Source organism: Erythrobacter sp. SN021 (genome assembly GCF_021864455.1).
This window is the reverse complement of sequence record NZ_JAKKUW010000005.1, coordinates 1-57,671: the sequence shown is the minus strand read 5'-3', so window position 1 is coordinate 57,671 and position 57,671 is coordinate 1. Positions and strand designations below refer to the sequence as shown.

At 62.3% G+C, this 57,671-nt stretch carries 49 protein-coding genes and 1 tRNA gene (1 of these 50 running past the window's edge); 25 read left to right on the top strand and 25 right to left on the bottom strand.

Annotation, left to right across the window (positions count from 1 at the left end):
- Positions 1–528, top strand: partial view of an alpha/beta fold hydrolase gene (locus L5849_RS11755; protein ID WP_236925734.1) — the 3' portion only. 444 nt of this gene lie to the left of the window's left edge; the window shows 528 of its 972 coding nt (coding positions 445–972); its start codon lies beyond the left edge, outside the window; its stop codon occupies positions 526–528.
- Positions 529–550: 22 nt separating this feature from the next.
- Positions 551–1,954 (top strand): alpha/beta hydrolase family protein, encoded by a 1,404-nt coding sequence (locus tag L5849_RS11750; RefSeq protein WP_236925733.1) that lies wholly within the window; start codon positions 551–553, stop codon positions 1,952–1,954.
- Between the two features lie 7 nt (positions 1,955–1,961).
- On the opposite strand, the gene L5849_RS11745 is transcribed toward L5849_RS11750, so the two are convergent.
- Positions 1,962–2,663: a TetR/AcrR family transcriptional regulator gene (locus L5849_RS11745; RefSeq protein WP_236925732.1), complete on the bottom strand. Its 702-nt coding sequence runs from the start codon at positions 2,661–2,663 to the stop codon at positions 1,962–1,964.
- A 143-nt stretch (positions 2,664–2,806) separates the two neighbouring features.
- Here L5849_RS11745 and L5849_RS11740 point away from each other — a divergent pair, with 143 nt between their 5' ends.
- Entirely contained in the window at positions 2,807–5,104 is a 2,298-nt protein-coding gene (locus L5849_RS11740) for a TonB-dependent receptor (protein ID WP_236925731.1), read from the top strand.
- A gap of 74 nt (positions 5,105–5,178) precedes the next feature.
- Here the strand turns inward: L5849_RS11740 and L5849_RS11735 are convergent, their stop codons facing one another.
- Together L5849_RS11735 and L5849_RS11730 are read right to left on the bottom strand one after the other, a co-directional pair.
- Positions 5,179–6,504, bottom strand: a complete 1,326-nt coding sequence (locus L5849_RS11735) for an FAD-binding oxidoreductase (protein ID WP_236925730.1) — start codon at positions 6,502–6,504, stop codon at positions 5,179–5,181.
- On the bottom strand, positions 6,501–7,976 hold the full coding sequence (locus L5849_RS11730) for a N,N-dimethylformamidase beta subunit family domain-containing protein (protein ID WP_236925729.1): 1,476 nt from the start codon (positions 7,974–7,976) through the stop codon (positions 6,501–6,503). The genes L5849_RS11735 and L5849_RS11730 overlap by 4 nt, the downstream gene beginning before the upstream one ends.
- 472 nt (positions 7,977–8,448) lie before the next feature.
- On the opposite strand from L5849_RS11730, the gene L5849_RS11725 reads away from it, so the two are divergent.
- Positions 8,449–8,841, top strand: a complete 393-nt coding sequence (locus tag L5849_RS11725; protein WP_236925728.1) for a VOC family protein — start codon at positions 8,449–8,451, stop codon at positions 8,839–8,841.
- A 25-nt stretch (positions 8,842–8,866) separates the two neighbouring features.
- Here the strand turns inward: L5849_RS11725 and L5849_RS16155 are convergent, their stop codons facing one another.
- The 3 genes from L5849_RS16155 to cysD form a co-directional block, all read right to left on the bottom strand.
- Entirely contained in the window at positions 8,867–9,514 is a 648-nt protein-coding gene (locus L5849_RS16155; RefSeq protein ID WP_236925727.1) for a helix-turn-helix domain-containing protein, read from the bottom strand.
- Positions 9,515–9,605: 91 nt separating this feature from the next.
- Positions 9,606–11,558: a sulfate adenylyltransferase subunit CysN gene (cysN, locus tag L5849_RS11715; protein WP_236925726.1), complete on the bottom strand. Its 1,953-nt coding sequence runs from the start codon at positions 11,556–11,558 to the stop codon at positions 9,606–9,608.
- A 122-nt stretch (positions 11,559–11,680) separates the two neighbouring features.
- A complete protein-coding gene (gene cysD / locus L5849_RS11710; RefSeq protein WP_255704392.1) occupies positions 11,681–12,634 on the bottom strand; it encodes a sulfate adenylyltransferase subunit CysD in 954 nt (317 codons plus the stop codon).
- An 84-nt stretch (positions 12,635–12,718) separates the two neighbouring features.
- Between cysD and L5849_RS11705 the strand changes: the two genes are divergently transcribed.
- Positions 12,719–13,696, top strand: a complete 978-nt coding sequence (locus L5849_RS11705) for a helix-turn-helix transcriptional regulator (RefSeq protein WP_236925724.1) — start codon at positions 12,719–12,721, stop codon at positions 13,694–13,696.
- Positions 13,697–13,903: 207 nt separating this feature from the next.
- On the opposite strand, the gene L5849_RS11700 is transcribed toward L5849_RS11705, so the two are convergent.
- Positions 13,904–14,638, bottom strand: coding sequence for an acyl-CoA dehydrogenase family protein (locus L5849_RS11700; protein WP_236925723.1), 735 nt, complete (start codon positions 14,636–14,638; stop codon positions 13,904–13,906).
- An 11-nt stretch (positions 14,639–14,649) separates the two neighbouring features.
- Entirely contained in the window at positions 14,650–15,786 is a 1,137-nt protein-coding gene (locus L5849_RS11695) for an acyl-CoA dehydrogenase family protein (RefSeq protein WP_236925722.1), read from the bottom strand.
- Positions 15,787–15,917: 131 nt separating this feature from the next.
- Between L5849_RS11695 and L5849_RS11690 the strand changes: the two genes are divergently transcribed.
- A complete protein-coding gene (locus tag L5849_RS11690; protein WP_115417577.1) occupies positions 15,918–17,339 on the top strand; it encodes an aldehyde dehydrogenase family protein in 1,422 nt (473 codons plus the stop codon).
- Here the strand turns inward: L5849_RS11690 and L5849_RS11685 are convergent, their stop codons facing one another.
- Entirely contained in the window at positions 17,340–20,909 is a 3,570-nt protein-coding gene (locus L5849_RS11685) for a hydantoinase B/oxoprolinase family protein (RefSeq protein WP_236925721.1), read from the bottom strand. It abuts the gene before it with no gap.
- Positions 20,910–21,076: 167 nt separating this feature from the next.
- On the opposite strand from L5849_RS11685, the gene L5849_RS11680 reads away from it, so the two are divergent.
- From L5849_RS11680 to L5849_RS11655, 5 genes are all read left to right on the top strand, one after another.
- Positions 21,077–22,327 (top strand): serine hydrolase, encoded by a 1,251-nt coding sequence (locus L5849_RS11680; protein WP_236925720.1) that lies wholly within the window; start codon positions 21,077–21,079, stop codon positions 22,325–22,327.
- On the top strand, positions 22,324–23,760 hold the full coding sequence (locus L5849_RS11675; RefSeq protein WP_236925719.1) for a metallophosphoesterase: 1,437 nt from the start codon (positions 22,324–22,326) through the stop codon (positions 23,758–23,760). Before L5849_RS11680 ends, L5849_RS11675 begins: the two co-directional genes overlap by 4 nt.
- Positions 23,757–27,599 carry a GMC oxidoreductase gene (locus L5849_RS11670; RefSeq protein WP_236925718.1) on the top strand — a complete coding sequence of 1,281 codons (3,843 nt, stop codon included), beginning with the start codon at positions 23,757–23,759 and terminating at the stop codon, positions 27,597–27,599. Before L5849_RS11675 ends, L5849_RS11670 begins: the two co-directional genes overlap by 4 nt.
- Before the next feature lie 9 nt (positions 27,600–27,608).
- On the top strand, positions 27,609–30,026 hold the full coding sequence (locus tag L5849_RS11665) for a PAS domain-containing hybrid sensor histidine kinase/response regulator (RefSeq protein WP_236925717.1): 2,418 nt from the start codon (positions 27,609–27,611) through the stop codon (positions 30,024–30,026).
- 221 nt (positions 30,027–30,247) lie between these two features.
- The gene (locus L5849_RS11655; protein WP_368735738.1) at positions 30,248–32,929 is read left to right on the top strand and encodes a PAS domain-containing protein; all 2,682 of its coding nucleotides are present in this window, start codon (positions 30,248–30,250) and stop codon (positions 32,927–32,929) included.
- Between the two features lie 12 nt (positions 32,930–32,941).
- Here L5849_RS11655 and L5849_RS11650 read toward each other — a convergent pair whose 3' ends face one another.
- The 3 genes from L5849_RS11650 to L5849_RS11640 form a co-directional block, all read right to left on the bottom strand.
- Positions 32,942–34,780, bottom strand: coding sequence for an EAL domain-containing protein (locus L5849_RS11650; protein WP_368735737.1), 1,839 nt, complete (start codon positions 34,778–34,780; stop codon positions 32,942–32,944).
- A gap of 175 nt (positions 34,781–34,955) precedes the next feature.
- Positions 34,956–35,525: a PilZ domain-containing protein gene (locus tag L5849_RS11645; protein ID WP_236925713.1), complete on the bottom strand. Its 570-nt coding sequence runs from the start codon at positions 35,523–35,525 to the stop codon at positions 34,956–34,958.
- Positions 35,526–35,774: 249 nt separating this feature from the next.
- Positions 35,775–35,866 (bottom strand) — tRNA-Ser (locus tag L5849_RS11640).
- A gap of 219 nt (positions 35,867–36,085) precedes the next feature.
- Between L5849_RS11640 and L5849_RS11635 the strand changes: the two genes are divergently transcribed.
- From L5849_RS11635 to L5849_RS11620, 4 genes are all read left to right on the top strand, one after another.
- Entirely contained in the window at positions 36,086–36,874 is a 789-nt protein-coding gene (locus L5849_RS11635) for a DUF1134 domain-containing protein (RefSeq protein ID WP_236925712.1), read from the top strand.
- Between the two features lie 105 nt (positions 36,875–36,979).
- Positions 36,980–38,161 carry an aromatic amino acid transaminase gene (locus L5849_RS11630; RefSeq protein ID WP_236925711.1) on the top strand — a complete coding sequence of 394 codons (1,182 nt, stop codon included), beginning with the start codon at positions 36,980–36,982 and terminating at the stop codon, positions 38,159–38,161.
- Between the two features lie 6 nt (positions 38,162–38,167).
- Positions 38,168–38,707, top strand: a complete 540-nt coding sequence (locus tag L5849_RS11625) for a GNAT family N-acetyltransferase (RefSeq protein ID WP_236925710.1) — start codon at positions 38,168–38,170, stop codon at positions 38,705–38,707.
- A 117-nt stretch (positions 38,708–38,824) separates the two neighbouring features.
- The gene (locus L5849_RS11620; RefSeq protein WP_236925709.1) at positions 38,825–39,343 is read left to right on the top strand and encodes a helix-hairpin-helix domain-containing protein; all 519 of its coding nucleotides are present in this window, start codon (positions 38,825–38,827) and stop codon (positions 39,341–39,343) included.
- Here the strand turns inward: L5849_RS11620 and L5849_RS11615 are convergent.
- Genes L5849_RS11615 through L5849_RS11585 form a run of 7 tightly spaced genes read right to left on the bottom strand, consistent with a single transcriptional unit; the run spans position 39,328 to position 43,786 of the window.
- Positions 39,328–39,930: a ferric reductase-like transmembrane domain-containing protein gene (locus tag L5849_RS11615; RefSeq protein WP_236925708.1), complete on the bottom strand. Its 603-nt coding sequence runs from the start codon at positions 39,928–39,930 to the stop codon at positions 39,328–39,330. The two genes, L5849_RS11620 and L5849_RS11615, sit on opposite strands and share 16 nt — an antisense overlap.
- Before the next feature lie 2 nt (positions 39,931–39,932).
- Positions 39,933–40,550, bottom strand: coding sequence for a riboflavin synthase (locus tag L5849_RS11610; RefSeq protein WP_115417560.1), 618 nt, complete (start codon positions 40,548–40,550; stop codon positions 39,933–39,935).
- A 20-nt stretch (positions 40,551–40,570) separates the two neighbouring features.
- Positions 40,571–41,548, bottom strand: coding sequence for a bifunctional diaminohydroxyphosphoribosylaminopyrimidine deaminase/5-amino-6-(5-phosphoribosylamino)uracil reductase RibD (gene ribD / locus L5849_RS11605; RefSeq protein ID WP_236925707.1), 978 nt, complete (start codon positions 41,546–41,548; stop codon positions 40,571–40,573).
- A complete protein-coding gene (locus tag L5849_RS11600) occupies positions 41,529–41,984 on the bottom strand; it encodes a hypothetical protein (RefSeq protein WP_236925706.1) in 456 nt (151 codons plus the stop codon). Before L5849_RS11600 ends, ribD begins: the two co-directional genes overlap by 20 nt.
- A gap of 43 nt (positions 41,985–42,027) precedes the next feature.
- Positions 42,028–42,750 (bottom strand): M48 family metallopeptidase, encoded by a 723-nt coding sequence (locus L5849_RS11595; protein ID WP_236925705.1) that lies wholly within the window; start codon positions 42,748–42,750, stop codon positions 42,028–42,030.
- A complete protein-coding gene (locus tag L5849_RS11590; protein ID WP_236925704.1) occupies positions 42,747–43,214 on the bottom strand; it encodes a YcgN family cysteine cluster protein in 468 nt (155 codons plus the stop codon). The genes L5849_RS11595 and L5849_RS11590 overlap by 4 nt, the downstream gene beginning before the upstream one ends.
- A complete protein-coding gene (locus tag L5849_RS11585; protein WP_115417553.1) occupies positions 43,202–43,786 on the bottom strand; it encodes an SCO family protein in 585 nt (194 codons plus the stop codon). Before L5849_RS11585 ends, L5849_RS11590 begins: the two co-directional genes overlap by 13 nt.
- A gap of 96 nt (positions 43,787–43,882) precedes the next feature.
- On the opposite strand from L5849_RS11585, the gene L5849_RS11580 reads away from it, so the two are divergent.
- The 6 genes from L5849_RS11580 to L5849_RS11555 all read left to right on the top strand — a co-directional run bounded on the left by L5849_RS11580 (position 43,883) and on the right by L5849_RS11555 (position 48,098).
- Complete coding sequence (locus L5849_RS11580) at positions 43,883–44,476, top strand: ankyrin repeat domain-containing protein (RefSeq protein ID WP_234041466.1); 594 nt, start codon at positions 43,883–43,885, stop codon at positions 44,474–44,476.
- A 3-nt stretch (positions 44,477–44,479) separates the two neighbouring features.
- The gene (locus tag L5849_RS11575) at positions 44,480–45,139 is read left to right on the top strand and encodes a COQ9 family protein (RefSeq protein ID WP_236925703.1); all 660 of its coding nucleotides are present in this window, start codon (positions 44,480–44,482) and stop codon (positions 45,137–45,139) included.
- A 54-nt stretch (positions 45,140–45,193) separates the two neighbouring features.
- Positions 45,194–45,433 (top strand): FeoA family protein, encoded by a 240-nt coding sequence (locus L5849_RS11570; protein WP_236925702.1) that lies wholly within the window; start codon positions 45,194–45,196, stop codon positions 45,431–45,433.
- A complete protein-coding gene (locus L5849_RS11565; RefSeq protein ID WP_236925701.1) occupies positions 45,430–47,292 on the top strand; it encodes a ferrous iron transporter B in 1,863 nt (620 codons plus the stop codon). Before L5849_RS11570 ends, L5849_RS11565 begins: the two co-directional genes overlap by 4 nt.
- Before the next feature lie 99 nt (positions 47,293–47,391).
- The gene (gene ssb / locus L5849_RS11560; RefSeq protein WP_236925700.1) at positions 47,392–47,931 is read left to right on the top strand and encodes a single-stranded DNA-binding protein; all 540 of its coding nucleotides are present in this window, start codon (positions 47,392–47,394) and stop codon (positions 47,929–47,931) included.
- Between the two features lie 14 nt (positions 47,932–47,945).
- Positions 47,946–48,098, top strand: coding sequence for a hypothetical protein (locus tag L5849_RS11555; protein ID WP_236925699.1), 153 nt, complete (start codon positions 47,946–47,948; stop codon positions 48,096–48,098).
- 4 nt (positions 48,099–48,102) lie between these two features.
- Here the strand turns inward: L5849_RS11555 and L5849_RS11550 are convergent, their stop codons facing one another.
- On the bottom strand, positions 48,103–48,633 hold the full coding sequence (locus L5849_RS11550) for a DUF177 domain-containing protein (protein WP_236925698.1): 531 nt from the start codon (positions 48,631–48,633) through the stop codon (positions 48,103–48,105).
- Entirely contained in the window at positions 48,630–49,145 is a 516-nt protein-coding gene (locus tag L5849_RS11545) for a ubiquinol-cytochrome C chaperone family protein (RefSeq protein ID WP_236925697.1), read from the bottom strand. The genes L5849_RS11550 and L5849_RS11545 overlap by 4 nt, the downstream gene beginning before the upstream one ends.
- Positions 49,146–49,307: 162 nt before the next feature.
- Here L5849_RS11545 and L5849_RS11540 point away from each other — a divergent pair, with 162 nt between their 5' ends.
- From L5849_RS11540 to L5849_RS11525, 4 genes are read left to right on the top strand one after another with little or no spacing between them, the layout of a single operon-like run.
- On the top strand, positions 49,308–49,769 hold the full coding sequence (locus tag L5849_RS11540) for an outer membrane protein assembly factor BamE (RefSeq protein WP_236925696.1): 462 nt from the start codon (positions 49,308–49,310) through the stop codon (positions 49,767–49,769).
- Between the two features lie 52 nt (positions 49,770–49,821).
- Positions 49,822–50,382 (top strand): ATP-dependent protease subunit HslV, encoded by a 561-nt coding sequence (gene hslV, locus L5849_RS11535; protein WP_115417984.1) that lies wholly within the window; start codon positions 49,822–49,824, stop codon positions 50,380–50,382.
- A 7-nt stretch (positions 50,383–50,389) separates the two neighbouring features.
- A complete protein-coding gene (gene hslU, locus L5849_RS11530) occupies positions 50,390–51,688 on the top strand; it encodes an ATP-dependent protease ATPase subunit HslU (protein WP_236925695.1) in 1,299 nt (432 codons plus the stop codon).
- Entirely contained in the window at positions 51,688–52,092 is a 405-nt protein-coding gene (locus L5849_RS11525; protein ID WP_236925694.1) for an ACT domain-containing protein, read from the top strand. The genes hslU and L5849_RS11525 overlap by 1 nt, the downstream gene beginning before the upstream one ends.
- On the opposite strand, the gene L5849_RS11520 is transcribed toward L5849_RS11525, so the two are convergent.
- From L5849_RS11520 to L5849_RS11505, 4 genes are all read right to left on the bottom strand, one after another.
- Positions 52,083–53,588 carry a SulP family inorganic anion transporter gene (locus L5849_RS11520; RefSeq protein WP_236925693.1) on the bottom strand — a complete coding sequence of 502 codons (1,506 nt, stop codon included), beginning with the start codon at positions 53,586–53,588 and terminating at the stop codon, positions 52,083–52,085. The genes L5849_RS11525 and L5849_RS11520 overlap by 10 nt on opposite strands.
- 127 nt (positions 53,589–53,715) lie before the next feature.
- Positions 53,716–55,536 (bottom strand): ABC transporter ATP-binding protein/permease, encoded by a 1,821-nt coding sequence (locus tag L5849_RS11515; protein ID WP_236925692.1) that lies wholly within the window; start codon positions 55,534–55,536, stop codon positions 53,716–53,718.
- 287 nt (positions 55,537–55,823) lie between these two features.
- Positions 55,824–57,326 carry a lipopolysaccharide biosynthesis protein gene (locus L5849_RS11510; protein WP_236925691.1) on the bottom strand — a complete coding sequence of 501 codons (1,503 nt, stop codon included), beginning with the start codon at positions 57,324–57,326 and terminating at the stop codon, positions 55,824–55,826.
- Between the two features lie 143 nt (positions 57,327–57,469).
- The coding region (locus tag L5849_RS11505) for a hypothetical protein (RefSeq protein ID WP_236925690.1) at positions 57,470–57,671 on the bottom strand (202 nt) is incomplete at its 5' end.

Genomic DNA, 57,671 nt, shown 5'->3' with positions numbered 1-57,671 from the left:
GGGCAGTATCTTCTCAGCGGCGATGTCCCGCGCCTCGTTCGCGGCTTCTCCCAAGGGGCACACGATGCAGCCGCACTGGTCCTGTCCTTGCGGCAGCAGGGCTATCGCCGGGTGTTCGTCAGCGGGATCAGCCTGGGCGGTAATATTGCAGCGCAGGTTGCCTTGCTTGCCGCGCTCGACAGGGTGTTCTTGCTGATCCCCGCCGTCGATCCATTCCAAACCATTTTCCGGTCGCCTATCGGCGCGGGAATGGCGCGCGCCGCCAGCAATGCGGGTTTCGACGATAGAGAGATCGAACGAGCCATGCGGCTGGTTACTCCGCGTATTGCCGGTCTACCGAAAAGCGATCCCGATGCGTTTCGAGTCGTTCACGGCGCCTACGATCTGTTTTGTTCCGCGGAAGCGATCGAAGAATTCGTCCAGGCGTGGGGCGTGACTCGGGTGCGGAGTCTGAAGGTGGGACACCGCACCTTCGCTATCAAATTTCGCCAGACCGCTAGATTGCTTGCTCATGATGCAGGCGCTTAGCGTCAAGCAGGATACACTATTCATGACCAGAACTACCCTGAAGCCGTCCACGATGCATCGCATCCTCGCCAGCCCGTTGGGCCGACCGCTCGCCAGCGGCGTCTTCAACGATCTCAAGCTGGCGATGCTGCCGCGTGAATTCCGTATGGCGCGGGCACGGGCTGCGGCCTTCCAGCATGATGAGCCAGAGGCTTTTCTTGCTGCATTGGGTGCCGACCAGGAAGCAAAACGCAAATTGCTCGAGCCTGCGGCAAGGGCGCTCACCGAACTTGCTCTTCGGCGCAAGGCGCTGCGTCCCGTCGAAGAGACATGGGAGCGAGCGATCTGGGAAGATCTGCCCATCGACGCATCGGATCTCGTCGCGCTCGAGGAAGAGCGGCGCTCGCTGTCGGAAAGGGCGATCAAGCCCGGCATGCTGTTTCGCTTCCTTTGGAACGAACCCAGCATTGCGCCGACCGGCTTCTCCGTGCCCGCGCCGGTGCTCGCTTTGCAGCGTTCCGCGGATTGGCTCGCCAATCCGGCGGAACTCTATGCCGCTCCTGCGGATCCGGGCGAAATCACGCGGTCCAACGCCATCCCGGGACCGGTCGGCGAAGAATACCTCCTCCGGTTTCGTTCGCCGTCGGCCTTCACCAATGGCGATGTCGTGACCGCGCGTGTCTATGACCCGGCGCCCGGCAACGCAGACATTCCCAGTTTCATATTCGGCAGCGGTTTGGGAATGTCCTACGATCTCATTCGCTATTGGCCGGAAGAAGATTACATGGCCCGGCGGCTGGCCGCGCGGGGCATCCGGACGATCCTGCCGGAATCGCCCTGGCACGGGCGGCGCGAATTGCCCGGATGCTATAGCGGCGAGCCCTATCTGGCCCGCGCGCCGGTTTCGATCTTCGAGTTGTTCTCCGCGCAGTGTCAGGAAGCGGCAGTCCTCGTGGCGTGGGCGCGCGAGAACGGTTCGCGCAAAGTGGGTGTGGGCGGCGTCAGCCTGGGAGGCCTGGTAACGCAGCAGATCGTCGGCCATTGCGGGGGTTGGCCGGAAGCCATGCGCCCGGACATGGCTTTTGTCGGTGCCGGTTCCGGCCATGTCGATCAGGTCGTTGCCTTGGGGCATCTTTCGAAACTTCTCGGGCTGACCGACGCAGTCCGACAGGCTGGCTGGACCGACCAATTGCTCGCGGAGCTGCGCCCGCTGCTCGACCCGCCCGATACCCCGTCCATCGATCCGGAGGCTATTGTGGCCTGCCTGGGCACGCGCGATAGCTCCACGCCCTTTCGCCTTGCCAGCGATTTGCTCGATCGATGGCGGGTGCCGGATGAAAACCGTATCATTCGGGACGAGGATCACATGGCGCTCTACACCTTCCTCATCCGCAAACCCGACGTCGCGGATCGGATCGCCGCGTGCCTTCTGTCGGGTGCTGTGTGACCGGGTTTTACGTGTCGCTGGCCGCTTCCGATTGGGCCTGATCTCTTAATGGCGCGTATTCCGGCAGGAAAGTGCGGGTGTAGGCTTCACGGGCGCGGCGTGCCTGCTCGTCCAGCTCGGTCGTTATGTAGCCATGTCGATGGACCGAGAGCGTCCAGATCGCATCGTTGACTACCAACATCTCGGTAAGCCGGTCGACGAGGTTGGGAATTTCGGGGATGGCGAAGAGTTTGGTGAGTTCGAGTGCCGACAATTCGGCGAGCTGCCTGTCGACCTCGAGATCGCGCGCGCGGATGGTTGCGGACAGGCCCGAGCCCAGCAGCAGGCGCCTGGCCGCCTTTCTTTCGTTGAACCTGTCCCTCGCTTCGGAGAAGCGGAAAGCGTGCAATTCCTGCCAGCTCGCAATTCCGGCCGGAGGATCGCTGTCCATGTCGCGCACGAACTCGCGATAATAGCGTTCGGCCAGGGCGACGAAGACGAGGCTCGCATCGGGAAAGAAGTGGTAGATCGACGCTGGCGGCACTCCCGAGGACTCGGCGAGAGTATATACGCTGATATCGTCCGGCTCCTTGTCTTCGAGAAGCGCGGCCGCTGCATCGAGAATGGCGTCGAAACGCTTGCGGCTGCGCTCCTGTCGCGGTTCGCGATAGCCTGATGACGATGCTGCTCCCAAGGCCTTCACTCCGATCGATAATTCGATGGCGATCATAACGCGCGCACCCGCGCGCTCAACCGAAAAACCCGATAAAAATACCGATAAATATCTATTTCAAGCTTGACATACGGGCTCTCCTTGGGAAATTGCCCGCTCAAACACGATATGAATCGTTTTGATCGTTTGGGAGGGGATTTATGAAAGTTTCGATCGGCTCGGCCGCCAAATCAGTCCTGCTGGCTGGATGTGCCCTGGGGGGTGCCCCGCAGGTCCATGCCCAGACAAATCCCGATGCCTCGCTCGGGCAGTCTGCCGAGGAAGAGTACGAGAATGAGGCTATCGGAGAGCCGATCATCGTCACGGCCCAGCGCAGAAGCCAGAATGTGCAGGACGTACCCATCGCCATCTCGGCATTCGGTGGAGACACGTTGACCGAAGCGAGCATTCGCGACCCGCGCGACCTCACATTGCTCGTACCCAGCCTTTCGATGCAGGCGGGGACTGCGGCCTCGACCACTTCGCTCTTCATTCGCGGCGTCGGTATCGGAGATTTCAATTCCAACACGACCGGCGCGGTCGGCGTCTATGTCGACGACGTGTTCCTGGGCGCCAACTCCGGAAAGCTCTTCAATGTCTTCGACAGCGAAGGGATCGAAATTCTCAAAGGGCCGCAGGGGACGCTCTACGGTCGCAACACGACCGCCGGTGCGATCCGCTTCTCGTCGCGAAAGCCGACGGACTATTTCACCGCCGATGCCAACATCCTTTACGGCCGGTTCGACGAACTCGTGGCCGAGGCCGGCGTCGGCGGCCCGATCGTAGGTGAGGCGCTGACCTTTCGTGCGGCAGGGACCTATCATCGTCGGGACGGAACAACGCTCAATCGTGTCACGGGAAACCAGGTCAACGATATCGATCGCTGGGCGCTACGAGGGATTATCGATCTCAGGCCGACCGACGATCTGTTGCTCAGGCTTAGTGTACATGGCGGCAAGAGTACTGGCGGTGCGCGGCAGTTTCAGCATCGCGGGCAGGGTGTCGATTTCTTCGGCAATCCGGCAACGCTTCCCGATGGCACGCCCACCGATGGCCTCGGCTATGCCGATACCGACGACGACATCTTTGCAGGCGACTACAATGTCGAGGGTGCGGAGCGCATCTCGACCTTCGGCGCGTCGCTGACCGGCGAACTCCAGCTTGGCTCGGTCCTGCTCACCTCGATCACCGCCTATGAGCAGGTCAACCGGGAAACGCTGGAGGATACCGACGCGAGTCCGGCGGATCTCGTCGTCGCCTATTACGAGGACCGCCCGAGGCAGTTCAGCCAGGAAGTCAGGCTCCAGTCGGACGACGGGGGCGACTTCAACTGGATCATCGGAGGCTATTACTTCCACGACGAGCTGAAGACCGACAACGCCTTCGATCTCCTGCGCAGCCTGCGCGATCCGAACGATCTCCTCGGGACATTCGACCCGGTCAATTCGCTTGGATTGCTGCGCTACCCCTACACGCAGGATACCGACAGTTATGCGCTGTTCGGTCAGGCAGACATTCCCTTGACCGAACGGCTGACCGCGACGGCCGGCCTGCGCTATTCTCATGACACGATTGCGATGGAATATCGGAGCCTCTTCGATGCAATCGGAGGCATTGCCCCGACCAAGGCCTATTCAGACGTCACCGTTCCGATCCTCGACTTTTCAGGCGAAGAGAGTTTCGAGGATCTCAGTTGGCGCCTCGCCCTCAACTATGATCTCGACGAAACTCTCGTCTATGCCTCCTTCTCGAAGGGCTACAATAGCGGGGGTTTCGCGGGCGGTGCTTCGACGGACCTCGTCCAGTTGCAGCCTTTCGGGTCAGAGAAACTCTATGCTTATGAGGTCGGCCTCAAGACGGAAATTCTGAACCGGTTAGTCCAGTTCAACGCCGCCGCATTCTACTACGATTATCGCGACCTTCAGGTGTTCGTGTTCGACCTGACCGGCCCCATCCCGGTGCAGCGCAAGGTCAATGCCGGCAATGCACGGGTGTATGGGTTCGAGGCGGATACGACCATCCGCCCGTCACGCAATTTCGATCTTTTTGCCTCGATCACCTTGCTCGATGGCAAATATGAGGAATTCGACGCATTCGGGGGTGCCGCGTTCTCGGGTAACCGGATGGTCAACGCGCCCGAGTTTTCCGCGGCCGGGGGCGTCAATTTTCGATACCCGCTTGGGGCTGGCGGCGATCTGAAGGCCCGGATCGACGGTTCCTACACATCGTCGATATTCCTGTTCCCCGACAACGATCCGGTGTCGCGCGTCGACGATCACGGCCAGGTCAATGCGCGCCTCGCCTGGCAGAACGCCAGCGAGAGTCTCGAACTGGCCATGTGGGGCAAGAACATCTTCGGGGAGAAATACATCACCTCCTATGCTCCCGTGATTACGTCCGACCAGCTCAACTACAATGATCCGAGCACCTATGGCGTCCAACTGATCCTGAAATACTAGGCTGCTTGAGATCGGCGCGGCGTTCGGATCGCGCCGATCGGCTGACCCTGCTGCCGGGTCGCAAATCCGCAGGTCTAGGGACGAGAGAGATCGCGATCGACCTTCGCATCGATCCTGCCAAGATAGCCCAGCAGCGCTTTCACTCCGAGCCACCGGAACGGCTCGGGAGGCAGGGGAAGCGAGTGGCGGCGGAGAAGTTCGACCCAGCGGTTTCGACGGCCCATGACAAGGTCGGCCGCCATCGATCCGGCGAAGGTCGCCTGCGCGATACCGTGCCCGTTATAGCCCATTGCGTGGACGATCCGGTCCGATTTGTCGGCACCGAAGAAGGGCAGGAAATCCAGCGTCATCGCGATCCATCCTCCCCAGAAATCTTCGATCGCGACATCCCGGAGTTCGGGAAACCGCTTGCGGAACAGGTCCGCCAGGGTTTGAAAAGCCGATGGCTGCGACCCGGGGGCGAGCTTGCTGCCGAAGGCATATTGAACGACCTTCGAGCCCCCGAGGATTCTTCCATCGGGCAGGGGGCGAAAATTTTCGAGCGATTCATGCGCGGTATAGATGCCTTCGCGGCGTGCCCAGCCGACCCTGTCCCATTCCGCCGCCGACAGCGGCCGGGTGCGAAAAAGGGACACCCGCAGCGGGAAGACGCGATGGGCCATCCGGCCGAGTGTCGAGGGCGTATAGGCATTCGTCGCCAACACCAGCTTCTCGCAATCGAGCGATCCGCTGGCGGTTCGGAGATGGACCCGGCTGCCTTTCCGTTCGATCGAGGTTACGGAGGTGTCTTCGAACAATTCGACCCCGGCTTGCAATACGGCTCGCCGTAATCCCTGTACGTACTTGCCCGGGTGAAGATGCCCGCCGCTGGCCTCGATCGCGCCGAGTTTGACGAATTGCGGGAGGTCGCGCGAACGCACATCGGCCTCGTCGAGAAAATGAAAAGGGGCGCCGACCATCTCCGCGACCCGGGCCGCGCGCTCCAGCGGTGGGCGATGGCGGGCATGCAGGCCGGCAATTACATTGCCCCCTGGGCGATAGTCGCAATCGAGCGATAACCGGACGATCTTCTTCTCTGTATGCTTGACCGCCTCTTCCGCGAAGCCAACGAGGTCACCGGTGCGCTGCTCCCCGAAATGTCTCAGCAGCGTAGGCAGGTCCTTGCCGATGGTCGGGGTCAGATGTCCGGCATTGCGCCCGCTCGCTCCGGACCCGCAGAAATCCTGCTCGACCAGTGCGACCGAAAGCCCGCTTTCGCGCAGGGCCAGGGCGGTGGAAAGGCCCGTATAGCCGCCGCCGACAATTGCGACATCGGCGCGTGTATGTCCGAGCAGGGGCGCTTGCCGGTCTTCCGGTTCGGAGAGCCAGGGGCTCAGCTCACGGAAAGGGAAAGCGTTCAATCTGACGCTCCGATCGGGACGCCGAAGCGGGTCAGGACGTTGCGGGTTATCCGGTCGATATAGGGATCGCCCGCGGCCAGGCCATGCACCCATTCGGTGGTCCCCGCATTGAACACTTCGCCATTTCCGCGGCGGAACGAGGCCATGACCGCATGCCCGTGTTGCAGACGTTCGCGGTTGACCGGATTGTCTTCTCCATGCGCGATCCGCGCGAGTATGGCGATATCGCCGGGCGGCACGATCGGCGGGTAGGGCGCGGCCGGGTCTTCGAACAGCGTGGCCGGTGCGAGCGCGATGATGGAGAGATCGTCGGGGACGCCAAACCCTCCGTCGGGCACGGGCAAACCGCGCCGGTCGAAACGAATGGGGCAGCCATCGTTCTCGTAGCCGACCAGCGGGATGTCGCCGCCGATGCAATCGCCATAGTAGAGATCGGTCCCTTCCAGCGCCCAGTGCTTGTCGTCATAGATGGTGTAGGCGGCCGATCCCCGTCCGACGCACAGGCCGAGGCGGTGATAGCCGCCATAGAGGAAGGAAAGCCCCGTCATCTCCGCTTCCGGGCGTCCAAAGGCAGGGTGCGACCACATATGCGTGCCGTCGCGGCCCTCTTCCGGCGTGCCCCATAGGGGATCGTCGCTCTCGCCGCGCCATTTATGGACTGCCATGACCTGGCCGTCCTCCTCCCAGCGGACCTTCCAATATGCTGTGTTTCCGGAGAAGACGATCAGATTCCCTCCCGCCTCGTGCAGACTGTCGATCGCATCGCGTGCGGGGGCCGACCAGTATTCGCTATGGCCGACCAGGAAGACGGCTCGATACGGATCGAGGATTCCGGCACCCGCTTCGAGGTCCTGATCGGTGAAATAGTCGAGTTCGACCCCGTTTTCTTCCGCCCAGCACACGAAAGCGTGTTCCCACTTGCCGACGAAGCAGGCGGAGAAGTCGTAAGGGGATGGTTGGTGCTCGGCCATCCATTCAGGCGTTGCAGGGTGCGCGGCCATGCCCAACTCGCGCGGGGCGGGATTGACCAGTCGCGGCTGGCCGAGGCGAGGCATCAGCAAGCCCTGCGCATAAGGCCGCATGCGCGATAGCCGCCCTTTTGCCTCCTGTTCGGACCCGGCGGCATCGACCTCGCCACGCATCAATTTCTCGACATGCGCGTAGGAGTTTGCCCCGCCCCAGTAATTGTAGGCCTGGTAGGTATTGGTCGCGAGGACGATCGCGGCCCGAGAGCGAGGTTTGCCTGGCCCGGGTTTCAGGTTGAAGAAATGATGGGTGCCTTCACCCTCGGCTCCGGCAAGGTACAGATCGTAATAGCCGGTCTTCCAGTCGGCGGGGATCGTGAACCGGAGAACGACGGGCCAATTACACCCGCAAGATTCGACATTTGCCGGTATCTCGCCTTGGTCGATGGCGATGTCCTCGACCGTCGATTTAAGTTCGTTTGTGCTGCCAACCCGCGAAATCTTCAAATGGTAAAGACCAGGGGGTGCGCTGGCGTGTATGGCGAGTTCGTCTCCGGGCGCTACGCTGACCCGATCCGGGTAAAACCATGGTAAGCTCATAAATCGATAAATATCGATTTAATTTTCCCTGTCAATGCGGGCGCGACAATGCTCATGCTTTCTCGGTCCCGTGAAGAAGCCCGGCCCTCCAGCTCTTAAGAGCATGTATGGGATGGATCGATTGGATGCCCGCGGCGAAGCTGGTGGCGGCACCGTCCACCATGGCTCACAGCGGCGGCCGACGAACCCGGTGACAGGCGCTCGAGTGAATGTTTCTAGTAGCCCCAAGCCGTCCTTGGCCTGGCCCAATTCGCTTGAAACAGCTCAGCTCGAAACCCGCGCAATCGCAATTCGCATTTCTCGGGGTGATGTGGCGCGTTGATTCAAGACGGATCGGGACCGAGCATCCATTGTCGGGTGACAGCAATAGGAGCTCTGAATGATCCTTCGGTACACGATCATGTATGTCGAGAATGTCGCAGACAGCCTCGCATTCTACGAGCGCGCTTTCGGGTTGAAGCGCGGGCTACTCCATGAAGGCGGAGATTACGGAGAGCTTGTCACGGGAGAAACCAAGCTCGCTTTTTCGTCGGTACAGTTGATGCGGCAGCTGGGAAAATCGCCAGCTCCGGCAAATCCCGATGCCCCCGTCTTCGAAATTGCGTTTGAGACGGACGATGTCGCCGCCGCCTTGGAAAAGGCGAAGGAAGCCGACGCAATCGTGAAACAGGATGTTCGGGACGAACCGTGGGGCCAGACGACCGCGTATATTGCCGATCCCGATGGCTATCTGGTCGAAATTTGCTCGCCAGTGGCGCCGTCAGGCAGCTAGTCCGGCGATTGCGCCCGGTCGGCACTCACTCATAGCCGCGGGCCTTCAGCGCTTCGGCGACCGGCCCGCCTCGTCGCAATTGACCGGGCGTTGTGCCAAGCCAATGCTGCAATTCGCGCGTCATATGGGCCTGGTCCGAAAAACCAGCGTCGACCGCCATTTCGACGAGACTGTCTTGTCGAGCCTGAATTGAAGCGATCTTGGCCGCGACTCTTCGGACGCGGGCGAGGCGGCGCCACCACGCGGGAGAACGGCCCATCGCTTCGTTCACCACGCGCTGAAAGGTGCGGATGGACACACCCAGTTCCCGCGCGGCATCCGCAGTGCCGCGAGCGCTCTTGAGGGCGGCCAATGCCTCCGTCGTTCGCGGGCAAGCAATCAGGGCCTGCCGGATCGCCGCCATGTCATCGAGATCGGCGCGATCCATAGCCAGGACGGCACCTGGATCCGCGCTCACCGTGACGCCGGGACGAAGGCGCAATCCGATGAAAGAGTCGCCTTCGCGAACCGCAATCCGGCGCGGAAAATCGTCCAGCCCGCTGACGAAGACGACCGGCGCAAGGCCGATCGATTTGCGAATGATGACATCGCGGCAGCCATCGGGAACGATGGTCTCGTATCCAGTACTTCGGGCTGTGAAAGACCACTTCTCAAGGATCAATCGCTCGGCCACTCAATCGTTGAAACTGCCGATAAGGAAAGCAGGAACCACTGTCCGGTGCCTTGCGCGGGAGGGGGCCGTGCATGGCGGCGGCCCCCGATGCCTATTTGAGCGGCAGGATCTTGCTGATGATGTAATCGGCCGCTTCCTCCGGTGTCATTTCGACGGTGTTCACCCGGATCTCGGGGTTTTCGGGGGCTTCGTAAGGGCTATCGATGCCGGTGAAGTTCTTCAGCTTACCTTCGCGGGCCTTTTTATAGAGCCCCTTGACGTCGCGCGCCTCGGCCACCTCCAGCGGCGTATCGACATGGATTTCGATGAACTCGCCGGCATCGATCATGTCGCGCACCAATCGGCGATCGGCGCGGAACGGGCTGATGAAGGCGGTGAGAACGATAAGCCCCGCATCGGTCATCAGCTTGGCCACTTCGCCGATGCGCCGGATATTCTCGATCCGGTCGCTTTCGGTGAAGCCGAGATCTTTATTGAGGCCATGGCGCACATTGTCGCCATCGAGCAGGAAGGTGTGGCGGTTCATGATCGCCAGCTTCTTTTCCACCTCGTTGGCGATGGTCGACTTGCCCGAGCCCGAAAGCCCGGTGAACCACAGCACGCGCGGCGTCTGGTTCTTCATCTGGGCATGATGTTCGCGGGCAATGTCGGTTGGTTGCCAGTGGACGTTCTGGCTGCGGCGCAGGCTGAAATGCAGCATGCCCGCCCCGACGGTGTGGTTGGTGATCTTGTCGATCAGGATAAAGCCGCCCAGCGCCCGGTTTTCGGCATAGGGATCGAACACGATGCGCTTGTCGGTAGTGATTTCGCACACGCCGATCTGGTTGAGATGGAGCGTCTGCGAAGCGAGATGTGACCCCGAGCCCGCCGGATTGTTGACGTCGACCTCGTATTTCGGGTGCGCAACGGTGACGCTGACCGTCTGCGTGCCGAGCTTGAGCCAATAGGCACGCCCGACCACCAGCGGCTCGTCATCCATCCATACGATGGTGCTTTCGAACTGGTCGGCGACCTCGGGCGGACTGTCGGCGGTTGCCAGCACATCGCCGCGCGAACAGTCGATTTCGTCTTCGAGCGTGATCGTGATCGACTGGCCGGCGACGGCTTCCTCGAGATGACCTTCCGCGGCGGCTTGGTTTGCGGCACCGGCGCCGGGCATGACGACGATCGATTTCACCTTGCTCGTCTTACCTGACGGCAGCGAGCGCAGCATGTCGCCCGGTTTCACGGTTCCGGTGGCGATCTGGCCCGAGAACCCGCGGAAGTCGAGATTGGGGCGGTTCACCCACTGAACCGGCAGGCGGAATGCCTTGTCGCGATTGGCTGCACTGCGCACCTCGATCTGTTCGAGGTGGTCGATCAGCACCGGGCCTTCGTACCATGGCGTATTGTCCGACCGGGTGGTGATGTTGTCCCCCGCAAGGCCGGACATCGGGATGGCGGTGAATGTTTCGATCCCGATGCTTTCCGCGAAATGCTCGTAATCCGCGACGATGGCGTCGAACTTTTCCCGGTCGTAATCGATCAGGTCCATCTTGTTGACCGCGAGCACGAGATTCTTGATCCCGAGCTGGTGACACAGGAAGCTGTGCCGCTTGGTCTGGACCAGCACGCCCTTGCGCGCATCGATCAGAATGATGGCGGCATCGGCGGTCGAGGCGCCGGTCACCATGTTGCGCGTGTATTGTTCATGCCCCGGGCAGTCGGCGACGATGAATTTGCGTTTCTCGGTCGAGAAAAAGCGATAGGCGACATCGATGGTGATGCCCTGTTCGCGCTCGGCGGCGAGGCCGTCCACCAGCAGGGCGAAATCGATTTCCTGCCCCTGCGTGCCCACCTTCTTGCTGTCGTTTTCGAGCGCGGCAAGCTGGTCTTCGAAGATCATCTTCGAATCGTAGAGCAGGCGGCCGATCAGGGTCGATTTGCCATCGTCCACGCTGCCGCATGTGATGAAGCGCAGCATCGATTTGTTCTGGTGCTGCTCGAGATAGGCCTCGATGTCCTCGGCGATGAGAGCGTCGGTCTGGTAGATAGGGTCGGTCATAATTCTTGTCCCGTCATCCCGGCGGAAACCGGGATCGTTGTCGGTGAAGCCGGTCGGTTGGAGGGCGGCCCCGGATCAAGTCCGGGGTTGACGCTTCGGAACGCTGCGCATTCCGTGGCGCGTCAAAAATACCCCTCCTGCTTCTTCTTTTCCATCGACGCGTCGCCCGCGTCCTTGTCGATCACGCGGCCCTGCCGCTCGCTGGTGGTGGTCAGCAGCATTTCCTGCACCACTTCCTGCAAGGTAGACGCCTCGCTTTCGACCGCGCCGGTCAGCGGGAAACAGCCCAGCGTGCGGAAACGGATCGATCGTTCGGTGATCTCGGGGCGATAGCCCATGACCCTCTCCAGCCGGTCGATATCGTCGGCCATGAACAGCCCGCCTTCATGTTCATAGGTCGGGCGCTTGGCGCTGAAATAAAGCGGCACGATCTCGATGTTTTCGGCCATGATGTACTGCCAGATGTCGAGTTCGGTCCAGTTGGACAGCGGGAAGACACGGATGCTCTCCCCCTTCTTCTTGCGCGCGTTGTAGAGGTTCCACAGTTCCGGGCGCTGGTTTTTCGGGTCCCAGCCATGGGTTGCGGTGCGGAAGGAGAAAATGCGCTCCTTGGCGCGGCTTTTCTCCTCGTCGCGGCGCGCCCCGCCGAAGGCTGCATCGAAACCGTATTTGTCGAGCGCCTGCTTGAGCCCCTCGGTCTTCCACATATCGGTGTGCAGCGGGCCGTGATCGAACGGGTTGATCCCGCGCTCCTCGGCCTCGGGGTTCCGGTGAACGATCAATTCCATTCCCGCATCCTGCGCCGCCTTTTCGCGCAGCGCATACATGTCCTGGAATTTCCAGGTCGTATCGACATGCATCAGCGGGAAGGGCGGGGGCGAGGGGTAGAATGCCTTCCGTGCAAGGTGCAGCATCACCGCGCTGTCCTTGCCGATCGAATAGAGCATCACCGGCTTTTCCGCCTCGGCGGCGACTTCGCGCATGATATGGATGCTCTCGGCTTCGAGCCGCTGGAGATGGGTCAGAGTGGTGGTGTCGGTCATAAAATCGTCCTTCGAACCCGCGCTCGCTAACATGCAGGCATGCTTGCGAACCTCCCATATGGGAGGTATCCTGCTCAGATTATGCGAATTCCCAATCTTGGAGAGACAGAACTTCTTGTGCCCCTGCATGACGGGGTTTTCGAGCAGCCTCTATGGCAGACCTTCCTCGCGCGGCTGCGCGGCGTTTCGGGTGCTTCGGGGGCGATGCTGGTCCTGCAATCGGGGGAAGCGCGCGAGCGTATGATCCTCTCGCGCGGCGAATGTGCGGATCGGGTGGCAGTGCTGACGAGCGACATGCGCGAGGGCCGGGTCTATGCGCTGGCCGAACTTGCAGAGGATGCGGCCGGCGACCTGCGCGCGCTGCGGCTGTCCGATGGCGGCGGATTGGAAGCCTGGCTGGCGATCCTTTCGGACGGGGAGTTCCGCGCCGAACACTCCAGCCTGCTTGCTGCGCTTGCGCCGCATTTTCGTGTGGCGCTCAAGGTTCTGGCGTCGCTCGAACGCGAAAAAGCGCGCGCATCGATGAGTGCGGACGCCTTCGCGCGGATGAATTTCGGCTGGATCGCGATCGATGCTCGGTGCCGGATCGTCGGGTTCGATGGACAGGCGCAGCGATTTCTTCAGCGTTCGGGCGTGTTGCGGCGCGGCCCCTACGACCGGCTGATTTCGTCGTCTCCGGCAGCCGATCGCGCGCTGACCCGCTTCGCGCGGGAATGTTCGGCCGATCGCGGGGTTCGGCCGCGCGCCATCAATCTGGCGCGCGATCCCTGGATCGATATTCTCGTCTCGCCGGTTCGGCTCCCGGCGCTGGCGGGCGATGGCGAGGCCGTGGCGATGATCTATCTGCGCGGCGACCGGTCGTCGAGCGCGGACCGTCACGAACAACTGGTCGACCTGTTCGACCTGACGCCGGCCGAGGCGCGGCTGGCATGGTCGCTCTCGCAAGGCGCCTCGATTGCGGAGGCGGCAAGGCTGCACGGCCTGACTCTCGAAACGGCGCGCTATTACTCCAAGCGGATCTACGCCAAGACCGGCGCGCGCGGGCAGGTGGATCTGGTGCGCAATATCCTGACCGGGGTGCTCGCCCTGGCCTAGGGCCGGGCGCCTTTCCTACAGGGCAGGGGCTCCGCTATGCCCGTTTGCGGCTGCACGACGATGCCTGGGTCAGCGTGAGGCGGGAAACGATCGGCACCGGAAGGAAACGCGCAATGTGTCACCCTGGACCGACTAAAAGCGCAAATAAGTAAGTATTTTCAAATACCTGTCAAAGTAGGATTAGGCGGACACCGGTGTAACCATCTGTCACCTACAGGCCGGGTCGGTCCGCGCCGTGAGGTCGGGCCAGAACCGGTCCGCGCCGCGCGCGGTGACCGCGCTGCCGAGCCTGCGGCTCCAATGGGCATCGTTGCCATATTCCGAACGCCACTGCCACAGGCGTCGGGTCAAGTGGTGCAGGGCGTATTCCTGTGTGAACCCGATGGCGCCATGCACCTGATGCGCGACCGTGGTGCCGATTTCGATGGCCCGGTTGGCGCGCAGCTTCGCGGCCGCGATCTCGAACTGTGCGGCTCCGCGATTCAGCGCCTGCGCGGCGCCCATGGCGGCGCAGTTGGCGGCGGCCGCTTCGCAGGCGAAGGTCGCCAGCGATTGCTGGACTGCCTGGAACTTGCCCAGCGGGCGGCCGAACTGCTCGCGTTCGTTGACGTAGCCCACGGCGAGGCCGAGCGCGGCGTCGAGCGCCCCGGCGATCTGACAGCTCCGCGCGAAGGCCATGGCGAGTTCGCGCTCGATGCTTTCGGCCCGCTCGACGACCAGCGCGGCAAGGTCGATGCCGAGTGCATGGTAGCCCGCCAGCCGGAAGACGGTCAGCGCATCGAGCCAGTCGCCGCCGAACCCGCCCTCAGCCTCGGGTACGAGCAGCAGCGGCAAGCCCAGTTCCTCGAGTTGCGGCAGGGCGCGCTCGCTCGGCGCATCGGGGCCGAGTTCGGCAAACAGCGGATCGGCCATTTCGGCCAGCATACGGCGGGTGTCGCTCATCTCACGATCCGTCATCGAAGCCCCAGCCCCCTGGCAATGATCCCCTTGATGATTTCCCGCGTGCCCCCGCGCAGCGAGAAGCTCGGGCTGACCTGGAGGAGATAGAAACACACCGCGCGGAGCACCTCGGCCTCGGCATCGCCGAAATCGACCGCCGCCTGCGCCAGTTGGGGGATCGCCTGTTCGTAGGAATTGCCCAGATCCTTGACGATCGTCGCTTCCAGAGCCGGGTCCTCGCCGCGCGCCAGCTTGGCCGCCACCGATGCGCTCATCAGCCGCAGTGTCCATGCCTCGGCGGCGAGGCGGCCGACAAGTTCCTCCAGCGCCGGGTCATTTGCCTTGCCTGCATGGCGGACCAGTTCGAGGAACAGGGCCATCGAAGAAAGATACCTTTCCGGCCCCGAGCGTTCGAGAGAGAGTTCGGCGGTGGCCTGCTTCCAGCCTTCGCCTTCATTGCCGAGCAGGGCCGAGGCGGGCAGGCGCACGTCCTCCAGGAACACCTCGTTGAATTCATGCGCGCCGGTGAGATCGATGATCGGCTTCACGCTGACGCCGGGCGCATCCATCGGGATCACGAATTGCGACAGGCCCGCCTGCCGCTCGCTCCCCGCCTCGCTGCGCACCAGCGCGATCATGAAATGGCTCACATGCGCGCCGGTGGTCCAGACCTTCTGGCCATCGATGATCCACTCGTCCCCGTCGCGCCGCGCCGTGGTCCGTACCGAGGCAAGATCGGAGCCAGAGCCCGGCTCGCTAAGGCCGATACAGGCGTAGGCTTCGCCCCGCGCGATGGCGGGGACCCAGCGGCGCTTCAGCTCCTCATTGCCGAGCCTCAGCAGCAGAGGCCCGCTCTGCCGGTCGGCGATCCAGTGCGCGCCCACCGGAGCGCCTGCCGCCAGCAGTTCCTCGATCACCACATAGCGTTCGAGCTGGCTGCGCTCGTGCCCGCCATATTCGGTCGGCCAGGTCATGCCGAGCAGCCCCGCTTCGCCGAGCTTGCGGCTGAATTGGGGGACGGCTTTGGTCCAGCTATTGGCCCGCCGCACGGGATCCCTTTCCCCATGCTCGGCAACCAGCGCGCGCACCTGCTCGCGCAGGGCTGGTGCCGTATCGGGCCAGTCGACCGCTTCGGTGACGAAAGTCTGCACGCGCTCTCCTCTCTCGCGCACTGCTCTCGCCAATCTCACGCCGCAGCGCAAGACCCGTTGCATCGAGCAACGAATCCCGACAGTGTGATGGCAAGAGACGAATCCCCCAGATTTGCGCGAGGAGAGAGACGATGGCTGACTACAGAAACCTGATCGATGGCGAGATGGTCGACAATGGCGAATGGCTGGAGGTTTTGAATCCCGCCAACGAACAGGTTGTCGGTCGCGTGCCCGCTTGCGGCAAGGACGAGCTCGACCGCGCGGTCGCCGCCGCCCGCCGCGCCTTCAAGGACTGGAAGAAGACCTCGCCCGAAGAACGCCAGAAGGTCGTCCAGGGCATCGCCGCCGCGATCAAGGAGAATGCCGACGAGCTGTTCCGCCTGCTGACTTCCGAGCAGGGCAAGCCGCATGCCCAGGCGCAGCAGGAAATCTACGGCGCTGCCGGGCTCGCCGCCGCGCAGTCGACACTGACGCTCGACGATGTGGTCAATCAGGATGACGACACGCGCCTCTCGCGCACCCGCCGCGTGCCGGTGGGCGTGGTCGGCGGTATCGTGCCGTGGAACTTCCCGGTCATGATGGCGATCCAGAAGATCGTCCCAGCGCTGGTCGCGGGCTGCACCATCGTGCTCAAGCCGTCGCCGTTCACCCCGCTCACCACGTTGCGTATTGCCGAGCTGATCAAGGACGTGGTGCCTGCGGGCACGGTGAATATCATCACCGGGGAAGACAGTCTCGGCCCGATGATTACCGAGCATCCCGATATCGACAAGATCACCTTCACCGGCTCCACCGCGACGGGCAAGAAGATCATGGAAGGCGCGAGCGGGGACCTGAAACGCATCACGTTGGAACTGGGCGGCAATGATGCCTCGATCGTGCTGCCCGATGCCGATGTCGAGAAAGTGGCCGAACAGCTCTTCTGGTCGAGCTTTTCCAATGCCGGCCAGGTCTGCATCGCGGCCAAGCGGGTCTATATTCACAAGGACATCTACGACGATCTGAGCAAGGCGATCGCCGAATACGCCAAGACCGTGGTGGTGGGCGACGGATCGCAGCAGGGCACGGGCGTCGGCCCGATCCAGAACAAGAAGCAGTACGAGCGCGTGCTGGAGCTGATCCAGGACGCCAAGGACAATGGCTACAAATTCCTTACCGGCGGAGACAAGGACCCCTCCGGCACCGGTTATTACGTACCGATCACCATCCTCGACAACCCCCCAGAGGATGCGCGCATCGTGGCCGAGGAGCAGTTCGGGCCGGTCATGCCGCTGCTGAAGTTCGACAGTATCGACGAAGTGATCGAACGCGCGAACAATTCGGAATACGGCCTTGCCGGGGCGGTGTGGACCAAGGATACCGACAAGGGCGTCGAGATCGCCGAACAGCTCGAAACCGGCACGGTGTGGATCAACGAATTCATGCACCTCTCGCCGTTCTCGCCCTTCGGCGGGCACAAGCAGTCGGGCTTCGGCGCCGAATACGGCTTGGATGGGTTGAAGGAATTTACTTATCCGCAGGTCATCACGGTCAAGCGCGACGCGGCCGTCTGATCACACGTCCTGTTCCGGGCGGGGCGGGCCGAAGCCCCCTCCGCCCGGCGTCAGGATCACGAAAGCATCGCCGGGCTGCATCTCGGCCGATCCGGTTGCGCCGAGGTCGTCGCGCGATCCGTCCGCCCGCTCGACCCAGTTGCGACCGGGCGCTGCATCGCCGCCGCCGCAAATGCCCCTGGGTGCGACCTTGCGCCGGTTGGCGAGCATATTGGCCCGCATCGGTTCGAGGAAGGTAATCCGGCGCTCGACCCCGTCGCCTCCGCGATACGCGCCGTCGCCGCCTGAGCCGTGCCTGATGGAGAAGGCGTCGAGCCGCACGGGTAGCCGCGTCTCGAGGATTTCCGGATCGGTCAGCCGCGAATTGGTCATGTGCGTCTGCACCGCACTGGTGCCGTCATGATCGATCCCCGCACCCGAGCCGCCGCAGATCGTTTCGTAATACTGATGCGCCTCATTTCCGAAGGTGAAATTGTTCATCGTGCCTTGAGAGGGCGCGAGGCGACCGGTCGCGGCGAACAGCGCATCGGTGACGACCTGGCTCGTCTCGACATTGCCCGCCACCACTGCCGCGCCGGGCCTCGGGTTGAGCATGGAGCCTTCGGGCACGATCAGCTCGACCGGGCGCAGGCAGCCGTCGTTCATCGGGATCGCATCGTCGATCAGCGTGCGCAGGACATACAGCGCCGCCGCGCGCGTAATGGATTTCGGCGCGTTGAAATTATCGGATAGCTGACCGCTCGTTCCGGTAAAGTCGAACACGGCGGAGCGGTCGTCCCGGTCGATGCGGATCGCAACCTGCACCCTTGCGCCATTGTCCATCGGATAGACGAAATCCCCGTCGTCCAGCCTGCCAAGCAGGTGGCGCACGCTTTCCTCGGCATTGGCGAGGACGTGATCCATATAGGCCGTGACGACCTCGCTGCCCTGATCGCGCGCGGCCGATTGCAGCAGCTCCATCCCGCGCGTGCAGGCGGCTAGCTGGGCGCGCAGATCGGAGATGTTGCGATCGGGCTTGCGGGCTGGGTGGATCGCGGAAGCGAGCAGTTCGCGCATCTCCTTTTCTCGACAACGCCCCTCTTCGACGAGAAGCGCGTTGTCGATCAACACGCCCTCCTCCTCGATGCTCCGACTTTCCGGCGGCATCGATCCGGGGGCGATGCCGCCAATGTCCGAATGATGTCCGCGCGCCGCGACGAAGGCGTCCGGCTCCGCGCCATCCTCGCCGAAATAGACCGGCACGATCACGGTGATGTCGGGCAGATGCGTGCCGCCGCGATAGGGATCGTTGAGCACATAGGCATCGCCGCGCCGGAAGCCGCGGCCATCGCGCCCCGCACCGCGAGCCTCGATCACCCGCGCGATGCTGTCGCCCATGCTGCCGAGATGGACGGGTATATGCGGAGCATTGGCGATCAGCGCGCCCGATGCATCGAACAGCGCGCAAGAGAAATCGAGCCGCTCCTTGATGTTGACCGATGTCGCGGTCGATTGGAGGACTACGCCCATTTCCTCGGCAATCGCCATGAAGAGGTTGTTGAAAATTTCCAGTTTGACAGGATCGACTTCGGTGCCCGCCGCACGTTCGCGGTGGATCGCTTCGGTACGGGTCAGCACGAGGCTGCCTTCCTCGGCCAGACAGCCTCTCCAGCCTGGCTCGACCACGGTGGTCGATGCGGCATCGACGATCAGGGCCGGACCATCGACTGGCACGCATCGAGCCAGGGCAACGCGTTCCACCGTAGGCCAGATGCCAGAGGCCGTGCCCGCGACGGCCATCGGCTCGGCCCGGGCCGCGCCGAGACCGCCCGACGATCCCCTGGCTTCGACGCTGAGCGCCTCGACGATGATTTTCGCTTCGTCATCGGAATAACCGAAGCGCTGGCGGTGCAGGGCACGAAAGGCGCGATCCATCGCGTCCCGGTCCCCGTACTCGATCGTGAGGAAGCTGTCGCTGCCCTCGAATCGCAATCGGGCGCGACATTCGATCTCGATGGCTTCGTCCGCGATATGTTGGTCGAGCAGGGCATTGCGTGCCTCGCGCTTGAGGGTGTCCAATTCGGCGGACAATCCCTCGTCCAGCCCGCGCACGATGCTCACTTCGCGGATGACCTTCACGGGTGCGAGGCCGATGCCATAGGCGGACAATATCCCCGCCAGCGGATGGACCAGCACTGTCTCCATACCCAGCGCATCGGCGACGCGGCAGGCATGCTGGCCGCCCGCACCGCCGAAGCAGGCGAGCGCATAGGTCGTCACATCGTGCCCGCGCGCCACGCTGATCTTGCGGATGGCGTTGGCCATATTGTCGATAGCGATGGCGAGGAAACCTTCGGCGATTTTCTCCAGCGATCGGGAATCGGACAGCGTGGCTGCAATTTCCTCCAGCCGCGCCCGCGAAGCCTCCCGGTCGAGCGGTTGGTCGCCGCCGGGGCCGAAAACGCTCGGGAAGAAAGCGGGATCGAGGCGGCCGAGGAACAGATTACAGTCGGTAACCGTTAGCGGGCCTCCCTTGCGATAGCAGGCAGGGCCGGGATCGGCGCCCGCGCTTTCGGGACCGACGCGGAAACGACCGCCATCGAACTGACAGATGGAGCCGCCGCCCGCCGCCACCGTGTGGATCTGCATCATCGGCGCCGCGACGCGCACGCCTGCCACCACGCTGTCGCCGGTCAGCTCGTGTTCGCCGGCGTAATGGGCCACGTCGGTGCTGGTCCCGCCCATGTCGAAACCGATGAGCTTCGCATGACCAAGCGGCTCGCTCGCCGCGACCATGCCGACAACGCCGCCTGCGGGGCCGGACAGGATCGCATCCTTGCCGCGAAAGGCGCCGACTTCGGCCAACCCTCCATTGGATTGCATGAAGCGCAGGCTTCGCGTCTCGGGAAGGCCCGCACGCAGACCGTCGGTGTAGCGCCGAAGGACAGGAGAGAGATAGGCGTCGACCACGGTGGTATCGCCGCGTGGGACAAGGCGGATGAGGGAAGAGACTTCGTGGCTGACGCTGACCTGCGCAAAGCCAAGCTCGCGGGCGATGGCCGCGAGACGCTCTTCATGCGCGCGATACTTCCAGCCATGCATGAGGACGATGGCAAGCGCGTCGATACCATCCTTGCGCAATGCTTCGAATTGCGCGCGCGCCGCGTCTTCGTCGAGAGGCGTCAGGACCTCGCCATCGGCAGCCATCCGCTCGTCGATTTCGACCACGCACGAAGGTAGCTGTTCCGGCAGAACGATATGCCTGGCGAAAATCTCGGGCCGTGCCTGATTGCCGATCCGCAGCGCATCGCCAAAGCCGCGTGTGGTCGCCAGAGCGAGTCTCTCTCCCTTGCGTTCGAGCAGGGCATTGGTCGCGACCGTGGTCCCTATCCGCATTTCGACAACCGGGCCTGCGCCATGATGCGCCATCAGCCGCCGCACCGCTTCGCTTGCCGCGTCGTCGTAATGATCCGGGTTTTCCGACAACAGCTTGTCGGTCACCAGATGCCCGGCGGGGGTAACTGCCACGACGTCGGTGAAGGTGCCGCCGCGATCGACTGCGAAGCGCCATGCGCCGGTTCCTTTGCTCATGCCCATCGCCTGCGCTTCGCATGCGCCACGCCAAAATTCAAACGGCTCGAGCGGAAACCGCCGCCGCCGCGTTCTTTCCCTGCAATAAGCCGGTCTTAACCATTTTTCTTTAGCTCCCCTGACTGCGGCAACGGGGCTTGCCGACACGCCACTCAGGGGGGTTGTCGATGCAGCAGCCGGACTGCATGCACATTCAGAATCCGACAGAAATGTCGTTCGGAGGAAACTGCACACGCGGCTACATTGCGCCGGGTTTCGAACCCGTCGCTCACGCCTTTGCCTCCGCCATCCAGGCGCAAAGCGCGCTGGGTGCGGCCTGCACGATCATTCATCGGGGAAGGACGGTCGCCGACTTGCAGGGGGGATGGCGGCAGAAAACCCGACAAGAGCAATGGCAGGGCGACGACATCGCGCTCGTCTACTCGCTGACCAAGGGGCTCACCGGAATGGCTGGAGCGGTCGCCGTGTCGCGCGGTCTTTTCGCCTATGACGAACCGGTCGCCGATATCTGGCCAGAGTTCGCCGCCCATGGGAAAGGCAATGTCACGGTGGGTCAGGCCCTGTCGGAACAGGCGGGCCTTGCCGCGATCGATTTCAAGCTATCGCTGGATAATATTGCCGACGAGGAGGCGATCTGCGCCGCCATCGCCGCACAAAAGCCGAACTGGACGCCCGGCGAGCATAGCGGCAACCATGCCTATACGCTCGGTTGGATCGCCAGCGAACTGATCTGCCGCCGCGATCCCCATGGTCGCCGCCTGCCCCGATTTTTCGCCGAGGAAATTGCCCGACCGCTCGGTGTCGATGTCTTTATCGGCCTACCCGACAGCTTCGAACGCAACCGCATCGCGCGGATCAAGGGCTTCGGTCTTCAGGATCTCTTCCTCCACCACACCACCATGCCCTGGCTGCTCACTTTCAAGATGTGTCTGCCCGGTACGCTGGCTTTCCGGACGCTCAACAACCCGTTGATCCTGGCAGGGCCGGGTGCGCTGGATCGCGAAGCATTCTGGCGGGTGGGCCAGGGTGCGGCGGGCGGTATGGCCTCGGCTCGCGGGCTCGCGGCGCTATATCAGGCCTTCGTCGAAGGAGGCGAGAAACTGGGCGTCACGCCCGAGGTGATGGCCACGCTTTGCGCAGGGCATGCTTATCCGCGCAAGGGCCTGAGGGACCAGGTTCTAACGGCCGACATGTATTATTCCCACGGTTTCGAAAAGCCTTTCGCCGAGTGGGAATACGCCCGCACCCGCAGCGCCTTCGGCAGTTTCGCGGTGGGCGGCAGCCTCGCCTTCGCCGACCCGGAAGACGAGGTCGCCTACGCCTGGATCACCAATCAGCTCGGTACCGGAAAATGGGACGATCCGCGCGAGAAAATCGTGCGGGACGCCTTCTACGCCTGCCTGGAGATGAACGCATGACTATTGCACATATCGTCCTGTCGGACCTGCACCTCGGCGCGCGGGACAGCCTGCTGACGCATGTGAACGCCCATGACGAAATCGCCGACGGACCGTCCGAAGTCCTCACCGCCTTTGCCGACGGTTTGCGCGAAACGCTGCGCGAACGGCCCAAGCCGCAGCTTGTTCTGCTCGGCGATGCGCTCGATCTTGGCCTGTCGCCTTTCGGCGATGTTTCGAAGAGCTTTCTCCAACTGATCGACGCCTTCTTTCCCGAAGATGGGGACGAGGTGTTTCGCCGCGAGATTGTCTATATCGCGGGCAATCACGACCATCATATCTGGCGCATGGCGCAGGATCACGGCTTCATCGCTTCGCTTCAGGCAGGGGATATACCCGGCGATCTCGAATACGTCACTTCGATCACGGGTCCGCCAGCGCACCGCTGTCGCCTGATGGAATCACTGATCGCGCACCGGCCGCACATGGCAGGGGCCACGGTAAGCATCGCTTATCCCAACTGGGGGCTCGCCGATGGCAATACGGGCCGCGCGGTGGTGATGCATCATGGGCATTATCTTGACGGGATGTACCGCGCGCTGTCGAGCCTGCGCGGCTTTCTCGAAAACGGTGAAGCGCAGCCCGAGACCATGCAGCAACTCGAGGCCGAGAACGGTCCCTGGATCGACTTTCTATGGTCCGACCTGGGCAGCGCGGGCGAGATCGGCGGCGAAGCGGGTTCGCTATACGCAACCATGCTCAGCGCCGGTGCGAGCCACGATTTCGCCGAAAGCATAGCGCGGCGGATTACCGGCGGGCTGAATTCGAAGCTGGGCATCAATCCGAAGATGCAGCTCAAATACGGAATCACGCTCGATAACCTCATCCGTGCGAGCGTCGATCTCACCGCGGGCCGTGCGGCGGAGCGTCAACGCGACGGGTACGGCCACGTTCTGGGTGAAGCCGAGATCGAGGATATCGGATGGTATCTTGGCACCCCGGTGGCCAATCAGCTCCGCGAGGAATTGGGAGAATTGCCGCGTGAGTTGAGCTTTGTCTTCGGCCACACGCACAAACCGTTCCAGGATGAGTTGATGGTCGAGGGGTACACGCTGCCCGTCGGGGTTTTCAACACCGGGGGCTGGGTGCTCGACGAACCCACGCTGATGCCGGTGCAGGGATGTTCGGCGGTTCTGGTTTCGGATGATCTGGAAGTCGCATCGCTTCGCCTGTTCAACGATCCCACCGACGGCGCGATGTCTCCGGTACGGGTCGAAGGCAGCGGTCGTGTGTCGCGCCTCGCCGACGAAGCCGGTGCTGCGGTCGAAAGGGCGGCCAGTCACTGGGCCGATTTCTCGCACATCGTCCATAAACGCATCGTCGAGGAGGCGGACAAACGTGTCCGCCGTATGCTCGACAAGTCCAACGAGGCTCATCGGGAGGCTGCGGAATGACCATGCAGAAGCGGATTGCCAGAAGCCTCGACCGGGCCAAGTCGCATTACACCGTCCTCGTCATCGGGTCGGGCTATGGCGCGGGCGTTGCCGCTTCGCGTCTGGCACGTGCCGGCCAGGATGTCTGCGTCCTCGAGCGGGGCAAGGAACTGCTGCCGGGCGAGTACCCCGACAGGATTTCCGAAGCTCAAGGTTCGGTCCAGATCAATGCGAAGGGCGGACGCATCGGCGAACCGGACGCGCTGTTCGAAGTCCATGCGAACAACGATCAATACGCACTGGTCGGCTGCGGGCTTGGGGGCACCTCGCTGATCAACGCCAACGTCTCGCTCGAACTCGATAAACGCTTGCTCGACCAAGCGCACTGGCCCGCTGCCTTCCGCGAAAACCCGCATGAAATCGACGCCTATTACGAGCGTGCCCGCGAGATGCTCGCACCCAATCCCTATCCCGACAGCTACCCGGCATTGGGAAAGCTGGAAGCGCTGGAACATTCGGCTAAGGCGATGGGCAAGCGGTTCCACAAGACGCCCATCAACGTCACTTTCGAAGACAAGCTCAACCGGTTCGGCGTGCCGCAGCCCGCCTGCACCAATTGCGGGGATTGCGTATCGGGCTGCAATGTCGGCGCCAAGAACACCACGCTGATGAATTATCTGCCCGATGCGGCGAATCACGGCGCGGAAATTTTTGCGCAGGCCAAGGTGCTGTGGATCGAGCGTTGCGGCGACGTTTGGCGTGTCCATCTCGAACCCAATGGCAAGGATGCGCCGAAAGGCCCCGGCAGCATCACGGCCGACCATGTCATTCTCGGCGCCGGTGCGCTGGGCTCGACCGAAATCCTTTTGCGTTCGCGCGGCAAGGGCCTCGAACTTTCCGATCGCCTGGGCGCAAGCTTTTCCGGCAATGGCGATGCGCTGGGTTTCGCCTATGACAGCTATCTCAAGGCAGAGAAACAGGGCGACGAGCTGACCGCCAAACCGCTCTATGCGATCGGTGTCGGTGCTTCGGATATTGCGAAAGATGCTTACCCTGGTCCCTGCATAACCGGCGTCATCGACATGCGCGGGACTGAGGACGTAACCAAGGGCCTCGTGATCGAGGAAGGCGTGGCGCCGGGCATTCTCGCAGCCGCGCTCGCCCCCGCTTTTTTCTTCGGGGAGGCGCTGGCGGATGGTTTCACCCGCTTCGGCATGGATCAGGTAAAACCTCGCCTTATGGACGCCAAGGCCATGGGCGAAGCGCTGCAGACCGATCCCGGCAATATCGCCGAATGGGCCTATAAGGGGCCGATGGCGCGAACCCAGACCTATCTGGTGATGAGCGTGGACAATGCCGGTGGACAGCTCGCTCTCGAAAACGATCGGCTGACGATCCACTGGTCTGGCGCGGGCGAGCAGCGCACCTACCGCCGCGATGACGACAAGATGCGCGAAGCCGCGGAAGCGATCGATGCGCAGTATTTCTCCGACCCGCTGTGGAGCGATCCGTTCGGCAAGAAGCTGATCACCGTTCATCCCATCGGCGGCTGCGGCATGGGCGATGATGCGACCACTGGCGTGGTCGACGATACCTGCCGCGTGTTCGCCGGTCTCACAGGTGCCGATGTCCACGAGGGGCTGTATGTTTGCGACGGTGCGGCGCTTCCGGGTTCCGTAGGCGTCAACCCCTTGCTGACCATTACCGCCGTGGCCGAGCGCGCGGTCGAGAAACTCGCCTTGAGGCAAGGTTGGACGATCGATTACGCTCTGGGCGCCGAACGCCCGCTGCCTAAAACGCAAGCTGCCACAGGGCCGGCTTCGGAGCCAGTGTCAGAGCCCGTTCTCGCGGCGAATGCCGACACATTGCGTCTCGGTGTCGCCAAATGGGTCGCGGGTCACGCCATCGATCCGGTATCCCGCGGGATCGAGGAAGCCGCGCTGCATTACGAAAGCGGCGCGTTCGACAAGGGAAAGGCGGCGATACGCCGACTGGTGATGGATCATCCGGCGGCGATGAGCCCGGGCCTTTCCTTCACCGAAACGATGGCCGGGCATATCAGTGCCACCGGTTGCCATCATCATCCCTGCAGCAAGGCGGAACGCATTCGCGACGACTATGCAAATGGCGAAGCCTGGGGGCGGACGGAAGCAAGTGGATGCAGTTTCCTGCTGACGGTGGCGACCGACAATGTGCACCGCATGATCGAGGACAGTCAGCATCGCTCGCGCATCACCGGCACCGTTACGGTGAGCGCTATTTCGCCCGATCCGCTGCCGGTGCGCGATGGCACCTTTCGTCTGCTGATTGCCGATCCGGCCAGGGCGGAAAGCTGGAAGATGCTGTATGAAATGGTGCTGGAAGGCCCCGATGGCCCCGTTCACTTTCAGGGTTTCAAGACGCTGGAACAGCGTGGCCAGTCCGATCCCTGGACCGATCTCACCACGCTGTTCGTGACCTTGCGCCACGGCGAGGACGCATCCGGCGACTTGATCGGTCGCGGTGTCCTCAAGCTCGGGATCGACGAGTTCATGCGTCAGCTCACGACGGTCAAGCTTTATGCCTCCGGCAGTCTGATCGGATATATCGTGAACCTCATCCCGCGCGCCAAGAAGGCGATTGAGACCTATTTTCTCGCGAAATATGCAGGGTTCTTCGCGATGACCGTGTTCCGCGCCTATGGCGGCATGCTGGCCACGCTGAATGACTTCGCGGGTAAGGATGCAGCCAAGCTGGTCGCGCGCGAACTGCGCCTTCCGCCCGCCGAACACCACATCGTACCCACGCGCGACGGCGTGAATATCGGCCTCACCCGCTATCGCGGCGGCTCGCGCGGGCCGCTGGTTCTGGCACCCGGCTTTTCGGTCCGCGCATCGAGCTTCGCAACCCCGACGGTGGAGAAGAACCTCGCCGAAAGCCTCGTCGCGCAGGGCTACGATGTGTGGCTGTTCGATTATCGCGCCAGCGCCGATGCCGGTAACGATCTCCAGCACCCGCCCGAATTCACCATCGACGCTATCGCTCGCTACGACTGGCCCGCCGCCATCGCGAAGATCCGCGCCCTATCGGGGGCGCAAAGCGTGCAGGCAATTGCCCATTGCGTCGGTTCGATGAGCCTCTTGATGGGCATCGGTGCGGGATGGGTTTCGGGCATTCGTTCGCTGATCTCCTCGCAACTGACCCTGCATCCGGTCACCGACTGGCTCAATTATCTCAAGGCCGATCTCGGTGTGGCCGGGGCCTTGGGGCAGATATCGCTTCTCGATGGTCATCTGGATTTCGTCAGTGGGGGAACCGACGCCGACTACGAAATCGACGCCATCGCCTACCAGATACCCATGCCCGAAGGGCAGGCGTGCAAGAATCCGACGTGCCGCCGTGTCTTCGGCGTATTCGGCCCCAGCTGGGACCATAATCAGCTCGGGCATGATACGCATCTCGCGCTTGGAAGCATGTTCAGCCGCGTCTCGCTGAAACCCTTCGAACAACTGCAGGATGTGATGCGCAGGGGGCTGGCAGTCGATGCTGACGGGCAAGCGATCTACACATCCGATGACGCCGCACGGCGCCTGGCTTTACCGATCAGCTTCCTGTCGGGAGCCACCAACAAGATATTCTATCCCGAAAGTGGCCAGCGTACGCGGGTCTGGCTCGAAGACAGAAATGGTGCCGATCTCTATCAGCAGCGGATCATACCGGATTACGGGCATATGGATTTGTTCATCGGTCACAACGCCCATCGCGACGTGACACCGATCATCCTGGATCAATTGGCGTGGCTGGACGATCAGAGCGGAATGGGGATGGGTGGATCGGCTCGATGTGGAATTCCTGGTGCTCATTCCGGGAAGCGGGCATAGCCTTCCGCGATGGCCGACGCAGGCGATACTTTCACCGCTGCCACCCGAACCGACGCGATCGTCCGAGAAAGACGCGGCGCCTTGGCTATCGGATGCGTCGTTTCCGCACTGACGATGGGGCTGTTACAGCCATTCATCTATGCCGCGAGCCTCTTAATGGTCGAGGCATTCACCCCTGGCGAGCTGCTGAAAACCCTTGAGGGGCCGCTTCTCATCTACATTTTCACGGCCTCTTGTGCGCTCACCTATATCGCCTACTCCAATTCCCGCCGGATCGAGGATGCGATTTCGGGTGCGGATCGGGTCGAACGGCCGGACATCAGTCGCCGGGCGCGAACTGTCTTGATACTCGCGATGGGGCACAGCGTTCTGTGGCCTGTCCTGCTCCTCAGTGCGCTCGGTGTGCCATTACCCCACAGCTTTCATTCGGCGGGATCCCACGTGGTGGGATCGTGGGCGTTGGTCTTCATATCGCCGGTCGTGCAGATATCGTTGTTCTATACGTTTTACGATCGCCTCATTTTCAAGCTATCGGCGGATTTGGTTACGATCAGGCCCGTAACGCTTAGATCGCGCTTGATGGTCTATATGGTCATCATCCCCGGCGCACTTGTGGTTTCCCTCGTGCTGTACATGAACGGGGTGGAGCATTCGGGGCCGGCGATCGGGGCCGAGGCGGCTCTGCTGGTCCTGCTCATCTGCGGAGCGAACTATTGTTCGATCTACCAGAATTTTCGGAAGACCCTCGACAATGTTTCGCAATTCGTCGCGCACGAATTGACCCGCGAAAAGACCATCCACGAGCCCGTCCTTCCTTCGACGCCCTTCGCATTTGTCGAAATCGCCAAAATTCTGTCGGAACTGGACAGATTACGGGAAGACAACGCCGATTTCATCGCACGACTCCAGGCCAGTGAAGCGAGGCTCAACGAAGCCCAATCGCTCGAACGGCTCGCGACGTGGGAAGCGCATAGCGATGGCTCGCTGATCTGGTCGGAACAGGCCTATGAGCTCAGCGGTGTCGCGCCTTCGGAGTTCGGCGGAACGGTCGAATTCTTTTTCGACATGATCCATCCGGATGACAGGGCTCGGGTCGAACGTACCTATGCGGAAGCGCTCGCCGAAGGGAAGCGTTACGACACGACACATCGGCTGATCCGACCCGATGGGAAGGAGGTGGTTCTGCGGCAGCGGGCCATCTTCAAGAAGGATGCCGAAGGTCGCCCCCAGTCCGCAGTGGGCATCTGCCAGGACATCACCCAGTTGGTTAAGCTGGAGCAGGAGCTTCGGCAGACCCAGAAGATGGAAGCTATCGGGCAATTGACAGGGGGGATTGCCCATGATTTCAACAATATCCTGGCGATCATCCTCGGCAATCTGGAAGTGCTGCGCGATTTCGAGAAGATCGATGCATCGCAACGAGAGCTTGTCGACGATGCCATTGGTGCGGCGATGGAAGCGGTGGATCTCACTCGCAGTATGTTGGCTTTCGCGCGCAAGGCGCCGCTCCAGCCCGAAATTTTCGATCTCAACGAAGTGGTCGACGAAACGCGGAAGTGGAGCGCGCGTATTCTCCCTGAAAACATCGAGATCAAGGCGGTTCTCGAAAGCGGTCTCTGGCCTGTTGAGACGGATGTCGGCTCGACCCGTAGCGCATTGATAAACCTGATCCTCAATGCGCGCGATGCCATGCCTCACGGCGGTACATTGACGATCGAAACCGCCAATATCGTTCTCGACGAAGCCTGCGTCAGCGAAACGCGTGAGGATCTGCAACCCGGGCGCTATGTCGTTTTGTCGGTCATCGACGACGGTGTGGGTATCGAGACCGGACTGCTGGAAGAAATCTTCTCCCCATTCTTCACCACCAAGGCGGCAGGAAAGGGGTCGGGGCTTGGGTTGTCGATGGTCCATGGATTCATGAAGCAATCCGGAGGGGCTGTCAGAGTCTCCACCGAACTCGGTCGCGGAAGCACGTTCAGGCTCTATTTTCATGCCAAGGATGCAGCGCAGCTCGCCTTGCGCGAAGACGACGAAGCTTGGCAGGGCAAGGTTTCGCAAGCGCGCATACTCGTCGTGGAAGACAATTCGGCAGTGCGCGATACCGTTATCCGAACGCTCGAGCGGAGCGGTTACGATGTCACGGCGACGGCCAATGGCGATGCCGCTCTCGACGCTTACAGGCAACGAAGACCGGGTTTTGACCTGATTTTGACCGATGTCGTAATGCCCGGGCGCCTGCAGGGGCCCGACCTGGCCAAGGAAATCCGGGCGCTCGATCCGGAGGCGCGAATAATCTTCATGTCCGGCTATGCCAGCCAGACCAATGTCGACGAGCATGGCTTGGCGATCGGCCAGCGGCGTTTGACCAAGCCGATCCGAAGGGCCGATCTGATCGATGCAATCGAAGGCGCTCTCGGAGGATAGGGCTGATCGACCGGGGCAGCACGGATCGTCAGCTCTCGCCGGGCTGGGAAAAGCCCCGATATCGCGGGAGGTGAGATGGAAAGATCGATTTTTCCGGCTGGCTGGGCAGAGTGCTCGATAATCGAAAATACACTCGCATACTGGAAAACCGGATGGTTATTTTGTAGTTAATTCAGGCGGATTTAACATACCGTCGTGGCTGTAGGAAGGTGAAGAAGGTTATGCAGGATTTATTCTATCGCAAAGCGCTTCAGGCTGTTGGCGATGGAATTTTGTTCATCGGTGCCGGTGAAGAAATAACCTTTTGTAATCGGGCCTTCCTCGACATGGCGGGCTATGGCGAGGCGGATATTCTGGGAAAGAACTGGCGTCTCCTGGAACGGGATGAAACGACAGCCGAACTCGCGGAGCGTATTAGGGATGCGATCGCCAAACGAGAGCGCTTTGAAGGCGAAGTGGTCGCTCATCGCAAAGGGGGAGGCGCATTCCGGCACAGTGTGTCGATCCTGCCCCAATTCGACGAGAACGGGAATTTCGTCGGTCTGATAGCAAAGCTGGGCGAGGGCCATCGAGGCGAGCGACAGCGGGATCTCGATGCGTTTCAAAAACATTCCCGCGTTATCTTCGAAAATATCGGAACGGGGGTGATGATCTGTTCGCCCGATGGCGTGGTGAGGAAGATCAATCCTGAAGCCATGCGGTCACTCGGACTGTCACCGTCGACAGAGGGGCGCACAATAGAGCGCGCCAAATTTGATCTCATCAAAGAAGACGGGTCCCCCTTTACCGAGGAAGACTGTCTTGTGAAATCGGTGATGGAGCGCGGCGAAGCTGTTCGCGATGCAATAATCGGCAAGCTGGCTGGTGGCTCGGGCGGAACCCAATGGTTTCATTGCAACGCTTTGCCGATAGTCGAACCCACAGGCGAGATCTCGACAGTCATCCTTTACTTCAACGATATCAGCCAGCGTCGTAACCATGAGTTGGCGGCGAAGGCCGATCAGCGCCGCTTCCAGCTTGCCTTGCGGGCAGCCCGAAGTGTCGTGTGCGATTGGGACCTGCTGACCGAAGAATTCTGGGCGAGCGAAAGCTTCGAAACCGTCTTCGGATCGTCCCCGCCAAGCACGATGGGCCTGACCGAGGTCCCGCAATATGTCGTCGAGGAAGATCGCGATCGCTACCAGCGCCAGCTACTCCAGGCTCTAGCGCAGCAGGACCGTCGATTGCAGCGGGAGTTCCGGTTCGTCAGACCGGAGGGCGGCATTGGGACTTTGCGGTCGGAATTCACCATCCACTATGACGATGATGGAGAACCCGTCCGGATCATCGGATCGACAATCGACGTAACCGAATTGCGCCAGAAAGAGGAAAAGCTGGCGAGTTCGGAAGAGCGATTGCGGATTGTGACCGAGCTATCCAGCGATATTCTGTGGGAGATGAACCCGGATACGGAGGTGGTTTGGCGTGCCGCCGAAGGCGTAGAACGGCTCGGTCTGGACCCCGATCTGGCGCCCTATTCGGGTGGGGCCTGGATCGATCAGGTCAGTCCGGAAGACCGGGAACGTGTGGTTTCGAGCCTGAGCGCAGCGCTCGAAGGCGGTGCGGATCGCTGGCGCGAGGAGTACCGGATGCAAAAGGCCGACGGGTCGACCTTGCTGGTTCAGGATACCGCTGCGCTCATCAGAGACGAGAACGGCGCCGTGACGCGCGTTGTGGGTGCCGTGCGCGATATCACCGAGAGCCGGCGACTCGAGGATTTTCTTCGCAACAAACAATCGCTTGAATCGCTGGGCAAGCTGACCGGCGGCGTAGCACACGATTTTAACAACATGCTCATGATCATCATGGGCAATACCGAGATATTGCTGGATGAAACCGATGATCCGGACGTGCGCGAACTGCTCGATCTGATCCAGTCGGCAGCCCGCAACGGTGCCGAACTGACCAGCCGCTTGCTGTCTTTCGCGCGGCAGCAACCGCTGGCGCCGCAGCGGATGAACATTGCCGAGCAGATGGAACAGATCGGCAAGCTCATCAGGCATGGGCTGCCGGAAGACATCACCCTGTCGGTTACGGCGAGCGAGGAGGATCTTTTCGTCGAGGTCGATCCCAGTCAGCTCGACAACGCGCTGGTCAATCTGGCGATGAATGCGCGCGACGCGATGCCCGAAGGCGGCCTGCTTACGCTCGAGGCATCGTCATATCGCGTGGAATTGGGGGCGTTGGAGAATGTACTGGCGCCCGGCGAATATGTCAGGATCGCGATGACCGACAGCGGTTCAGGCATGGCTACCGAAATTGCTTCTCGCGTGTTCGAGCCCTTTTTCACGACGAAAGCGAGGGGAGATGGGACGGGTCTGGGACTGAGCATGGTGTATGGTTTCGCCAACCAGTCGGGAGGCCACGCCTTCGTGGAAACCGCGCCAGGTGAAGGAACGACGGTCTGCATTTTCCTGCCGAAGATCGAACCGATCGAGGGTGAAGCCGAGAGCCGCGGAACCGAGTATACCTTTCCTCGAGACTCCGCTGCGAAGATACTGATCGTCGAAGATGAGGGGCAGGTGCGGCGTTACGTCGAAAAGTTGTTCGAGGCCGAAGGCTATTCGGTCCTCAGCGCGTCCAACGGCCCGGACGCAATGGCGCTGCTCGATCGGCACGACGATGTCGATCTCCTTTTCACCGATATCGTGATGCCGGGCGGAATGAATGGGCTGGAACTGGCGGAAAAGGCACGGCACCGTTTGCCGGGAATAAAGGTCATTTTTTCATCCGGCTATGCCAGTATGCGCACACTTGGCGACAGCTTCGATCCCGGTAGGGATATGTTGTTGCTCAAGCCCTATACGCGCATGGAACTGGCAAAAGCGCTCAAGCGCGTGACCTGCGATCCGGTCTGCGACTGACCGGGAAGAGCGCTATTTCGATGGATTGGCTTTCTCGAATATCAGGGTGAATTCGACTGCGTTACGCACCCCCAGTTTCTTGAAGATATTCGCCCGGTGAACCTCGACCGTGCGCGGGCTGATGTCCAGCGTCCTCGCTATTTCCTTATTGCTGTTGCCATCGACGATCTGCGCGGCGATTTCGCTTTCGCGCGATGTCAGAAGCGCGATCAGCGACTTGTTCCGTTCCACTTCGTCGACCTGGCGACGCAGCTCGATGGAACGCGCAATGTGCTCATTGATTTTCTTGGCGAATTCCTTGATCGATACGGGCTTTTCGATAAAATCCACCGCACCGTTTTTCATGGCATCGACCGCCAGGCTGATCTCGCCATGCGAAGTCAAAACGATGATCGGAACCGCCTGCGCTTCGTCGGGAATGCTTTCCAGTACAGCCATGCCATTCATTTCAGGCATTCGCATGTCCAGAATGACGCAATCGGGCAGTTCGAATTCGAGGCTTTCGAGAAAATCGACTCCGCTTCGGTAGGGGCGACAGGCAAACCCCTGTTTTTCCAGACCTCGCACCAGGGTCTGCCTCACACCGGATTCGTCGTCCACAATGGCCACGAGCGGCCGCGATTTCGTATCGCCATCGGATTGGTCGGGGCTCGCGCTCAAGGGACTCTCCACCTTTTTTCCGTCGGCCCTCGCAGCATCCGATACCAGCCTGGCTGCCTCGTCGGCGGGGGCCGGGCGTCCGGTCCAGAAGCCTTGCAACTGATCGCAACCCGCCTCTTCCAGTATCTGTGCGGCCGATTCGGTTTCGACTCTTTCCGCAGTGCACAGGATCCCGGTTCGTTTTGCCAGCCTTACCATGGCCCGGACTATTTCCGCTGCCCGTTCTTCCTGTTCCATCCGGGCGACGAAGTTGCCGTCGATCTTCAGTTCCGAGAACGGGAAATCGGACAATTGCTTCAGCGACGAGAACCCGATCCCGAAATCATCGATGGCGATACCATACCCGGCGACGCGCAGCTTGGTGAACGATTTCAGAACATTTTCATCATCGGGCAGGCCCGAGCGCTCGGTCACTTCGAAGATGAACTGGGAGGCTTTCAGCCCCTTTTCCTTCCGCAGACGCTCGATTTTCTCCAATCCCTCCGGCTGCTCGAAAAATTCCGGCTCGATATTGATGGCCAGGTGGAGATCGTCGGTTAGCACCTCGGAAGCCCACTCCATGCTTTTCTCGATCACGGTCTCGGTCAGCGAGTCCATTCTGCCATGGCTTTGCAGCTGCGCGATGCAGTCGTCGGTTGACAGCATCTCGCCATCCGCGTTCCAAAACCGGGCCAGCGCTTCGAACCCGGCCAGTTTGCGGGACTTGGCCCAGATCTTCGGTTGGAAATACAGTTGGAGCGTTGCCTGGATTTGCGCAAATTCCTCTCGCGAACATATCAGGGTATCGGGAGGCGAGGGCTTTTCCTTGTCGGGATCGGCCGATGGCTGCGAAGTCACCAGCCGTTCGAAATCGGTAAAGCTGAACGGTTTGGGCAGAAGTCCTGCGATCTTCGCCCCGCTGCCGGAAAGCAACCGTCCGGCCGCCTCAAGCACTGGTGCATCGGCGCCGCTGGTCAGGAAGACGCGGCCCGAGAAATCGGCCTGCTGCAGCTTTTCCGCGACATCTATACCTCCGATGTCGGGCATGTGGAGGTCGAGTAAGACGTCCGGTGAGGTGTCCCTCGCGGACAGCGCGGCAAAGAAATCGCGCGGTTCGGTGAAGGCCACGGCCTGAAGGCCAGCCTTCACGGCGAACCGCTTGAAGAGCTTCGCCGTCTGCGGATTATCGTCTAAAATAAATAACGAATGCACGTTGCCTCCCACTCGGGGCAAGGCGCGGGTATCACCCTAAATTAATCAGCGCAAACCCCGACCGACCGGATTGGGTGGTATAATAATATGAAGAGTATAACTTCTTTATTAAGTCATGCGGTGATGGGATTGCGTCCCGCAGGAAAAATCGCAGGGCATGGGACGATCCAACCATTCACTCCGGATTGGTGAGAAACGCCAATGCCCGAAGGGACATCGGCTTTTCCAGGGCAAGTCCGGCGCTGCCTCCTTGCAACCAGCGGATGGCCGCATTCGGGAATGTCGCTCCGCACACTTCTATGGTGCATAGGCAGCCCTCGGGTATCGGTTCGTCGAGCGCGATACACAACCCTTTCTGCGCGATGTTGAGCGCGGCGGCATCGATCCGGCGCCCGCAGACGAAAACGGATGCCGAATGTTCGAACGGGATGCGCACCGAGCGATAGGGGAACCCGGCATTTGTACCGATATCGCAGGGCGCATCGTTCATCAGCCCGAACCGCGCGCCGTCTACCCAGACGACGGTGGCCGTCACGAACGCCCTGCTGCTCCAGCGATAGCGCACGGGTTGCCCCGGCGTCAGCGGTATCGCCCCCTCGAAACCGCAGCCATACTCCGAAATGTCCTTCATGGTCGCCAGATAGGCTTTGCCTTCGGCCTCGATACAGGCCGGCCTGAATGTGCGAATACTGCGATCTTCTTGCCGTCGCTCCGGCTGTAAAACCGGCTGCGAACCGATCGCCATGTTCGACAAACCCCTGGGTGCCGAATTCCTCATCCAGCCTGCCTAGCGACAGGCGATTAAGCAACCTGCAAGCCGGATATTGAGATCTCTCTATGTGACGAAAGAGGGTTTTTTAACCACGAGGCTCTTTGGATAGAGCGCTGCCTCGGCCGGGCATGGCCCATGCCCCGACCATTTCGCAAGCCTGCCACGCGCCGCACATTCACCGGATGAAGAGCGGTACTCCAGTATCGAGGGCATGAGAGCAAGTGGCGGAGACGGAGGGATTCGAACCCTCGATACCCGTTACCAGGTATGGCTCCTTAGCAGGGAGCTGGTTTCAGCCACTCACCCACGTCTCCGCTGACGCATTTCGGCTGCGAGGGGCGCGCTATACCCATGCCCCCGCATGCCTTCAAGGGGAGTTTTTACAAAGGTTCGCGCCCATCTTTCATCGGCCCACAGACTCGCTTTGCCGCAATTTCGATTCGGTTCATCGCCGTTTCATTGCCGTGGCGGTCAAAGGGGATTCTTCTCATGGCGCAGCTGTCTGCGCATGCGTCGCCGACACGGAGGGATCGATGATCGAAATTATACGGAAACTGCCGAAGATCGGCTTCGCACTAGCAGCTTTCGGCTTAAGCGTGAGCCCGCTTGCGGCCCAGGTCGAGACAATCGACCCCAACGCCGCCATTGACGGCGATCTCGTCGAGCAGCCAGGCGACCAGCCGGTCTACGGCGAGCCGGAAGAAGCCACCACCTACACTACGGAACCCGAAGCGGCGGCGCCCCAGGACGCTTATCCCGAGCAGCCGCAATGGTCGGAGCAGTCCGCAGAGGAAGCCGCCAGCGAGGCGGTGGACACTGCCGCAGTCGACGATCCCGACACGACCTATCGCGAGGATGACCTCATCGGGGCGGCCGAAGGTGTATTCGGCAAGGGTGCGGAAGGGGTCGCCAAGATGGTCCGCAAACTGCTCGCCGAACAGGGCGAGCCCAATGCCTATATTGTCGGTCGCGAGGCGAGCGGTGCCTTCATCGTCGGCGCGCGCTACGGCTCGGGCACGCTTTATCACAAGGTCGAAGGCGAGCGTCCGGTTTACTGGACCGGCCCGTCGATCGGTTTCGATGCCGGGGCCAATGCCGGCAGCACCTTCGTGCTGGTGTACAACCTCTACGACAGCGAAGAACTCTACGAGCGGTATCCGGCAGGCGAGGGTCAGGCCTATGTGATCGGCGGCCTCACCGCGAGCTATATGCGCAAGGGCGATGTCGTGCTGATCCCGATCCGCATGGGGGCCGGTCTGCGGCTGGGGATCAATGCCGGCTACATGAAGTTTTCGAAGAAGCAGCGCTGGCTGCCGTTCTGAGGCGATAGCAGCCCTTCGGGGCGCCAAACCATAAAACCGGAAAGCATGGGGGCCATGACAGGATTTCCTGTTGCGGCTCTATCCATATCGGGCAATGAGGCGCGCATGCTTGACCAACTCGAAGCCCAATCACCCGACGCGCTGCTCGCGCTCATCAAGATGCACGCCGAAGATCCGCGCGAGGACAAGATCGACCTCGGCGTGGGTGTCTATCGCACGAATGACGGCGCCACCCCGGTTTTCCGCGCTATCAAGGCGGCGGAACAGCGACTGGTCGATACGCAGGATTCCAAGAGCTATCTCGGGCCGGAAGGCGATACCGGCTTCGTCCACGCGTTGAAGCCCTATATCTTCGGCAAGAACGCCACCATGAGCGGACGTATCGAGGGCATGCAGACCCCCGGTGGTACCGGCGCGGTACGCCTCGCCGTGGCGCTGGCCAAGGCTGCGGGGGTCACGCGGATCCATCTCGGTGTGCCGAGTTGGCCCAATCACGCACAGATCCTGCAGGATGTGGGGGTCGAAACCACCACCTTCCACCATGCCAAGGATGACGGCACAGCCGATATCGACGCGTTGCTCGATGCGATCGGCAAGGCGCGCGAAACCGATGCGGTGCTGCTGCACGGGTGCTGCCACAACCCCACCGGGGTCGACTATACCGACGAGCAGTGGGAGCAGATTGCCCAGGCCTTTGCCGTCAAGGGCATCCTGCCGATCCTCGACGTTGCCTATCATGGGCTCGGACACGGGCTCGAGGAGGATGTCGCGGGAGTGCGCAAAGTGCTCGCCAAAGTGCCCGAGGCGCTGGTGGCCTATAGCTGCGACAAGAACTTCGGCCTTTACCGCGATCGTGTCGGGGCCTTTTACATGATCGCGAAAGACGCCTCCGACCTGCCCACCATTACCTCCAACGCCAATGCCCTGGCTCGGGCCAACTGGTCGATGCCGCCGGATCACGGCGGCGCGGCGGTGCGGACGGTGCTGCGGGACGAGGAGTTGACCAGGCAGTGGCTCGACGAGTTGGGCGAAATGCGTGCGCGCATGCGGCGGGTGCGCGCGCGGCTGGCGGCGGCAGACAATGAGGCGCCCGGCCTCAATCTCGCCGCGCTGGGCAAGCAGAACGGTCTGTTCGCCATGCTGCCGCTTTCGAAGGATCAGATCGCCAGGCTGCGCGAAGACCACGGCGTCTACATGGCCGGGTCGGGCCGGATCAATGTGGCCGGCCTCCATGAAGGCAACACGCCCAAGTTCATCGCCGCGCTGGCGGACGTCACGAAGGGCTAGGCGAGGATGGATCGTCAGCCGACTCTCGAGACCGAGCGGCTGGTGATCCGTCCGCTTGGGGAAGGGGATCGCGAGGCACTCTACGCAGTCGCCTCCGATCCCGGAGTGTGGGAACAGCACCCGATCCACGACCGCTGGCGGCGCGAGATCTTCGATCGCTTTTTCGGCGACGGGCTGGCGAGCGGCGGAGCGCTGGCGGTAGTGGACAAGCGCGACGGTTCGATCATCGGCTCCACCCGGTACGACAAATACGATCCGGACGAGGGCGGAGTGGTCGAGATCGGCTGGACCTTCCTCGCGCCCCGGTACTGGGGCAAGGGCATCAATCCCGAGATGAAGCGTGCCATGCTGGCCTACGCGTTTCAAAGCGTGGCGCTGGTCGAGTTTCGCGTAGGCGACACCAACTACCGTTCGCGCAATGCGCTCGAAGCGATCGGCGCGGTGCGTACCGACCGGTACGAGCTTGAGAAGTACCAAGGCAAACGCGTGGTCCACCTCGTCTATGAAATCACCCGGGAAAGCTTCGAGCGAGGCCCGCTCGCCTGAATTCGGGCTGAAAGGTCGGCGCGCGGGTAAGGTGTTCACGGTCCTTGACCAAATTCCGCTTTATCTTGCGTCACGGCCTGCTAATGAGAATGCTTCTCAACAAGAGGATATCTCCCAATGCGTAAGCTGGTACTTGCCGCCGCCCTTTCGGGCACCATGGTCACTCTTGCCGCCTGCTCGGGCGGTGCCGATGAAGCGGCAGAAGCCGAAGCTCCGACAGCCGTCGAAACGACCGAGGCGACCGAGGCGACCGAGGCGGCTGCCGAAGCCGCCGTGCTCGATGCGGGCACCGCCACGGTCGAACAGCTCGCCGCTGTCGAAGGCGTGAACGAGGAACTGGCCGCAGCGATCGTTGCAGGTCAGCCCTATGCCAGCGTGACCGATCTGAACGCCAAGCTGCTCGAAACGCTGAGCGCCGAAGAGGCCGCAGCGGTGCTCGAAAATGTCTTCGTTCCGGTGAATCTAAACACGGCGAGCAAGGAAGAACTGCGTCTCATTCCCGGCATGACCGACAAGATGGAGCACGAGTTCGAAGAATACCGCCCCTATGCCGATATGAGCGAATTCGATCGCGAAATCGGCAAATATGTCGACGAGGCGGAAGTCGCCCGCTTCAGGAACTACGTCACTCTCTGACGGCGCTGCAACATTACCCTTACGATCTCGATCGCGGCCAGTATCCCCACATGGATCCAGGCCGTGGTCGGATCGAAGGCCGACCAGATCCAGTGCAGGAAAGTCAGGACGGCAGCCGGATAGACAAGACGGTGCAGCTTCTTCCACGAGCGCTTGAGGCGTCGGACCGAAACATCATTCGAGGTGACTGCCAGGGGGAGGAACAGGGTGAAAGCGATCCAGCCCACTAGAATGTAGGGCGTCGACAGCTCGGCGAAGATCAGATCGGGCGAAGCTTTCCTCACCAGATAGATCAACGTGTGACCCGCGGCATAGGCGAAGCTGGCCACACCCAGGTCCCGGCGGCGCCGCATCAGCCAGCCGGTCCAGCGCTGCTGGCGGAACATGAGCCTCAGCGGGGTGACGGCCATCGTCGCCATCAAAAGCCATGCAGCCCAGTCGCCGGTATCGCCGATGGCATGCCCATAGCCATAGCTATTGGGGGTTACTGCCCAGCGCCAGGCGATCCATAGCCCGGGCAGGGCGAGGATTAGCCACAGCAGCGGCCGAGACGTGACGAGGGATCTCAGCAGGGGCCTGGACCGCACGGTCAGTTGGCGAGGCTTTGCATTCGCTTGAGATAGCGCGCGAGCACATCGATTTCGAGATTGACCGCATCGCCTTCGGACAAATCGCCCAAGGTCGTCACTTCACCCGTATGCGGAATTATGTTGAGTGCGAAGCGGACATCGCCATTGGGCTCGTCCTCGACCTCGTTCACGGTCAGCGAGACACCGTCGACGGTGATCGAGCCTTTCTCCGCGACATAGGGCGCGATGTCTTCACCGGCGAGGATTTCCAGCCGGGTCGAGCCACCGATGTCCTCGGCCAGCGCTACACGCCCGACCGCATCGACGTGACCGGTGACCAGATGCCCGCCAAGTTCGTCGCCCAGCCGCAGGGCTGGTTCGAGGTTGAGCCTGCGGTCCTTGCGCCACTGGTCCTGTGCCGTGCGGCTTACTGTCTCGCCAGAGACATCGACAGCGAACCAGGCATCGCCCTCCTGCCCGCCCTTTTCGACCACCGTCAGGCAAACGCCCGAACAGGCGATGGAGGCGCCGATATCGATCCCGGCCGGGTCCCACGGACAGCTTATGACGACACGCAGGTCGCCCTCCGTCTCGATGCTCTTGATGATGCCGATGGCTGTGACGATCCCGGTGAACATGCGTGCTCCTGGCTAACGCTCTATTTCTGGCGCAGGCGGCTGTAGGCTTCGAAGCTGTCGCTGCCAAGCTGGCGGCGTTCCTCAAGCGCCCATCTGCCGTGTGCATCGGCAAGGGCACCAAGCCCGATATCGCCGACAGCCGCATACCCATTGCCGATCACGATGGGCGCACGGTAAATCTCGAGGCGGTCGACGAGGTCCGCAGACAGAAAGCTTGCGGCGATATTCGCGCCGGCCTCGACATAGAGATAGAAGGCATCGAGTGTTTCGATCTGCTCGGGTGTGTTGATGACCTTCACCCCATGGGGGGGCACGCCGCGCGTCAGCACCGCGCGCTGCGGGCTGCGCTGCTCCAGTCCGGGGAGGCGCACGTCGAGCCTGGGCTTGTCGCTGCGCCATGTCCCGCCACCGACCAGGATCGCATCGGCCCCCGCGCGGCGCGCATGGACATGGGCACGGGCCACATCGCCGGTAATCCACTGGCTTTCGCCGCTGGCCATGGCGATACAGCCGTCCAGCGACATGGCGATCTTCATCGTGACATGCGGGCGCCGCTGGCGCGCGCGCATGAGATAGCCGACAAGACTTGCCTCGGCAGCGCGGCTGGCGAGAAGGGCGGTTTCGATCCCGGCCTCGCGCAGACGGGCTAGCCCGTTCCCGGCGGTACGCGGATCGGGATCCTCGACACCGGCGACGACCCGCGCGATCCCCGCTTCGACCAGCAGATCGCTGCAGGCCGGGCCGCGCAAGGAACGATGGGCACAGGGTTCCAGCGTGACATAGGCCGTCGCTCCGCGCGCCTTCTCGCCCGCCTGGTGGAGTGCGGCTGCCTCGGCATGGGGGCGTCCGCCGGCGGCCGTCCAGCCGCGACCGACGACTTTGCCGTGCTTGACAATAATGCACCCGACCCCGGGATTGGGGTAGCTGATGGGCCGCGCGCGCATCGACAGGCGCGCGGCAGCATCGAGCCAGCGCGCGTCAGTCGCCCGCGCTGTCAACCGCCTGGCCTGCCTGATAAAATTCGCGCCGCTGCGCAGCGGCTTCGGCCGCTTCGCGCTCGCGTTCCATGGCCGCTTCGCGTTCCATCGCGTCGACATCGAGCCCCGTGGCCCGGCCGAGCGATTTATACGCTTCTATCTTGCGTCTTTCCAGTTCGGCGCGTTCCGCTTCCAGCGCATCCTTGCGCTGCTGGTTGGCAATGTTCGACTGGCGGATATCTTCCTCGCTCCGCCCTTCCGCGAAGGTCGAGATATAGGTTACCTCAGGCGCATCGGGCGGGCGAAAATGCGATTCCTGCGACAGCAGCGCGAGCCCGGTTGCGGGGATCGCGAAAGACACTGCCAGCAGCGGCCAGCGATAGGGACGCGGCTCGCGGACATAGTCCCACAGATCGGCAAACCCGGCCTTGGCATTGAAACGTGTCTTGAGACGCATGACGCTAAAGATAGGGGCTTTCGATGAATGGCGCCAGTATTGGCTAACCGAATGTCGCGTATAGACTGCGCCCGTGGTGGCGCAGCCAGTGGTTCGCCATATCGATATCGTCTTCGTAAAGCTTGCCGAGCAATGTGTGGAAGGCGGTCGAATGGTCGAAATGCACGAGATGCGCGACTTCGTGCGCGACGACCGAGCGCCGAATGGGGTCGGGAGCTTGAACCAAGCGCCAGTTGAAGCGCAATACGCCTTGCGAAGAACAACTGCCCCAGCGGCGGCGCGCGCGGCTCAGCCTGACTTCGGCAGTTTCCAGATCGCCGCGTGCACAGTAATGAGCCGCCTCCTCCGCGAACAAGCGCAGCGCCTCGCCCTCGAGCCAGCGCTGAAGCCGTTTGCCGAGCGTTTCCTCCGGCCCGCCCAATGTGAGCATTCCGCCGTTGAAGTCGGCCTTTCGCGGCGCATCCCTGCGCCAGTCCACGCCGATTTCCGCGCCCCGGTACAGCAGCTTGCCCTCACGGGCGGGATTGCGCCGTCGGGGCAGCCTGGCAAGCTCGTCGGCGAGCCATTCGCGCCGGGCATGGGCGAAATCGACCGCCTCGGCGCTGCGGCACCAGTAGGGCAGGGTGATGCGCACCGCGCTGCCATCGGGCGCCAGCCGCATGGTCAGCCGCCTGGCGCGGCGATTGCGGGCGAGCTGGATGGGCAGTTCGCGCCCATCCAGCTCGATCACCGGCTCCTGCGCTTCGCGGCGGAGCCAGTCGATCATGCCGCCGCCTCGTCGTCGTGCTCGTCTTCGTCCCAGTCGACGACATGATGCTCGAGCGGGCCTGCCATGTCCTCGCTCACCACCCGGCCCGCCACCGAAATTCCGGCGCGCACAACCCCCTCGCGATCGCCGGTCAGAAGATAATGCCAGCGCGGCAAGGGGAGCCCATCCGCTCGTCGGCGATAGGCGCAGGTCGAAGGCAGCCAGCTCACGTCGTCGACGATTTTCAGCGTGAGCCTCAGGCAGTCGGGCACGAAGGCCTTGCGATGTCTATAATCGGTGCAGCGCGCGGTTTGTGTATCGAGCAGTCTGCACGCCACATTGGTGTGTTCGATCTCGCCCGTATCCTCATATTCGACCTTGTGCAGGCAGCAGCGCCCGCAGCCGTCGCACAGGGCTTCCCATTCCTCGGCGTTCAGATCGGCCAAGGGCCGTTCCCAGAAGCGGTCCCTCAACGCACCCATTTTTCCAGCTCCGCCGCGACTGCTTCCGGACCTTCGTCGGTCGGCAGCATGGCCAAGGGCTCTCCTTCGGGGCCGAAGAGGTAGGTGATGTTTGTATGGCCGACCAGATAGCCCCCATTGTCCTGCTTCTCGCCGATCGAATAGGTTGCGGCGAATGAAGAGGTGATCCGATCGAGCTCTTCCTTCGTGCCGGTCATGCCGATCAGGCGCGGGTGGAAATTATCAGTGAATTCGGCGAGCACTTCAGGCGTGTCGCGTTCCGGATCGACACTGATGAACAAGGGTTGGATCTTGGCGCCGAGCTCCGGATTGGCTTTCTCGAAGGCTTTCAATCCCGCCATGGCGCGCTGCGTGTCGACCGGACAGACATCGGGGCAAAAAGTGTACCCGAAATAGAGCGTGCGGTACTGGCCGGTGAAATCGGCCCAGCTTACGGGCTGGCCGCCTTCGCCAGTCAGCGTGAAATCGCCGCCGATGGCCGCACCGGCGAGAGGTGGTTCAGGGGGTGTTTCCGCCTGGCAAGCTGTCAGCATGAGAAGGGCGGCGATCAAAGGAGTATGGTTGCGGGGCATGGTGTGAGGGTTCATGGTCTGCTAACCGGCGCTCGACAAGAGCTAGTCGGCCATAGAATTGCGGATAGTAGGGGCTTGCACACGGTGAAACGTTTCGTGAAATTTTCTCTGTTGGCCGCGCTGGCCGGATCGCTGATTGCAGGCCCGGTCCATGCGCAGATGCAGCGCGACGGGTATAAATTCCTCGAGGCGGTCAAGGAGCGCGACGGCACGCAAGTGACCGAATTCCTTTCCGAACCCGGCAGTGTACTGGTCAATACACGTGATGTCGTCAGTGGAGAAACCGCGCTGCATATCGTGACCCAGCGGCGCGATGCGGTGTGGCTGCGTTTCCTGCTGGCCAAGGGCGCCAATCCCAACATCGCCGACAAGAACGGGACCACGCCGCTGCAACTTGCTTCCCAGTTGGGATTTACCGAGGGGGTCGAGGTGTTGGCCGAAGGGGGCGCCGATGTGGACGTGCCCGACAGCACGGGCGAAACGCCGCTGATTGCAGCGGTGCACCGGCGCGACAGCGGTCTTGTCCGGTTGTTGATCGACAAGGGTGCGAATGCCGACCGGGCCGATAATTCGGGGCGCACCGCCCGCGATTATGCGATGTTGCTGGGCGCGCGCTCCAGTATGCTCGAGGAAATCGAGCGGGCCGAGGCCGAGCGCGGCGACAAGGCGCAAGCCTATGGGCCGAGCTGACCGATGGAGGTAGAAGACCTTACGCTCGACGAGCTGCGGCTCGCGCTTGCTCCCGGCATTGCGGAAGCGGCGGTGTTCGATGGCTGGAGCAATGAAGCACTCGATATGGCCGCCGATCAGTTTGGCGCCGATCGCGACGTCGCCCGACTCGCCTTCAAGGACGATGGCGCCATGGGCATGATCTGCGCGTGGATCGAAACCATCGACCGGCAGATGGCGATCGACCTGCCTGCCGAGAAACTCGCCGAGATGAAGATCCGCGAACGGATCCGCAGCCTGATCCAATATCGTCTCGATGCTGTGGCGGATTTGGAGGAATCGCTGCGTCGCGCGCTTGCGATCATGGCAATGCCCCAGAATGCGGCGCGGGCACTGAGGACCGGCTGGAGCAGCGCCGACGCGATGTGGCGGCTCGCCGGGGACACCGCGACCGATTACAACCACTATACCAAGCGGGCGATTCTCGCCTCGATCTACGGCGCGACGCTGGCTATCTTCGTCGATGACGAGAGCGAAGGGAAGGCCGAAACCAGAGCTTTTCTGGGCCGCCGGATCGACGGCGTGATGAAATTCGAAAAGGCAAAGGCGAAATGGCTCAACCCCGAGCGTGAGTCCTTTAGCATGTCACGCTTCCTCGGGCGGCTGCGATACCCAGCGCGCTAGGCCGCTATTGATAACCAGTTGCAACAAGCGCCGACATCTGACAGGGCGGCGCGTATGACGCTCGATGGGTTCGAACACGACAAGGCCGCGCGAATCGTTGCGGTGGACTGGGCCGTGCTGGCCGAGGATGAAGGTAAGCGCCTGAAGGCGCTGGGTGTGGACGAGGGGGCAGAGGTCGCCATCGTTCATCGCGGAGTTTTCGGCACACGCGATCCGCTGGCGCTGCGTATCGGGCGGATGACCATCGCTCTGCGCCGGGCGCATGCGCTCGCCATCGCGGTCGAGCCGCTATGAGCCGCGAGGACCCCGTGAAGCGCCACACAGCCGCCCTCGTTGGCAACCCCAATGCCGGGAAATCTGCGCTGTTTAATGCGCTGACAGGTGCGCGGCAGAAAATTGCCAATTATCCTGGTGTTACGGTCGAACGAAAGGCGGGGCGGCTGGCCCTGCCCGATGGCGATAGCGTCGAACTGATCGACCTGCCGGGCTCCTATAGCTTCGACGCGGCAAGCCCCGATGAAGACGTGACCCGCAAGGTCGTGCATGGCGAATTCGAAGGGGAGGCGATCCCTGAGGTGATCGTGCTCGTCCTTGATGCCTCCAACCTGGAACAGCATCTGGTCTTCGCGCAGGAAGTTCTCGAACTGGGCCGGCCCACGGTGGTCGCGCTCAATATGATCGATCTGGCCGAACGCGACGGGCTCACGCTCGATCCCGAGGCATTGTCCGAGGCTTTGGGCGTGCCGGTGGTTCCCACGGTGGCCGTCCGGCGTCGCGGCCTGGAGGAACTTGCCGCAGCGATCGCCGAAGCGGAAGCGCATGCCGACGAGGACGCCCACAAACGCTGGCACATCACCTTGCCCGAACGCAGGCTGGCGGCGAAGCACATGGCGCGCGCCGCAATCCTGTCCAAATCGACTCGTCATACGGTCGAAAACGGCATCGATCGTGTGCTGCTCAATCCATGGATCGGACCGGTGATCCTGTTCGGTCTGCTGTTCGTAATCTTCCAGGCGGTTTTCGCCTGGGCGACACCTTTCGCCGATGCGCTGGAAGGCGGTGTCGGGGCTATATCGGGCTTGGTCAGCGCCAGCCTCCCGTCCGGTTTCGTGCATGACTTCCTCGTCGAGGGGGTTCTGGCGGGTGTCGGTTCGGTGGTCGTCTTCCTACCGCAGATCGTGATCCTGTTCTTCTTCATCCTGCTGATGGAGGCGAGCGGTTACATGGCGCGCGCGGCCTTCCTGATGGACCGGCTCATGGCGGGTGTGGGCCTCAGCGGGAAAAGCTTCATTCCGCTGCTTTCCAGCTTCGCCTGCGCCATTCCGGGCATCATGGCGACGCGCAGCATCCCCGATCCCAAGGACCGGCTGACGACAATACTGGTCGCCCCGCTGATGACCTGTTCGGCGCGGCTGCCGGTTTATGCGGTAATCATCGCCGCTGTGATCCCGCAGACCACGATCGGTCCGGGGGTGGGGTTGCAGGGGCTTGTCCTCTTCGCCCTCTACATCGCCGGTATCCTCGGTGCGATGGTCGTCGCGCTGGTGCTGCGCCACACGGTGACAAGCGGGGCTGCGAGCGGCTTCATCATGGAAATGCCGCGCTATCAGCTTCCGCGTTTGAAGGACCTCGTGATCGGCCTGTGGCAACGCGCCTGGGTCTTCCTGCGCCGCGCGGGCACGATCATCTTCACGGTCACGATCGTGCTTTGGCTGATGCTGAGTTTTCCCAAGGCGGAGCCGGGTGAGAGCCAAATGGATGCAAGCGTTGCGGGCATGATTGCCGATGTGCTGCATCCGGTACTCAAGCCGATCGGCTTCAACCGCGAGATGAGCCTGGCACTGGTGCCCGCCATGGCCGCGCGCGAGGTCGCCGTTTCGGCGCTCGCCACGACCTATGCCGTCGATGCCGAGGATGAGGATCTGGCCGCCGAGGGCGTGACCGACCGGATCGCCGAATTGTGGAGCCTGCCGACCGCGCTCGCCTTCCTTGCTTGGTTCGTCTTTGCGCCGCAGTGTATTTCGACGATCGCGGTCGCCCGGCGCGAGACCAATGGCTGGAAATGGCCAGCCTTCATGGTCGGCTATCTTTTCGTACTGGCCTACGTGTTCGCGGGGCTCACATTTTGGATCGCGACGGCTCTGGGCTTGTAGCCAAGCTGATCCACTGCGGGGGAAACTCGGCAGGAACCCTAGAAGCGACTCGAAGCCTCGGTTAGGCCCTTCGCCAACAGTTTACGAAGGGACGATTCGATGGCCGGTAGCCTAAACAAAGTCATGCTGATCGGAAACCTGGGCGCCGACCCGGAAATCCGCAGCTTCCAGAATGGCGGCAAAGTTTGCAATCTGCGGCTCGCCACCACTGAAACGTGGAAGGATCGCAATACGGGTGAACGCCAGGAACGGACCGAATGGCACACCGTGGCGATTTTCTCCGAAGGTCTGGTGAGCGTTGCCGAACGCTTCCTGCGCAAGGGGAGCAAGGTCTATGTCGAAGGCCAATTGCAGACCCGCAAGTGGCAGGACCAGTCGGGTAACGATCGGTACTCGACCGAAGTTGTGCTGCGCGGTTTCAACGGGACCCTGACCATGCTCGATGGTGCATCGGGCGGCGGCGGTGGCGGGGGCCAGCGCGGCGGCTATGGCGGCGGGGGCGGAGGCGGCTCCTACGGCGGCGGTTCCTCCGGTGGCGGCAATGATGGCGACTGGAATCAGGGCGGCGGCGGATCGTCGGGCGGCGGCTCGGGCGCTGGCTCGAATTATGACGACCTCGACGATGATATTCCGTTCTAAGGTGCGCACTCTAAATGACGCGTGCGTTTCTCATTGCGATTGCGATGGCAGCGGCCTTCTTCCTTTTCGGGTGGAAGGCCGCTTGGTTTCTGGCTCAGGATAGCTGTCTCGATGCAGGTGGGCGCTGGGGCGGGCAGGAGTGCGAAGGTCTCCCGGTTACCGGCTGACGCCCTAGCCCAACTTCAGCGCCGTCAGCGCGTCGGCGAGCGGGCCGCTTGGCGCAAGGTCCTCGTCGCTCGCGATACCGGCCTGCTTTCGTGCTTCGTCGGCACCGGGACCTTCGCGATAGGGATCGATTGCAAGCGCGAGTGTTTGCGCGATCGCTTCGCCGAGGTCGAAAGTGTCTCCCTCATATTCGATTTCGTCCAAATCCTCGCTGTCGAGCTCTATTTCCTCGTCGGGGGCATAGTCTGGCACTGATCCGGCGGGCACGAACCTCAGCGTTAGCGGCTCTTCGACGTCGTAATTCAGCTCTTCACCGGTGATCGCGCAAGGCTGTTCGATGCTTGCGAACAGCTTTCCATTGGCGAGCACGGCCTCGTCTTTGGTGCCGAACTCGACCTGCGCGGAAAGGCTGGGGATCGACGTGACTCCAAAACGGTCAGCCAGTGCGGAACGTTCGGCCTCGCTCGCCTCCACCACCATTGCTCCGGCGGGCAGGGCGCGGGGTTTGACCAGGCGGCTGAGTTCGGGCGCGCTCATGCCGCGATCTCCCCCGTGCGCAGTTTTTCGACGTCGGTGCGCTCCAGCCGCGCATGCAGCGCTGCGATGCGCTGCACCAGCGCCTCGGCTTCGTCGGGCTGGGCCATGGTGACATTGCGACGCACCGCCTCGACCAGCACTTTGGGATCGGTGCGCAAGCCTTCGCGATAGGCGCCGATGCGCCCGTTCAGGCTTTCCATCAGCGCGTTGATCTTTTTCCCCACGGTGGGATCGCCGATGCCGGCTTCGCGCATCTGGCCTTCCATGTCCTCGACGAACAGTTCGGTCAGCCGAGCGGTGCTGGCCTCCATGCCGCCTTCGTCTTCCAGCCGCAGCATGACCAGTGTCAACACCAGCGTAATCATATCGTAGCGTCCCTCGATACTGTCGGCGACGCCGCACATGCGGTACCAGTCGGGATCGCGGGCTTCGGCCACGGTGCGATGCCACAGCCCGCGCCATTCCTCGCGCGGGTCGGTCTGGGTGCCGAAGAGGCGGGCGAATAAGGACACGTTTCTACTCCGTTCAGCGGCAATACAGGCCGCGATCCCCAAGCGTCCCCCATTGCCGAGTTGCATGGGCAGACGCTTTCGGATTAAGGCGTTGCCCGAGCATATAGGCAGGGGGTCGCCCGCGGCCAAGCGCCTGCCGACAGACGGAGATTTGCTGTTCCCATGAACAGGTCGAAAATTCTGGGCCTTGCCGCCATCGGCGCGGCGGCCATCGCAGCAAGCGGCTGTACCGCGATCCGCGAACCGCGCGGATATATCATCGATGCAACATTGCTGCAGACGGTCCAGCCCGGGATCGATAACCAGCGCAGTGTCGAGGGCACGCTGGGTCGCCCGACTTTCGAAAGCCAATACGGCCAGCCCACCTGGTATTATGTGTCGAGCACCACCGGGCGCAAACCTTTCGTTCGCCCACGTATCCGGGAGCATTCGGTCCTCGCGGTGAAGTTCGACGAGGCGGGCAATGTCGTGTCGGCGGAACAGACGGGTATCGACAAGGTCGTCTATCTGAGCCCAGATGGCGACGAAACGCCCACGCTGGGCCGCGAGCGGACCTTCCTCGAGGACCTGTTCGGCAATATCGGCGCGGTTGGCGCGCCGGGCGCTGCAGGCCCCGGACAATAAGGCCCGGCACACACGGCTTGATCCCGGCTTCGCGCGCCCCATATCGCGCGGCATGAGTTCACAAGACGATCGCCACGGGCTGACCCAGTGGCATTCCACCACGATCATCGGCGTCAAGCGCGGCGATAGCACTGTGATTGCCGGGGACGGACAGGTCTCTATGGGCAATACGGTAATGAAGCCCAATGCGAAAAAGGTTCGCCGGATCGGCGAGGGTGGCAAGGTCGTCGCCGGGTTCGCTGGCGCCACCGCCGATGCCTTCACCCTGTTCGAACGTCTCGAAAAGAAGCTCGAACAGCATAACGGCCAGCTTCTGCGCGCCGCAGTCGAGCTGACCAAGGACTGGCGCATGGACAAATACCTGCGCAATCTCGAAGCGCTGATGATCGTCGCGGACGAGGAAAACCTGCTGGTCCTTACCGGCAATGGCGACGTGCTCGAACCCGAAGGCGGTATCGCTGCGATCGGTTCAGGTGGGAATTACGCGCTCTCGGCCGCCAAGGCGCTGGTCGACTACGAAGACGATGCGGAAACCATCGCGCGCAAGGCCATGGCGGTCGCCGCCGATGTGTGCGTGTTCACCAATGGAAATGTGACCGTCGAAACGGTCTGAGGAACTCATGGACAATCTGACCCCCAAGGCCATCGTCGCCGCGCTGGACGACCACATTATCGGCCAGAAGGATGCCAAGCGCGCGGTTGCCGTGGCGCTGCGCAATCGTTGGCGGCGCCAGCGGCTCGGCCCCGAGCTGCGCGACGAGGTGACGCCCAAGAACATCCTGATGATCGGCCCCACCGGCTGCGGCAAGACCGAGATCAGCCGACGCCTGGCGAAGCTTGCCGAAGCGCCCTTCATCAAGATCGAAGCGACCAAGTTCACCGAGGTCGGCTATGTCGGCCGCGACGTCGACCAGATCGCCCGCGATCTGGCGGAAGAGGCGATCCGGCTCGAAAAGGAACGCCGCCGCGAGGCGGTGCGCGAGGCTGCCAGCGAGGCGGCGATGGAGCGCCTGCTCACTGCGCTCGTCGGTGACAATGCCAGCGAGGCGACGCGCGAGGCGTTCCGCCAGCGCATCGTCGAAAATGCGATGAACGACACCGAGGTCGAGATCGACGTGCGCGAACAGCCGGGCCAGCAGATGGATATTCCCGGCATGCCCGGCGGCGTGGGCATGATCGATTTGAGCGACATGCTCGGCAAGGCGATGGGCAAGAGCCCGATGAAACGCCGCAAGCTGAAGGTGCCCGATGCCTGGGACCGGCTCGTCGACGAGGAAGCCGAAAAACGGATGGACCAGGACGATGTCAATCGCGTCGCGCTGGAGAATGCCGAGACCAACGGTATCGTCTTCCTCGACGAGATCGACAAGATCGCCGTCTCGGACGTGCGCGGTGGATCGGTCAGCCGCGAAGGCGTGCAACGCGACCTGCTGCCGCTGATCGAGGGCACCACGGTCGCCACCAAATACGGCCCGATGAAGACCGATCACGTGCTCTTCATCGCTTCGGGGGCATTCCACGTCGCCAAGCCGTCGGACATGCTACCCGAATTACAGGGCCGCCTGCCGATCCGCGTCGAGCTGCGCGCGCTGACCGAAGAGGATTTCGTGCGTATCCTGAAAGAAACGCGCGCCAACCTCGTCGAGCAATACACAGCGCTGATCGGCACCGAGGACGTGACGCTTGACTTCACCGAGGATGCGATCGCCGAGGTCGCCAAGCTGGCGGCGCGCGTCAACGAAACGGTCGAGAACATCGGTGCCCGCCGCTTGCAGACCGTGATGGAACGCCTGCTGGAAGACATCAGCTTCGAGGCCGAGGAGCATGAGGGCGAGACGATCACGATCGACGCAGATTACGTGCGCGAACGGCTGGAGACGCTCGTCGGCGACGCCGACCTGAGCAAGTATATTCTCTGATGACCGGCCCGGTGCGCAATGGCCGGGCGATGATCGCCGCCATGGCACCCCGGCTCGACCCGCGCAGTTGGCGCTTCGTCCTTGTCGCGCCCGACACCGCCCCGCAATTGCTCGGTGCGGCGACCGGCACGTTTCGCGAGGGTGAGAGTGTGTCCGCGATCGTACCGTCACAGCTAGCCGATGAACTAGGGATCGAAGGACCCGACTTCGCGCACATCACGCTGATGGTACATTCCGACCTCGGAGGCGTCGGGCTCACCGCCGCAGTCGCGAGCGCGCTCGCCGATGCCGGGATCGCCTGCAACATGGTCGCGGCTTACCACCACGACCATGCCTTCGTGCCTGCTGCCCGTGGCGAGGAGGCTCTCGCTATTCTCGAAAGGCTATCCTCCGATCAGGGGTGAGGTGCCAACCCGCTTTCCACACCGGTCTTGTCGGTCAGGGCAAACTTGTCGACCAGATCGGCACTGGCGCGGTTGAGGCCGACCACCTTCACGCTGCGGCCGTGGCGGCGCATGCGTTCGACCACCTTGTCGAGCGCTCCGATCGCCGAGATGTCCCAGAAATGCGCCTTGGACACGTCGATCACCACGTGATCGGCGGGGTCCGGCATGGCGCCTTCCGGGCCGAGAGCAGCTTCGAAGCGTTCGACGCTGGCATAGAAGATCTGACCCTTGGCACGGTAGACGGCCTTGTCGCCGTGGCGTTCGCGCACGACCTCGAACATGGTCATCACCTTGTGGGTGAAAAACACACCCGACAGGATCACCCCAGCCAGTACGCCAAGCGCTAGATTGTGGGTGGCAACCACGACCACGACAGTCGTGACCATCACGACCGAAGACTGCCACGGATGCTTGGACAGGTTGGGAATCGAATTCCACGAGAAGGTGCCGATCGACACCATGATCATGATCGCCACCAGCGCGGGCATCGGTACCTGGCCGACCAGATCGCCGAGCAGCGCCAGCAGGATCAGCAGCGAAAGGCCCGCTGTGAAGGTCGACAGGCGTCCGCGCCCGCCACTGGTCACGTTGATGACCGACTGGCCGATCATCGCGCAACCGCCCATACCGCCGAACATGGCCGCGACGATGTTGGCCACGCCTTGGCCGCCGCTTTCGCGGCGCTTGTTCGAGCTGGTATGCGTCATGTCGTCGACGATCTGCGCGGTGAGCAGGCTTTCGAGCAGGCCCACGGCGGCCATGGTCGCCGAATAGGGGGCGATGATCGCCAGCGTTTCCCAGGTCAGCGGAACATCGGGCAGGGCGAAATAGGGCAGGCCCTCGGGCAGCTCGCCCATGTCGGACACGGTGTTCACCGGCGCGCCGAGCCAGATGGTGAGAGCGGTCAGCACGATGATCGCGATCAGCGGGCTGGGCACTGCGGTGGTCAGCTTGGGGATCAGGTAGATCATCGCCAATGCGGCAGCGACCATGGCATAGGTCATCCAGCCGATCCCGTCGGCGGTCGGGTCGAGCTGCGGCAGCTGCGCCATGAAGATGAGAATCGCGAGCGCATTGACGAAGCCGGTGATGACGCTGCGCGAGACGAACTGCATCAGCAGGTCGAGCCGCAACAGTGCGGCCACGCCCTGAAACACGCCCATCAGGATGGTTGCGGCGAAGAGGTATTCGACCCCGTGGTCGCGCACCAGTGGAACGACGACCACGGCCACCGCGGCAGTCGCTGCCGAGATCATGCCCGGCCGTCCGCCGGTAAAGGCGATGACCATGGCTATCGCGACCGACGCGTAGAGGCCCACGCGCGGATCGACGCCGGCGATGATAGAGAAGCCGATGGCCTCCGGGATCAGGGCGAGGGCGACAACAAGGCCCGCCAGCACATCGGCACGGATGTTGGAGAACCAGTCGCGGCGAATCGCGGCGCGGTCGAGCATGGGGTTTGTCCTGTCTGATCTGGAAAAACGCGCATGAGACGGCGCGCGAAAATTCGCTCGCCCTATGGACGATGTTGCATTGCAGCACAAGACCGGGTCGTCAGGGGCGGGCGAGGGGGACCCGTACTCAGTTCATTGTTTCGGTGGGTGTGCCTTTTTCGGCCTGCTGTCTGGCCCACATCTCGGCATAGAGGCCACGCGCTGCGAGCAGTTCCCGATGGGTGCCGCTTTCCGTCAGACGTCCATGGTCGAGTACGAGGATATGGTCGGCATCGGCAATGGTCGACAGGCGATGCGCGATGGCCAGTGTGGTGCGATCCTTCGATACACGTCGCAAGGTCGCGAGAATTTCCTGTTCGGTCCGGCTGTCCAGCGCGCTGGTCGCTTCGTCGAGCAGCAGGATCGGCGGGTCCTTGACCAGTGTGCGCGCGATGGCAACGCGCTGTTTTTCGCCGCCGGATAGTTTCAAGCCGCGCTCGCCGACTTCGGTATCGAACCCTTCGGGCAGACGCTCGATAAGCGGCAGGATCGCTGCCGCGCGCGCTGCCTGTATGACCCTTTTGACATCCGCATCGTCCCGGCCATAGGCGATGTTGTAACCGATCGTGTCGTTGAACAGCACGCTGTCCTGCGGAACGATACCGACCGCTCGCCTCAGGCTGGCCTGCGTGACCTGCGTTATGTCCTGCCCGTCGATCAGGATGCGGCCGCTCCATGGATCGTAGAAGCGGAACAGCAACCGTCCGATCGTGCTCTTGCCGGCGCCCGATGGGCCAACGATAGCCACATGACTGCCAGCAGGCACCTCGAAGCTGAGCCCGTGCAGGATCGTGCGTCCATCTTCATATCCGAACATCACTTGATCGAACACAACGGTGGGCTGTCGCACCACCAGGCCGGGGGCACCGGGTGCGTCCCGCACTTCGGGCTCCGTATCGATCAGGCGGAACATTTCGGCCATGTCGATCAGCCCTTGTCGAACTGTGCGGTAGACCATGCCGAGCATATCGAGCGGACGGAAAAGCTGGAGGAGATAGGTGTTCACCAGCACAAGATCGCCTGTGGTCAGCACGCCCTTGCTCCATTGCCAGACGGTAAACCCCATTGCGCCGCCCATCAGCAGATTCATAATGACCGCCTGGCTGATGTTCAGCAGGCCGAGCGAGTTTTCCGACCGGACTGCGGCCTCGGCAAAGGCCCGTGCCGATTCGGCGTAACGTTCGCGTTCGCGGGCCTCGGCCCCGAAGTATTTGACCGTCTCGTAATTGAGCAGGCTGTCGACCGAACGGGCCAAGGCTGTCCCGTCGAGCTCGTTCATTTGTCGCCGCAAGTCGTTGCGCCATTCGGTGATTTTGCGCGTCACATAAATATACAGTGTCACGGCCAGCGCGGTTGCTGCCACGAGTTGCCAACCGAAGTTGATATAGAAAATGATGCCGACCGCCGTCAGCTCGAGCGCGGTCGGCGCGATGTTGAACAGCAGGAAATAGAGCATGATGTCGATGCTCTTGGTGCCGCGATCGATCGTCTTGGTGACCTCACCCGTCCGGCGCGACAGATGGAAACGCAAGGATAGCTGATGGAGCCGCGAAAAGGTGTCTTCGGCGAGTTGGCGGGTGGCATCCTGGCCAACCCGTTCGAAGGTCATATTGCGCAGATTATCGAACACCACCGCTGCAAGGCGCCCGGCCGCATAGGCAATGACCAGTGCAAGCGCGGCCATGGCCGCCTCGTTGGTCGGCGTGGTCATCGAATCGACCGCACCTTTATAGGCAAAAGGCAGTGCCAGCATCGTACCCTTGGCCAGCAGCACGAACAGCATGGCCCCCACGATTCGGCGGCGCAAATTCGGATTGTTCGCAGGCCACAGATAGGGAAGGAAACGCCGGACGGTGGCCCAGCCTTCCGGATCGTTGTGCTGGGCGGGGTCGGTAGCGTCGGGCGGCATCGCCCGGCTATGTGGGGAGACCATGGCCGCGCGGCAAGGTCGGGGGCCTCTGCGCGCGAGTGGGGCCAGTCGGTTCGAAACAGGGCGCGCGCATTTTGCTTCCCAGCGGCCTGGAGGGCATCCCTGATGTCGGGCGTGGCGGTGGACAGGCTGGACGCACCTGGCGGGAGAAAGGTCGAGAAGGCCGGTCTTGGAACCTATGACGATCTTTCGATCCGCCATCCACCGGGCTGGCGCGGGCGGTTAAAGGCATCACCGCCCTGCGCGGCGATCGAATACCGGTCTTGTCAGGGTAGCGGGGTTGGGGCGACCGCGGCACGCGGACTGCGCAGCATCCGTAGGCTGTCCTTCACGATTTGCGGCCACAGGACGAATAGCGTAGCGGCATAGACTGCCGCGCCCGAGATGGCGAGAATGGCGAGAACCGCCGCAGCGTGAAGGTCGCTCGGCAGCATGCTGCGGAGGCCCAACACGCTGGCGGCCATGATCGCGCAGCCGATCGTCGAGGGCACAGCCGTGGCGACAAACCGCCCCGCGCCGAATTTCATGCGGGGCAGGATGAGGGCAAGAGTGACCAGCAATAGCGTGGGGGCCGCGAACCACCACGCTTTGACCAGTCCCGGGGCTCCGTACCGGATGCCGATGAGGAATGCGCTCGCGAAGATCGCCGCGCCGGCAATGTTCGTCGCCAGATAAATGCGTTCTTTTCCGATGGCCGTCACGGTGGGCGAGCAGATGATCTGCACTGCCATCAACGGCATCACGATGGCGAGCCCGGATACATAGGGGGCCATGGCGACCCACTTCTCTCCAAACACCACCAGAATTGCTTCGGGTGCGGTCAGCGCCAGGCCGATATAGATCGGGCTGACCACCAATAGCACACTGCGTACCGTCCGCTCGAAATAGGGCGCCAGGCTGCGTCCGGCCTTGTGCAATTCGGCATAGGCGGGAAAGGCTACGTCATTGAGCGGGGGGATGAACCGCCCCGTTACGATCAGCGTCAGAAACAGGGCTTCGGAATACAGCCCGAGCTCGTATGTGCTGAGCACGCGGCCCGCGATAAAGATGTCGCTCTGGCTCTGGATGATCCAGAAGAACTGGCACACCGTCAGAACACCCCCGAAGCTGATCATCCGTCCTGCACCTCGAAGGTCGAAGACCGGCATTACCCACAGCCGCGCGGCTATGGTGACCATCAGTCCCCGCACGAAAAAGGCCGCGATCGGAGCGAAGATCAGTGCCCACACGCCATAATCGAGCAGGGCGAGGACGAGCGCGGTGACCGCCCCGACGATGGCCGATGCCATGTTCGCGATGCCCTGGCTGCGGAACTCCAGCCTGCGTGATAGCAGTGCCGTGGGCAGCGCGGTGAAAGGAATCGTCAGGAAGATCAGCGCCTGGACCCGCAGCAGATCGGCGACGGCCGGTTGCCCGTAATAATCCGCTGCCACGGGCGCGAGGACAAGCTGGATCGCGGCAAGCATCGTATTGGTCAGCAAGAGCACGGCAAAGACCTGGCCGATTTCGCGCCGACCTATCTTGTCCGCCTGGATGAGAGAGCTGGCGAAACTCCAGCCATTGAGGAAGTTGAGCGCCGTGACGAAGACCTGGCTCATGGCGAACAGGCCGTAGTCCGAAGGGTCGAGGAGGCGCACGACCATGATCGTCGAGCCCCAGGTGATGAGTTGTGCGAACAGTTGGCTGCCCCATCTCCATGCGAGCGCCTTGCGTACGCGCGCGCCGAAACCCTCGGGTGGTTCCTGCTCACTGACCCCACTGATCCTCATCGGGTGATTGCTAGGCGCCTTTCGATTGGAATGCGAGCGATCAGATTCGGCCTGGGGTAGTGACTCGGCGTGATGAATGAGGGGAATCGCTCCGAATCCAGGCGCTCCCTCGCAGGGTGTGGTTGAAAGCCACCGCACACACCCTATATGTACTTCAGGCGCCGCCAGTGGAAACCGGCGCATTTCTGCGGATTTGCCGTGAAACTGAAACAATTTCGCAAAAAGGCGTTGACCGGATCCGGGTGTGCTCCTAGATGGCCCTCACCGACGCGGCGCTGACGGCTTTCACCGTTCGCTGTATTGGTCGCCAACATAATCGGATAGCCGGTCCCCCGGTGTAAGTCG

Bases quoted from the DNA above. Each gene is read 5' to 3' on its own strand.
- ssb (WP_236925700.1), top strand. From the start codon at position 47,392: ATGGCCGGTAGCCTAAACAAAGTCATGCTGATCGGAAACCTGGGCGCC.
- L5849_RS11565 (WP_236925701.1), top strand. From the start codon at position 45,430: ATGAGCCGCGAGGACCCCGTGAAGCGCCACACAGCCGCCCTCGTTGGC.
- L5849_RS11620 (WP_236925709.1), top strand. From the start codon at position 38,825: ATGCGTAAGCTGGTACTTGCCGCCGCCCTTTCGGGCACCATGGTCACT.
- L5849_RS11700 (WP_236925723.1), bottom strand. From the start codon at position 14,638: ATGAGCGACACCCGCCGTATGCTGGCCGAAATGGCCGATCCGCTGTTT.
- L5849_RS11520 (WP_236925693.1), bottom strand. From the start codon at position 53,588: ATGCTCGACCGCGCCGCGATTCGCCGCGACTGGTTCTCCAACATCCGT.
- L5849_RS11515 (WP_236925692.1), bottom strand. From the start codon at position 55,536: ATGCCGCCCGACGCTACCGACCCCGCCCAGCACAACGATCCGGAAGGC.
- L5849_RS11750 (WP_236925733.1), top strand. From the start codon at position 551: ATGACCAGAACTACCCTGAAGCCGTCCACGATGCATCGCATCCTCGCC.
- L5849_RS11610 (WP_115417560.1), bottom strand. From the start codon at position 40,550: ATGTTCACCGGGATCGTCACAGCCATCGGCATCATCAAGAGCATCGAG.
- L5849_RS11740 (WP_236925731.1), top strand. From the start codon at position 2,807: ATGAAAGTTTCGATCGGCTCGGCCGCCAAATCAGTCCTGCTGGCTGGA.
- L5849_RS11680 (WP_236925720.1), top strand. From the start codon at position 21,077: ATGCAGCAGCCGGACTGCATGCACATTCAGAATCCGACAGAAATGTCG.
- L5849_RS11725 (WP_236925728.1), top strand. From the start codon at position 8,449: ATGATCCTTCGGTACACGATCATGTATGTCGAGAATGTCGCAGACAGC.
- L5849_RS11590 (WP_236925704.1), bottom strand. From the start codon at position 43,214: ATGGGTGCGTTGAGGGACCGCTTCTGGGAACGGCCCTTGGCCGATCTG.
- L5849_RS11675 (WP_236925719.1), top strand. From the start codon at position 22,324: ATGACTATTGCACATATCGTCCTGTCGGACCTGCACCTCGGCGCGCGG.
- L5849_RS11540 (WP_236925696.1), top strand. From the start codon at position 49,308: ATGAACAGGTCGAAAATTCTGGGCCTTGCCGCCATCGGCGCGGCGGCC.
- L5849_RS11550 (WP_236925698.1), bottom strand. From the start codon at position 48,633: ATGAGCGCGCCCGAACTCAGCCGCCTGGTCAAACCCCGCGCCCTGCCC.
- L5849_RS11625 (WP_236925710.1), top strand. From the start codon at position 38,168: ATGGATCGTCAGCCGACTCTCGAGACCGAGCGGCTGGTGATCCGTCCG.
- L5849_RS11745 (WP_236925732.1), bottom strand. From the start codon at position 2,663: ATGATCGCCATCGAATTATCGATCGGAGTGAAGGCCTTGGGAGCAGCA.
- cysN (WP_236925726.1), bottom strand. From the start codon at position 11,558: ATGACCGACCCTATCTACCAGACCGACGCTCTCATCGCCGAGGACATC.
- L5849_RS11585 (WP_115417553.1), bottom strand. From the start codon at position 43,786: ATGCCCCGCAACCATACTCCTTTGATCGCCGCCCTTCTCATGCTGACA.
- L5849_RS11595 (WP_236925705.1), bottom strand. From the start codon at position 42,750: ATGATCGACTGGCTCCGCCGCGAAGCGCAGGAGCCGGTGATCGAGCTG.
- L5849_RS11570 (WP_236925702.1), top strand. From the start codon at position 45,194: ATGACGCTCGATGGGTTCGAACACGACAAGGCCGCGCGAATCGTTGCG.
- hslV (WP_115417984.1), top strand. From the start codon at position 49,822: ATGAGTTCACAAGACGATCGCCACGGGCTGACCCAGTGGCATTCCACC.
- L5849_RS11685 (WP_236925721.1), bottom strand. From the start codon at position 20,909: ATGAGCAAAGGAACCGGCGCATGGCGCTTCGCAGTCGATCGCGGCGGC.
- L5849_RS11525 (WP_236925694.1), top strand. From the start codon at position 51,688: ATGACCGGCCCGGTGCGCAATGGCCGGGCGATGATCGCCGCCATGGCA.
- L5849_RS11600 (WP_236925706.1), bottom strand. From the start codon at position 41,984: ATGCGTCTCAAGACACGTTTCAATGCCAAGGCCGGGTTTGCCGATCTG.
- L5849_RS11555 (WP_236925699.1), top strand. From the start codon at position 47,946: ATGACGCGTGCGTTTCTCATTGCGATTGCGATGGCAGCGGCCTTCTTC.
- L5849_RS11575 (WP_236925703.1), top strand. From the start codon at position 44,480: ATGGAGGTAGAAGACCTTACGCTCGACGAGCTGCGGCTCGCGCTTGCT.
- L5849_RS11645 (WP_236925713.1), bottom strand. From the start codon at position 35,525: ATGGCGATCGGTTCGCAGCCGGTTTTACAGCCGGAGCGACGGCAAGAA.
- L5849_RS11630 (WP_236925711.1), top strand. From the start codon at position 36,980: ATGCTTGACCAACTCGAAGCCCAATCACCCGACGCGCTGCTCGCGCTC.
- L5849_RS11670 (WP_236925718.1), top strand. From the start codon at position 23,757: ATGACCATGCAGAAGCGGATTGCCAGAAGCCTCGACCGGGCCAAGTCG.
- L5849_RS11665 (WP_236925717.1), top strand. From the start codon at position 27,609: ATGGCCGACGCAGGCGATACTTTCACCGCTGCCACCCGAACCGACGCG.
- L5849_RS11635 (WP_236925712.1), top strand. From the start codon at position 36,086: ATGATCGAAATTATACGGAAACTGCCGAAGATCGGCTTCGCACTAGCA.
- L5849_RS11510 (WP_236925691.1), bottom strand. From the start codon at position 57,326: ATGAGGATCAGTGGGGTCAGTGAGCAGGAACCACCCGAGGGTTTCGGC.
- L5849_RS11655 (WP_368735738.1), top strand. From the start codon at position 30,248: ATGCAGGATTTATTCTATCGCAAAGCGCTTCAGGCTGTTGGCGATGGA.
- L5849_RS11690 (WP_115417577.1), top strand. From the start codon at position 15,918: ATGGCTGACTACAGAAACCTGATCGATGGCGAGATGGTCGACAATGGC.
- hslU (WP_236925695.1), top strand. From the start codon at position 50,390: ATGGACAATCTGACCCCCAAGGCCATCGTCGCCGCGCTGGACGACCAC.
- cysD (WP_255704392.1), bottom strand. From the start codon at position 12,634: ATGTTAGCGAGCGCGGGTTCGAAGGACGATTTTATGACCGACACCACC.